A 57,671-nucleotide genomic window follows, 5' to 3' on the forward strand; every position below is an offset into this window, starting at 1 on the left:
ACCCGTTTCACGTAAAAAGCTAGCGAATGCTTCATCGGGAATCTGTTCTACGAGATCATTGACGGCGTAGGCAATATCATTTTCTTGAAGTTTTACTTCTAAATCTAGCGGTAAAATGATTTGATTCATGGTATAATGTTTAAACATAAGGATACCTCCGTTAAGTTATTGTGTGGTTACTTTAATTTTATCAGATGGTATCCTTATTTAAATCCTAAAAATTACTAAAATCTAAAAATGTAAAATAAAGAGTGGCACTCACCCCAACTCATCAGGGTGAGTGCCACTCATTTTTTATTTACTGTTTTGTCCCAGCCTCTCTTATTTTTAATAGCTAATGCCATTGTCCATTACTTTCTTCATCATTAATTCGTCTAAGCTTTTAAATTCATAGCCTTGCTTTCGGCAATCATCAATGACTCGACCGAGTGCTCCGGCATTATCACTTGAGACAGAGTGCAATAACATTATCGAACCTGGGTGGATTCGTTTCATAATTTGATTATACGCATAATCGGCGCCTTTTTGTTTATCAGTTTCCCAATCTTTATAGGCCATCGACCAGAACACATTAGTATAGCCTAGTTCTTGCGATAATGCTAACGATTTTTCACTAAACGTTCCGCGTGGGGGGCGTAAATAATTCATCTCTTTTACACCTGTTAGCTCAGTAAATTCTTTTTTTAACTTATTTAATTCTCGTTTTAAACGTTCATCGTCCACTTTTGGCAAGCTTGGGTGATGATAGGAATGGTTTCCGACAATATGTCCTTCATCGACCATTCTTTTTACTAGCTCTTGCTCTGTTTGTAAATAATGTCCGGTAATGAAAAACGTAGCTGGGACTTCTTTTTCTTTTAACACATCTAATACTTTTTCTGTATAACCATTTTCATATCCATTATCGAAGGTTAAATATAATTCTTTTTTCGATGTGTCTCCAATAAAAAAGCCACCGTACTTGTTTAATAACTCTAAGTAATGCGGTTCGGTTGTTACTGGTTTATTATCTTTTTCAGGTTTAAAACTCCAATGGTATTCTGTTGTGTCATACGCATGAACCATGACTGGTATAAGTGTAAAAACAAAGAGTATACTACAAACAAGCATAAACCATCGTTTCATCCCTACTTCTCCCCTTATTTTTCATTTACGTATAGTGTTACTTCGTTTATGAAAAATATCCAAAGAAATTATGCGGTGTTCCGATGTTGTGTACTCATAATGACGAGTAAGCAAAGAAAAGGGTAATATAAATCCTTTTGTATGTGTTCGTGTGAAATATCAATGATATCACCATCCACTTCACCAAACATTTGCATCGCTTCTGTCGGAATTCCTGAAATTTGCATACGGAACATTTGATTTTCTTCTTGTGTGAGCATTTTAATTTCCAAGCTAAGCGCTGGCTTATCAATCGTACAAACAAGTTCTCCCGCACGGTTATAAATATGGGCATACTTTCCTTTTTCGCGTTTATAGGTTAAAGCTAACATCCCGTTTTCATCGAAAATTTCATATTCCGTCCGTAAGCCGCCACGTTTATCGATTGTGATAACATTTTCCTCATCCAACCTAAAAAACGAACGCTGAGGTAAAATAAACTGTAGTGCCGCAATTGAAAACAATGTCCTTGTTATTACTTGCATTTTTGTCAGTGGTTGTTCACGAACAACTCCAAGTGAGTTTCCTTGTAAATCATAGAAAGTATATGTTCTTGATACATCAAAGCTCGGGATAATCATCATCCGCGATGCCGATTCTAGCCGTTGTTTATCAGCCTGATCTTCCTCTAATTCAAACGCTTCTAGTTTATTTGTTTTTACAGCAAAAGACAGTAATACAGAGATAATACCAATCCCAATAAGAAGATAAGAAAGTGCTGTTGCATTTCCTATAAAAAGGCTTATGACCCCTTGAATAAGAAGCAAATTCCCCAATACTAACGGTGTCAATCCATGTTTTTGTTTTATTTTTTTCACTTCCAAATAACCATCTCCTGTCCTATTTCTCTCTTGTATGAAGTACGATTTATTATGCTAAAAGTTTCAGTAATTTCTTTTATAAAATCAGGTCTGAAGTCTGTGCTTAAAATGAGTCTACCATAATAATAGTAGGACAAAGACATCTTTTGTTTCACCTCGTCTTTTATTTTCACTATTGCCTGAACTAAAAGGTATAGACAACTAAACATATATATTTGTTAGGGCAATAGCGAATGATTCTATACATGTAAAGGGGATGTTTCATATGTTGAGCTTTTTGCAACGAATTGGGAAATCGTTAATGTTGCCAATTGCTGTGTTACCCGCTGCTGCGTTGTTGTTACGTCTTGGGCAAGAAGACTTTTTTGATTTACCTTTTATGGCTGGAGCCGGTGCTGCTATCTTTGACAATTTAGCACTTATTTTCGCAATCGGGGTAGCTGTTGGATTTGCACGGGATAACAACGGGTCGGCTGCATTAGCTGGGGCAATTGGTTATTTTGTTCTAGTGAATGGAACACAAGCGATTAATCCAGATATTAATATGGCGGTATTAGGTGGGATTATGAGTGGGGTTATCGCCGGTTTGCTTTATAATCGCTATCATGACATAAAACTGCCTCAATGGTTAGCGTTCTTTGGTGGAAGACGTTTCGTCCCGATTATTACAGCAGGGACAATGGTTATCCTCGCCGGAATTTTTGGGTTTGTATGGCCTCCTATTCAAGAATTTATTAATGGTCTAGGACAATGGATTATTGATGCAGGTGCACTCGGGGTCGGTGTTTTCGGATTTTTAAATCGCCTTCTTATCCCCATTGGATTGCATCATGTATTGAACAGCTTAGTCTGGTTTGTCTTTGGTGAATACAACGGGGTCACAGGCGATTTGCACCGTTTTTTTGCTGGTGATCCTTCAGCAGGTATTTTTATGACAGGCTTTTTCCCGATTATGATGTTTGGTCTTCCTGCTGCATGTTTAGCGATGATTGTGACAGCGAAAAAAGAAAAGAAAAAACAAGTGACCGGGATGTTTATCGGGTTAGCATTAACATCTTTTTTAACAGGAATTACAGAACCGATTGAATTTTCTTTTATGTTCTTATCCCCTGTGTTATATATTATCCATGCGTTGTTAACCGGATTAGCGATGTCGATTACGATGCTGCTTGAAATCCGACACGGCTTTGGGTTCTCTGCTGGGTTTATCGATTATATGCTCAACTTCGGAATAGCCCAAAAACCATTATTGCTCCTTGTCGTTGGCCTAATATACTTTGCGATTTACTTTCTCATTTTCTACATTGTCATTCGCGCATTTAACTTAAAAACTCCTGGCCGTGAAGATGACGATGAAGATGAAGAAACAAGTTCAACATCAACGTCAACAAAATACACAGCTATGGCAGTTGGAATCACATCTGCCTTAGGTGGAAAAGAGAATATTTCTTCAATTGACCACTGCGCTACCCGGCTTCGTTTAGAGGTTGTTGATATGAGTGTAGTTGATGAAACACTCTTAAAGAAACACGGGGCTAAAGGTGTCATGAAAATCAATCAAACGAGTTTACAAGTCATTATTGGAACTGACGTGGAATTTGTTAGTGATAAAATGAAGGAATTGTAACTAGTGGAAAAAAGCAGGTGTATGGACTGATTAAGCCTATACACCTGCTTTTTTGTATGAAATTTTAAAAATTATTATGAAATATTTTTTATAACATGTTAGATTCAAACTGTGTTCAATCATTCAAAATATGAAAGGGTGTTACTATGAATATGAAACTTGAAACTCTTCCTCCATACCGAATCGTTTTTGCCCGACAAGTTGGTCCTTATGGAGACGGAAACAGGAAAACGATGGAAAAAATTAAAAACTGGGCAAAAGAAAAACAATCGCTAACTTCAGCCGTTTTCCTCGGAATTGCCCAAGACAACCCCGAAACAACAAAACCTGAACAATGTCGCTATGATGCTTGTCTCGTCATCCCAAACGATTACAAACTGACCCGTGAAGAGGGTATCCATGAAGCAATACTCCCTGGAGGTCTCTATTTAGTATTTCAAGTCCAACATACAAAAGAAGCACTCCAAAAAGCTTGGACTGAGATTTTTCCTGCGGTTTATCAAAATGGATATGAAGTCGACAGTAAACCTGTAATGGAAAGATTTACTGGGGAAAGCGGAAAAGACGATATTTGTGAGTTGTGTGTTCCTGTAAAAATCGAATGAGGATGATTTCAAAAGTGAAAAAACTGAGGGACACGCCCCTCAGTTTTTCTTTATCAGTTTTACGAAGTTCGTAAGTCTTTCTAATGTAATCACATTTTGATTACACGTAAAGCTGTCATGGCAAATATAATTGCCTCTGCTCGTGTACGTTTCCATTCCACTTTTGACTGTTGCCATAAACAAGCCAACGTCTTCATGTCGATTACAAAGCGAACATATGCCTCTCATTTTCCCTTTAAATGTCCCTTGAATGCCTATTAAACTCTTGTCATCATTGAAAATGAGAAATTTCCTTTCTGAACGAACATCATACCAACCTAAATAAGATAATTCTCTAAAATCAATGTCCTCCAGTACCGGCATTTTTAATTTTTTCGCTTTCGGGAATAGTTTTGCCACCGTTTTTTCGCTCACGTATTTAAACGGAATGACGTACCCTTTTAGCTCTGATACAAGTCTTTCCACTTGTTCTACATTTTCAAATTCAATGAGTTTTTGTAATAATGCTTTTTGGCTCTCCTTTAATTCAGGGAACAATGCCACCATTTTATCATACGCATTTAATTTTAACGCCGAAAGGATATCTTCATCCCTCACTGTCGTTTGAGCGTGAACAAGGTGATTCAGTTGAAACTTAATAAAATTATATTGATCATTTCTTAGAAAAGGTGCCATTTCAATTATTAATTCATTTTTATTCGTCATTTCTGGTCAGCCCCTCATGTAGTTTAGTCGAAACAAGGCAAAACCAAGTAAGGCGAGTAGAATCGCTATTTACCTCATCCAAAGTTTCGCCCTTTAATAACAGACTTTGCATGAGGAAACTTCAAACATTGGCGGAAGAAAAGTTTTCGCCATTTGTTATCACCCCCAAAATACTTCCTATATTATACATAACTTTATAAGGAAAATCATTGGATTGATGACTTATTAAGAAAAACGCGTAGCGTCTTTTCTTTCAAGCGAAGTGCGGAGCCCTGCCCGCTTTTGAAAGTGAACCCCAAGTGCTCTTCTTGAAATAGCTTTCAAAGCTTCATTGCTATACTAAAATTTTTATGCTTTCTTATCTTTTAAAAAAAGTCGACTCTCAAACAAGAATCAACCTTTTGGTTCCACTATTATTTTGTCCTTCTTTTATGATTCTTCATTTCTAAATTGTTTATATTTTTCAATAACATAAACAACGATGGAAGACGTCATCAGCAATAAAATTACACCTAGAAAGCTAATCGTAAATCCATCACTGTGGGGAGTGATCGCATTTAATACATCCGTATTGAAGAAGGAACCTATTAAAAAGTACAGTATATATACCGAAAACATAACGATGGCACATAAAATAAATGTTTTAGTGGTTAGCTTTTTGATTGATTTTCACTCCTCTGCTGAAATTCAGTAGCTTTGTTTCATTTTACCACATACTGGATTGGTAAACTTGTTAATCATATAATAAATATATAATAAATCAAATACGATGGTAAGAGGTGATATTTTTGATTACTTCCATCACATTGTTTTATCTTTTCTTTTCCCTTGCATATAGCTGGAAGCTGAAAAAAGCGGATTTTCGAGATTGGCTTAATCTAATTAAAGTCATTGTCTTTCTACTATTGATGTTTGTTGGTTATGTAATTGCTTGGTTAACAGGAGATAAGCCTTAGTTTTCCTCCTTGTCAGTGTTGACCACTTTGTTACGGACATTTATTCCGCTATTTTAAGAAAAACAGGTGTTCTATGAATGCTATCGGACATTGGTTCCGTTAAATGAGCAAAAACAGCTCTCTTTATCCCTTGTTTGGTTATATAACGGAACAGATGTCCGATAGATATGTCAAAAGGGGAGTTTGGGGATGAAATAGCGGAACAGATGTCCATTAGCTTTTGACTGTGGACCCAGCTCTACACATGCTACTTCAAAAAAACACATGCGCAAAGAGAAACCTCTCTTTGCGCTGTTTTCATTCTACTTCGCGATAATATCTTGCTTCAAGGTCTTGAATCGATTTCCCGTCAAACTGTTTTTTGTCAATGACAGTCCACTCTTCTTTTTCTTGCTTTATCTCCCAAACAAAAATTGTTCCTTCTTTGTTTTTATAAAATAGAAATCCTTCGCCCCCACTCAATAAAGCAAGTGGTTGAACATCATGTTGTATGCTAATTTGATTCTCTTTATAAAAAGCTGCATGTAACTTTCTATCAAAGCCATGAAACATTGCTTTGGAATACTGATATTCATCTAGTTCAAAGTGTTCAATAACTTCTTCAAATGTTTCATCTTCTATAAATGTTTTTTTATCCATTTTAGTTTTGTCGCGAAGACCATACATTGTATGTTCAGAGATAGGTTCTGCCTGTAGTTCTGAGATTGGAATTGTAACCGATAACTGCTCCCACTCTTCAATCATTCCTTCTTCATATTTCATTGGGACAATCGTAAGTGTTTGATTGTCTTTAATGACTGGAAACGTGACAAAGGCCTTTATTTTCCAACTCTCACTGCTTGATACATATCCATGTTCTTTGTCATTCGCAAATGCTTCCACCCTTTTTCCGTTCATATCATAGACATAAAACGAATCAATAGTAAACTCATTTGATTGACTCCGCATTTCAAGCTGAACATGGGTCGCACTCGGGGTTGTCATAATCTTTTTCACTGTAAAAGTTTTATCCACTGATGCAACAGTCTGGTTCACAGTATATTCTTTTCCGCCTTTTATTTTTTGAGCTGGCAATGAAAATGTCCAGTTTCCTCTTTCTTGAAATACTTGTGTCACGTCAAATACGAATTCAAATTCATCTGGTAACTCGGCATACGTTGTTATCGTGCCAACAATAACATCTCCAACTTGTTGTTCATTTCTAGATACGCTAAAAGGAAGTTGACCATCAATGAAGAGCTCGCTTTCTTGTACCGCAAAAGAACCGTCGTATTCTTGATTTTGCGCTGGAATCATATAGCCAATTACAAAACGAACTTCATCATAATACACATCCGTCAATGTAATTTCGATTCCTTGGTCGGACACCGTCTCACCAACATAGGTAATTAAATTTTGCGAATCGGCCGCTTTTAACCCTTCATCTGTAAAGGGAAGTACAGCCTCGATGTACGGTATTTTTGATAACATACTTGCCATCGTTGTTGAGTAAAAACCTGATGTAGCCACTAATAAAAACATCATCGCCACTGCTACCACTGTAATTGCTGTTCTAGAAATCGATAGTTTCCTCTTCGATTGGCTTGCTTCCTCAATCGCTATCTGTATTTTTTCATTCAATTCTAACTCAGGTATTTCAATGCGGTTTGCATCTTGTTTAAATTTCGTAAATTTATCCATTGGCACACTTCCCCTCCAATACTACACGCAATTGCTGCAATGCTCGATGTAGTGTTGATTTCACTGTTCCCTCTGGTATATCCATAATGGTTGCAATCTCTTTATTAGGCAAATCCTCATAATATTTTAAAATAATGACACTTTTGTATTTGCCATTCAGTTGATCTATTGCTTCCATCAAATCGAGCTGGGTATCGATTTCAATTGCTTTATCCGGAATCCATTCTAGTAAATCATTTGAAATGAATATGACTTTCTGTTTCTTCTTTAAAAAATCAAGCGCACAGTGAATTAATATTTTCTTAATCCATGCTGTAAACTGTGCTGGTTCTTGTAATTTGTGAATAGAAACAAAAGCTTTATATACCGTATCTTGGACGATTTCTAATGCATCTGTTTGGTTTTTCACATGCAAAAAAGCAATGCGATATAATTTTTCCTTTTCTTCGTTTATTAAAAATTCAAATTCTTTTTTATTTCCTTTTATTGCTTTTTTCACTCGCTTTTCAACATCCATGTCCTTCCCCCTCTCCCTTCTAAGACTGTTTAGAAAGGGAAAACGTTCCAAAATCTTTTTTCTTTTTTTTTCTCTATCTATTAGTTATACAATAAGAAAACTATTTTGTGTGTTAAACTATAGCAATCTAATCATTTTGGAAGTCATATGAAGTTTTTCGTTTTCTTTGTTATTGTGATAACTTCTTATCTTATTAAAGGCGCCATCTTTTATAGCTTACGGAATAGGTTTAACGAAAAGCCTAAATTGAAAAAGTTTCTCGAAATTATAACTGTCAGTGTCCTTATGTATACTTTCATTTTATTTGCGGCCTTTTCTGGTATTATTACAGATTAACAGTTTGGATGATAATATCGTTATGGACATACGTTCCGCTATTTCTACAAATGTGCCTGTTTTTCAAGACCGTTCGGACATCTATTCCGTTATTCCTATAAAAAAAGTAGAAAGCACGACCCAAAAGAAAGAATAGCGGAACAGGTGTCCGTAACGTTTAAAGAACGCCGCTTTTTTGCTCAAGTAACGGAACAGAGGTCCGATAGCAAACAAGTTCACTAGTGCTCCCATTTCCCTGCTAATGGTAAAATAAGATAACATAACTTGTTTAGGTGGGATCCTATTGACTCTGTTTGAAAAATTATATTCTCTTATTATTTTATTCTCCGTCCTCATCGGTCTGATTATCGGACAAATTCAAGCGATACAAGCTCATGTTGATATTTTTATCGTCCCCTTGTTAGTCGCCATGCTTTTTATAACATTTTTACAAATCCCACTCGAAGATATCGCCACATCGGTTAGTAACATTACATTTACGCTAACATCCGTTACGATCAATTTTATATGGACACCACTCTTTGCTTGGGCTCTAGCTTCAATCTTTTTATTCGAGCATCCAGCCTTATATATTGGGTTCATCATGTTATTAGTTACACCATGTACGGATTGGTACTTGATTTTTACAAGTATGGCAAAAGGAAATGTTGCTTTATCAACAGCGATTTTACCTTTAAACCTACTACTTCAAGTTATATTATTACCGTTATACTTACTATTTTTTGCAGGAGCCACTGGGGCTATTGAACTTTCTTTTTTATTCGAAAGTGTCCTAATTGTGTTGATCCTACCGCTAGCTTTAGCTATCATTGTGAAATTTCTATTTAAAAAGAACAAGCAGGTATTCTCTAAATTCAGTGGCCTACCTATTCTATTTTTAAGCTTAGCCATTGTTGCAATGTTTGCTTCACAAGGAAATGTATTACTAGAAAACCTAGAAATCATGTGGATGCTTATTCTTCCTCTCGCTTTGTTTTTTGTTATTAACTTTTTTCTTTCCCAAAAGGTTGGTGACCAATTACATTTCACAACACAAGATAAAAAAAGTTTAACGTTAACAACATTAGCTCGGAATTCTCCACTCGCATTAGCAATTGCAATGACTGCTTTTCCTGATCAACCATTAATCCCACTAGTATTAGTCATTGGACCATTGCTGGAATTGCCGATTCTTGCCATGACCACACAAGTTTTATTAGCTTTTTCAAAAAAAGCGGATAAAAAATAAACCGGTAGAGAGTATTTCTCTAACCGGTTTATTCTTCATCCGCTTTATTCTCAAGGTCGTCGATGACATCTTTTAACGTTACATTTCCTAATACCTTTTCCATCGCTAGTTGGGCAGCTGTAAAGATAGGTTCAATTGTGGCTTGGATGTTTTTTCCTACAACACATTTTGGATTTGGTTTGTCATGAATCGAAAACAATTCGTTCTCTTGCACAACATTAACTGCTTTATACACATCCAATAGCGTGATGTCTGCTGAGTCTTTGGCGATTTTTGCTCCCGCTATACCAGGCCGCACCTCAACTAGTCCCTCCTTCTTTAACATTCCGATAAGCTTTCTGACGACAACCGGGTTTGTATTTATACTTGAGGCTATAAATTCAGATGAATTTCGTCCTTCTTTATTCATTTCTATTAATGTTAGTATGTGAATTCCAACAGAAAATCGACTGCTGATGGACATATGTTTACACCATCCTATATTTATGTGTTTATAGCTTAGATTTAAATCTATTATAACAAAGATATTTATTGACAACTACCTTACTTGTAACTAAAATGAATACATGTAATCAAGTTGGTTACAATCATAATCTTAGGAGGCATTTCCAATGAAAATATTAGTTACCGGAGCTACAGGGAAATTAGGCTCTAAAATCGTTGAATCATTATTAAAAACAATCCCAGCAAACCAACTTTCGGTTAGTGTTCGTCATGTTGAGAAAGCCGAAAGATTACGCTCTCAAGGTGTCGATGTTCGCCAAGCTGACTTTGATAAACCTGAAACGTTAGACGCTGCATTTTCAGGTATTGACCGATTACTTATCATTTCCGCAGATGGGGATAATGAAACGAGAATTCAACAGCATGCCAACGCTGTTGCGGCGGCAGAACGAGCTGGCGTATCCTTTATTGCTTATACAAGTCTTGCCAATGCAACAGAAAGTAACAACTTAATGGCACCCCCACACATTGCAACAGAAGCAGCGATTAAGAAAACAGGGATTCCGTATTCTTTTTTACGGAACAATTGGTATTTAGAAAATGAAATCGGCAGCATTCAAGGTGCATTGGTAGGTGCTCCGTGGGTTACTTCCGCTGGAAACGGTAAAGTCGGCTGGGCGTTACAACAAGATTATGCCGATGCTGCGGCTTCCGTTCTTATTGATGAAGGACATGAAAATACCATCTATGAACTATCAGGGCCCCTACTGACTCAAGAGCAGTTAGCTTCTGCTTTGAGTCGTGTTGTTGGCAAAGACATTCCCGTCCAACATGTGAATGACGATCAATATGCGGAAATTATGAAAGGGCTAGGAATCCCTGACTTTGTCATTCCAATTGTCGTTGGTATTCAAGAAAGTATTCGTAATGGTTCATTAGCAGTGGAAAGCAATGACTTTGAAAAAGTTCTCGGACGACCTGTTACCCCAATCGATAAAGCTTTAGAGCAAATTATTGAAACAATTCGAGAAGCATAAGAAAAACGCGAGAGCGTCTTTTCATTTCATGCGAAGTGCGGAGCCCTGCCCTCTTTTGAAAGTGAACCCCAAGTGCTCTTCTTGGGGTGAAACGCGCAGGTGCGCAGCCTTCGCTCTTCTAGAATAAGCTTTCAAAGCTTCACTACTATATCAAAATTTTTATCTTTCAATAAAAAAATCGCCCACCTCTGTATTGAGGGGGACGATTTTTTGTTATCGTTTGATTTTATCGGACATACGTTCCGCTATTTTGGCAAAAACAGCCGATTTCGAGATCCGTTCGGACATCTATTCCGTTACTTCGGTGAAATTGGTGTAAAAGTAGCGAGATTCTGTTCAATAGCGGAACAGATGTCCGTTACGAATCCCAAACCCGCTTTTCTTTTTAAAATAGCGGATTATATGTCCGATACGGTCCTTTAATTCTCTAATTCAAATTGGTTCTTTCTGTTGTTTTGAATATAAAGCTTATGTCATTTTCGTTATTAGTATTAACGACATAATGCGCTCCAATAGTTTGATATAATCGTGGATTGACTAACCTTTTATTTTTGCGGATAATATAGATTTGACCTCGACTGTAATTCCTGCAAACATCAATCACTAAACCACATTCTAGTATTTTATTTTCAAGGATAACGATTTTTTCATAGCCAGCCTCAAATAATTCTAAATTAGCCTCTCTCTGTTCTAAGTGCATTACAGGATGTTTGTAGCCATATTGAAGCAATTGTTCTGCAACAATTTCATTACTGGTAGTAATGTCAATATTCTGACGGATAGGCTCAAATTGTTGGAAGAATACATGGTCTTTTAATTCATTAAGACATAATAATACTTCCTTCTCCTTTTTCGTACTCATTAATATATCTCCTTTATTTAGGTTTCCGTTCATCCGCTACAATATGAATATCTACATTTTCTGTCATTCTCATTATTGTATTTACGATAGATCCTTTCCACACCTCTTCCCATCTTGTTCGGGCTGATTGACCTAATACAATGTGGGTTATATGATGGGCTAGAATGACATCACAAAGAACGTCAGGTACTTTTTTTCCCTTTGTTCTTTCTATTAAAAATGTGGCACCGAATTCTTCACTTAACTTTCGCCAAGAACGGACCCTTTTTCGCTCACTTGCTATCAAAGCCGCTTTATCACTACTTAATACGTTAAGCACATATAAATCTGCCTTTAATCGTTTCGCCATTCGTGCCCCTCTTCGAATTAAACGTTCTGCACTTCCTTTATATTGAACACATACTAGAATCTTTTCTGCTACTCCAATTTGACTCTCGCCTTTTTCAATTCGGTCGTCTACATCATTCGCAATTTCTCGTAACGCTAATTCTCGTAACGCTCCTAAATTACGTAGCGTAAAAAAATGATGAAGTGACTGTTCAATTTTTTCTTTAGCATAGATTTTCCCATCCATTAAACGTTGCTGTAACGTTTCCGGGCTCACGTCCACGAGTACAATTTCATGCGCCGCATGCAATATCCAGTCTGGAACTCTTTCTCTGACTGAAACTCCTGTGATTCGTCCTACGATATCATGGACACTTTCAATATGCTGTATGTTCACAGCAGATAACACTGAAATGCCCACATCTAATATATTTTGTATATCTTGATATCGTTTTTTATTATTTGAACCAGGTACATTCGTATGTGCTAACTCATCTATAATGACAACATCAGGATTACGCCGTTTGATTGCATCCACATCTAGTTCTTTCAACTGACGACCTTTGTATTCAATAGTTTTTAATGGAATCACTTCTAAATCCTTAATTTGCTCTATTGTTTGTGTACGGTTATGAGTTTCAATAAGCCCAATGACAACATCTACATTTTCCTTTCTTAATTCATGGGCTTCATGCAGCATTCGATATGATTTCCCAACTCCAGGGGCAGAGCCGATAAATAATTTTAATTTACCACGCTTCATTTTTTCAATTTCACGAATTATGTCTTCAGGTGTTTTCCGTTTATAATCAGGCAAAGGAGAAAACATACAAAGTCACCCCGTTTCAATCTTTCTCCTTTTCGACATCCTATTTAAGTTCATCTAAACGCAAATTAAGTAAAAGTACATTCACTCGCGGCTCACCAAACAGGCCAAGCTCCCTTGATTCCGTTTGCTCATTAATTAATTGAATTAACATTTCTTTTTTTATACCTGTTTCCTCAATCACCCTTGGAACTTGAGCCAAGGCGGCGTTAGGAGAAATATGCGGGTCCAATCCCGAAGCTGAATTGGTGATTAAATCTACTGGAAGCTCCTCTACTGGTACATCTGGATTTTCAATGTTCCATGTTTCTACAGACTTTATCGCTCTTTGTATCATGTCTTGATTAGAGGGGCCATAATTTTCTGAACCTGACCCCATCGCATCATAGTCAATACTAGATACCCGTCCTTGAAAATAACTAGGGCTATTAAATGATTGACCAATTAAACTTGACCCGATTGCTTCATTATTCTCGTTATATAACAAACTTCCATTTGCTTTTTCTGGCAACATAACTTGTGCAATCCCAGTCACTGTAAACGGGTAAATAAATCCTACGAGTATCATCAGCAGAAAACTACTCCGAATAATCGTCTTTGCCATTCTGTTCATATTTAACTTCTCCACTAAAATTACCCCCTTCTTCTTTTAGAAAAAGACTTGTAATATCATATCTATCAACTTAATCCCGATAAATGGCACAGCTATCCCACCAAGTCCATAGATGAGTAGATTTTTCTTTAGTAATTGGTTTGAACTCATCGGTTTGTAACTAACGCCTTTCATAGCTAACGGAATGAGTAGCGGTATAATCAACGCATTAAATAGAAGTGCTGCTAACACCGCGCTCATTGGCGAATGTAAATTCATAATATTTAGTGCATTCATTTCTGGTATAGCGACCATAAACATTGCCGGTATAATTGCAAAATATTTAGCAATGTCGTTTGCAATACTAAAGGTTGTTAAGGCCCCTCGTGTCATTAATAGCTGCTTCCCAATTGAAACTACTTCTATAAGTTTAGTCGGATCAGAGTCAAGGTCTATCATATTTGCAGCTTCTTTTGCCGCAATAGTTCCACTATTCATTGCAATCCCAACATCAGCTTGAGCCAAAGCTGGTGCATCATTCGTTCCATCTCCTGTCATGGCTACTAATTTTCCATTAGCTTGCTCTCGACGGATAACAGCAATTTTATCTTCTGGTTTGCTTTCAGCTATAAAATCATCAACCCCTGCTTCTTTTGCAATCGTAGCAGCTGTTAGTGGATTATCGCCTGTACACATGACTGTTTTTATTCCCATTTTTCTCAGTTTATCAAATCGTTCCTTCATTCCAGGTTTTACGGTATCTTTTAAATAAATCAACCCATACACTATGTTATCAACTGCAACTGCTAGTGGCGTTCCACCCTCCGATGCAATCAAATCACGGTTCAATGTTACATCTTCTGGAATTGTTCCTCCTTGTGATTTTACCCACTCAACAATCGAATCAACGGCTCCTTTTCTTACTTTTCTTCCATCCAGTAAGTCAATCCCACTCATTCTTGTTTCTGCTTTAAACTCGATAAACTGTCCAGATAAACCTAACTTTTTATCATATTGAACGTTTTTTTGATCGAGCAGCTGGAGGACTGACCTTCCTTCTGGAGTTTCATCCTGTGCGGAACTAATAGCCGCCCATTCGGCAACTACCTCCTCTTTATGTTGACCAACTGGAATAAACTGATAGGCTAAACGGTTTCCAAATGTAATTGTTCCTGTCTTATCTAAAATAATCGTATTAACATCACCGGCAGCTTCAACCGCTTTCCCTGACATTGCCAGTACATTGAACTTTGTCACTCGGTCCATACCTGCAATCCCGATCGCTGACAATAAACCACCAATTGTTGTAGGAATCAAACAAACAAGTAAAGCAATTAACATTGGGATTTCTAACTGAATCCCTAAATAGCGACTGAAAAACGGAAGGGTTACGACAACAATTACAAATATAAGAGTTAAACTTGTTAATACGGTATTTAACGCAATTTCATTCGGTGTTTTTTGACGTTCCGCTCCCTCTACTAACGAAATCATACGGTCTAAGAATGACTCTCCTGGGTCACTAGTTATTCTTATTTTTATTTCATCACTTACAACTTTAGTCCCGCCAGTGACTGAACTAAAGTCGCCACCCGCTTCTTTTAGAACCGGTGCTGACTCCCCAGTAATCGCAGATTCATCAACAGATGCAATTCCTTCAATAATTTCACCATCACTTGGGATTGTATCTCCTTGTGCGACAACAACGACATCTCCTTTTCGCAAATCAGAAGATAATATCGTTTGAATGTTTCCTTTTTCTGTAACTTTTTTAGCCTTACTTGCTTTTTTTGATTGTTTTAAAGAGGCTGCTTGTGCCTTTCCTCTTCCTTCTGCAATAGCTTCAGCAAAATTAGCAAAAAGTAAGGTGAATAATAGAATCAACGTAACACTGACATTAAACCATGGTTCAATTTCACTTCCAAATACTCCTGGAAATATGGTAATGAGTAAGGAAAGTATAAAACCTATCTCTACAACAAACATAATAGGATTGTGTATCATTGATTTCGGATGTAACTTAATAAAGGAATCTTTAATTGCTTGGTAGAGCATTTCTTTATTAAAGGCGTTCTTGCCTTCTTGAAGTTTGTTTTCCTGTTCATTTATATAAATGTGACTCTTCCCCACATTCATTCCTCCTTCAACTGATTATTTTAATACTAGAAATTCCGCAATCGGTCCTAACGCTAATACTGGGAAAAAGGTAAGGGCACCGACAATAAATATCGTTCCAACTAAAATGATGCCAAACAATCCATTATCCGTTCGAAATGTTCCTATCGTTTCTGGTACAGTTCGTTTCATCGCTAGTGAACCGGCAACCGCAAGCAATGTTATAATAGGGAAATATCTTCCGATAAACATTACGATTCCGGTCGTAATATTCCAAAATGGAGTATCATCATCTAACCCTTCAAACCCAGAACCATTATTACCGGCAGATGAGCTATACTCATACACAACTTGACTAATACCATGATACTCAGGGTTTGTTATTGCTTCTTGACCTAAAGGACTATACAAAGCTAAGGCAGACGCACCAAGAATGAGAATTGGGTGAATTAATAATGTGATAGCTATTAGCTTCATTTCTTTTCCCTCGATTTTCTTTCCTAAAAATTCTGGTGTTCGTCCTACCATTAATCCGGCAAGGAAAACCGCAATAATCGCATACATAATCACATTCATAAAGCCGGCTCCAACGCCACCATAGACAGTATTAAGCATCATATTCATTAAAGCTACCATCCCACCGATAGGAGTTAATGAATCATGCATTGCATTTACGGCACCTGTTTCTGTTGCAGTAGTTACCGTTGCATACAAGGCTGAATGGGCTGGGCCAAAGCGAACCTCTTTTCCCTCCATATTTCCTTGTTCAGTATTTATACCTAGTTGGTTGATAACAGGGTTTCCCATATATTCTGACAAGACCGCACCACTTAGTAACATCAAGAATATCAATGACATTGATACAAATAAGACTCTTCCTTGTTTTTTATTTCCTACCATTTTTCCATATGTGAATGGTAAAGATGTTGGTAGTAAAAACATAAGTAATATTTGCAGGAAATTACTAATACCATTTGGGTTTTCATATGGGTGAGATGAATTTACTCCAAAGAAGCCACCACCATTATTTCCTAATTCTTTTATTGATAGAAAAGAACCAACAGGACCTCTTGCTATTTCCTGAATATCTCCTTCCAACGTCGTAACCGTAGCAGCGGGTGCTAACGTTTGAGGAACTCCTAGTGCAACAAACACTAACCCACTTATAAAGGCAATCGGTAGCAACACTCGGATTACTGCACGGTATAAGTCAACAAAAAAGTTGCCAATCGGTTTTCCTGAAAGTCCTCTAATGAAAGCTATGGCAACCGCCAAGGCTGTCCCTGGTGCTGCAAACATCATAAATAATATTGCAATTAATTGTGCTAAATACGAGAGTCCATCTTCCCCGCTATAATGCTGAAGATTTGTATTAGTCATAAAACTTATCGCCGTATTAAAGGCAAGTGACGGATCCATTGAACTTACATTCGCAGGATTTAATGGGAGATAGCCTTGAAATCGAAAGATTATATAAACTAATGCAATCATAAAGGAATTCGTACATATAACCGCTACAGCATATTTCTTCCAACTTTGTTCGTCAGTTTTTATCCCGCCAATTTTAAATAAAATTTTTTCTATAGGTGCAAAAACTCGGTCCAAACTCGTCTTTTCATAATCGAATGCTTTAGCTATATATAACCCCATTGGTTTTGCTAACAGTAAAGCAACTAGTAGTGTAACAACAATAGATATGAGTGTAATAAACATAGAATACCCTCCACAAGAAATTGAAAATCGTTAAAATTTTTCTGGATGTAACAACACATAACATAAGTAAATCCCTACAAATAATGTCACACCAATAAGCAACAACATCATTTTTTTTCACGTCCTTCATCCGTTACTGTATCTGACCATTGAATGAGTCCAATCATTAGAGAAGAAAGAAATACAAATAACAAAGTTAACACAATATCCACTTCTACCCCTCCTTAGAGCTGAAACAAAAAAAGCCACGAGGAAGAGAACGACTCTTCTCGTGACTAATCATTGCAGCATAAATAAGCTACTCACAAGAGTTTCTCTTCACACGCTTACGAGGTTAGCTGTCGGATTAGGAATTAAAGAGTATCCCCTCTTAACGACGTTAAGACTCACCCCTAGTAACATGACTGTTACGAAATTGGTTCCCCCGCTTCTGTTGAATTCAGCGTATTCTTATTAATATTTTATTTTCATCTTATTATCTTCCTTTAGTAAGAGCTGACTAAGTTCATGTGCAGCTACGCTCGAATCAATACCTCTTACATATAAAGACACTTTTTGGGTTTTGTTTAACATAAAATAAACAACTGTTCCCAACAACCCTTTCCCATTTATTTTACTTTCACCATTACATAGAAAAATGTCAGAGGAATATCTCCCAGCTGCTGTTACAAAGTCAAGCACTTGTTCCATCCTCATTTCTTTTACTGGATAAACCTGAACCAAAATTTCCATTCTAGCAATCTCCTTAACAAAAAAAACTACGAAAGGAGAAATTTTCGTAGTTTTTTGCATGACTAATAAACCATGCTAACACGGATTTTTCTCCAAACGCTTACGAGGTTAGCTGTCGGATTAGGGACTAAAGAATATCCCCTCTTAACTTCTGTTAAGACTCACCCCTAGTAACATGAATTGTTACAAAATTGGTTCCCCCGCTTCATATTGAATTCAGCGATTTCCATTATTCACTTATCAAAAGATTTGAAAGACAATTATCCTTCACTGAGTAAAACAACTTACTTGCTCATTCATTCTCCCCTCTCTAAACGCTTACGAGGTTAGCTGTCGGATTAGGGACTAAAGAGTATCCCCTCTTAACGGCGTTAAGACTCACCCCAGTAACAATATTTGTTACAAATATGGTTCCCCCGCTTCTATCGAATTCAGCGACATGGTATATATTTGAATTTCTGAAATGAATGTTACTCCTACCAAAATCGTTTGTCAATAACTTTTTTAGACTTTTTTTACACCCTTTTACTAAAATTCATCTCTATATAAATAAGTAATAACTGAGCTTTTTAAATTTTTTATTTTCTTTTTCCAAAAAAAATGTTGACAATCGGAGCACTTAGCATTAGATTAATATTCATAAAAACACTAACAAAATATACCATCCTTAATTCGCTGAATCTATTTGAGCGGGGGAACCAATAAATATGGAAAAGCTATGAAACTCTTTTCCTTGGGGTGAATCTACAATGTAGAAAGGGTACTCTCAATCCTTAACCCGACAGCTAACCTCGTAAGCGTTATAATCGAACCGAGAGAAGGGTCTATCACAAAAAAGACCATTCTATTTGAGGAGGTCTTCTTTCTTTTGCTAGGTTATGCTTTTTCATTAAGGACGTTAACGTACAAATTAAAATGATTAGCAAAGGGGTAACTTGATATGGTAGAAAATATATTAGTTTGTGTTAGTAATCCAAACCACGCGGAAAAATTAATCCAAAGGGGCAAAACTCTAGCAGACGCTTTCTCCGGAAATTGTTATGTATTATTTGTTTCCCCTAACTCACCAGATCGCTTGAGTTTTAACGAAGTTCAATTGAAAGTTTTTTACGAAAGCTTGGCAGATAAATATCGTTTATCCTTCATTATACGGTACGAACAAAAAAATGTAGCCGTTTCTGTTTGTGAGGTAACAAACGAATATAATATTACTCAAATTGTCTTAGGTCAGGCTATCCAATCTAGATTTGAGTATGTAATGAAAGAACCATTAATTAACAGTATTCTTAAAAGAATTTCATCTGTTGATATTCATGTTGTCGAAGTGAGCAGAGAGTGGTTTTATGAAACCGAATCTCATGATAAAGGGGTTCCTTCCTTTTTGAGTAAAAGTGAAGAAGGCTATGCTTTATCATTTGAAAAACCATTACACCCCTTAATTCAAGGAATTTTTTTCAAAGAGAGTTCTACCGACTTTGAAAATGGTTTTTTTGTTATTCGAAATGAAACTGACTTTACAGTAATCCGAGTAAGAAATGGCACCGTAAATAATGAGGACATTGCCGAAGAGTTAGACGTTTCATCCTCTTAAAAATAAAAATGAGCTCCCAATGACATTTTTCCATTGGGAGCCCTACTAAAACATTGTCGATAAAGGAAAAATAATGACAATGTAAAACAAAGTCATTTACGCCATCAAAAATCCACCACTGACACTAATGCATTCTCCATTCACAAAACTAGAATCATCCGACGAGAGAAAAGACACGACTGAAGCAACTTCTGCTGGCTCACCTACACGGCCAGCTGGCGTTAACATGAGTGCCATCATTTTAATATTTTCTGGCATATTTTGTGTCATTTCTGTATCGATTTGACCTGGCGCAATCGCATTGATTGTAATGTTTTTTAAGCCATTTTCTTTTGCCAATGTTCTTGTTAGCCCAATAACACCAGCTTTTGATGCACTATAGTTTGCCTGGCCCATATTGCCCCAGCTTGATGTCGAGGATACATTAACGATTTTCCCATACTCTTGTGCGCGCATGTTTGGAATAACGGCTTGGCATGTATGAAACATGCTCGTTAAGTTCACATCAAGAACCGAATCCCACTGGTCTTTTGTCATTTTATGAAAAAACGCATCTCTCGTAATTCCTGCATTGTTTACTAAAATATCAACCTTGCCAAACTTTTCATAGATTGTAGCAAAGACATCATCTACACTTTCTCTATCAGCTACATTGCAAACCATTGGAATAACAGTTTCACCTGTTTCATCAAGTTGAGATGCTGTTTGTTTGAGCTTTTCTTCATTCAAATCAAGGGCGACTACACGGGCACCATCTTCGACTAATCTTTTTACAATTTCAGCGCCAATGCCTTGGGCGCCACCTGTTACGACTGCAACTTTATTTAGTAACTTTCCCATCTCAATTCCTCCGTACTTCACAAAGACTTTCACCTTTACTGATTGTTTTTTTCTTCTTCTCGTAGTGCTCTACGTAATACTTTTCCTACCATAGTTTTTGGCAGCTCTTCACGGAATTCATATTTCTTTGGTACTTTATAAGCGGCAAGTTTTTCACGGCAATAGGTATCAAACTCTTGTTCAGATACTTGCTCGCCTTCTTTTAACACGATAAAAGCTTTCACGGTTTCGCCTCGATATGGGTCTGGGACACCGATAACAACACATTCCATTACTGCTGGATGCTCAAAAAGAACTTCTTCTATTTCACGTGGGTAAATATTAAACCCACCTGCTATAATCATATCTTTTTTCCGGTCAACGATATAAAAATACCCTTTTTCATCCATATATCCCATATCACCCGTATACAGCCATCCATCTTGAATCGTATGAGCTGTTTCTTCTGGGCGGTTCCAGTAGCCTTTCATCACTTGTGGCCCTTTAATAATAAGCTCCCCAACTTGACCCGATTCAACTTCCTCCCCCGTATCAAGTGAAATGATTTTGGCATCTGTATCTGGCCACGGTACCCCGATGCTTCCTGTCACTCGGTCACCACCCCAGACGAAATTACAATGTGTAACTGGAGATGTTTCTGTTAAGCCATACCCTTCTACAAGAACTCCCTTTGTAATCTTTTCAAACTGCTGCTGTACTTCGATAGGTAACGGCGCTGAACCACTAATACATGCTTTAATGGAGGATAAATCATAATTACTAATGTCAGGGTGATTTAATAAGCCAATATACATCGTGGGTGCCCCTGGAAATAAAGTTGGCTTTTCCTTATCGATCGTTTTTAATGACGTTTTCGGGTCAAATTTTGGTAAGAGAATCATGGTCGATCCCATATAAATACTTGAATTCATGACAACTGTCATTCCATACACATGGAAAAACGGAACAATACCAAGCACTCTTTCTTTACCGTATTCAGATTTATATAACCACTCATTACATTGAACAACGTTTACAATTAAGTTCCGATGAGTGAGCATAACTCCTTTTGCTAGTCCAGTAGTTCCACCTGTATATTGCAAAATCGCAACATCGTCCGGTGTCGCTTCAATAGATAATGCCGTTGGGGAGCCTGCTTTCATCACTTTTGTAAACGAAAGAATCTCATCTGAATATGGAACCTTTGTGTTCATCCCGTTTTTCTTTGCTACTAACGGAAAAAGAAGATTTTTCGGAAACGGTAAATAATCTTTTAAACTAGTTATGAGTATCTTTTTTAACTTTGACACTTTTTTTACTTTCTCAATCTTTGGATACACCCAATCAAGAGCAATCATAAAGGTTGCACCCGAATCGTTGAGCTGATGCTCTAATTCCCGCTCTACATACAGTGGATTTGTTTGCACCACAATACCGCCAACCATTAAAACAGCATAATAACTAATTACCGCTTGAGGACAGTTCGGTAGCATAATCGATACACGGTCACCCGATTGTAACCCTAGGTCTTTTAAGCCATTTGCTAGTTTAACCGTACTTTCATAAAGTTCTTTATAGGTTAACGTACTACCCATAAATAAAATGGCTCGTTGATCAGGGTTTTTCTTGTAGGCTTTTTCTAAGAAAGAAACAAGAGAAGTTTCAGGATATTGAATCGTTGTTGGAATTTCTTTCGGATACTGAGTCTTCCACACTTTGTCAGCTACTACCATTAACAATACCTCCTTCATATAGAGTGAATGAACAACCATTCACAACTTTATTACTATTATAATGTAAGCGCATTCAGATTGAAAGAGAACTTTTTCATTTTTTAGAATAATAGAACTTCCTTTATTTAACTCTTATTTATTACCACTCTCCTTTTTTTAAAGATAGATAATAAAATCATAACTCCCATACACAACAAAACGACGTAAAAATATGGACTATATACTACATTCATTAGATGAAACGGGGCTTTGTTTTCATAAACAGCTTTGAACCATGCTCCTGCTTTCTCTTCCACCGCAATCGCTTCATTCGTTTCTATTCCTTCAATCTCATAATATTTCGTTCCCTTCGGATAGGAATTCGAAGCATTACCATAATATCTTCCTGTCATATCGTTTGGTTTTGTTGTTACTTTGCCGATTTGTTGACCGATGAAACTTTCTCCCACTTCTTCCCCTGTCACTTGATATACATTCCCGTTCCACACTACAAATGGATATGCCCAGCTTAATGCTTGGACGGGAGTTGTTATCAAAACCATGAATACCATAAACATCATTATCTTTTTTCTCATTTTTCTTTCCCCCATAGTTTATTTTAAAAAAGCCAATTAAAGAACAAATCCAAAATAATAAACAATAAAGATGGCTGTAAACATGGCTTCTCCCAATAATACATATAAATCTAATTTTGTCTTTTGTAATTCGGTTAACGTGTGGTACATAATATACACCCGTAAAACGATAAGAATACCAGCGACAATAAGCAAAAGTACATTACCGATCAGTACAAAAGCAATGATAAAAATAATCCATTTGAAAATAAAAGCACCAATTACCTTCATCGCGAAAAGTCGCCATTTTGGAATCAATTCAAGCTCAGATTGGAGTTCTGAATTTTCGAGTTCTTTTAATTGTTGTTTTGTTTTTTTGTATTCTAGTAAGCTACTTATATAATTCCACATTAACAATAGGCAATAACAAAAAAGAATGATATGCTCTGTTGTCCAGTTCATAAAAGTCATTCATTCAGCTCCTTTTACACATTCTCTCTTCTTTAATGTTAACATGTTTTACCAGTTGATGATGTAGTAAAAAAAGAATGCCTAAAAAGGTGGAATTCTTCTTTTTAGGCAACCATTTTGTTTATTTTTTTCCGTTCATAAGCAAAAAAGAACATAATAACCCCTAAACCTGCACAAATCATATACATAACAGAATAAGAAAAAAGATCCGCTATTGGCCCCAGAATGACGCCTCCCAACGACACTCCTAAATCAGCCATCGCAATAAATAAACCTAAGAGAACATTTCGGTTTGCTTTTGGTAACACAAAGGACAAGTACGTCGTTAGTGTCGGGTAAAGAAGAGCTTGAGCAATCCCCATCAATACGGCTCCAACATAAAAGAAAAGAGCTCCACCAACAAGGGAAAAGCTGATGCTTTGAGCAGCTACCGTTAACAACAACATCGTGCCCATAATAAAAGAGGAATGCCATTTTCCATCTGATGGAATCCTCTTTCGTAGCGTGAAGCGAGCAAATACAACAGTCGCTGCTTGAAGCATGAGGTATATCCCTGCATTTCCTGCTTTTATTTCCATCGCATATAACGGAATAAACACAGTGACGGCTCCAAAAATCATCGAAGATACTAACATCAATATACTGCATTTAAATAAAAATGGATTTTTGATTAACTGAGCAAAAAAACTCAACATTTTAACCTTCTCATTTGAGGCAGGTATTGGTTCTGTCTCTTCTTTTTCTATTTTCGCACTATAACCGAAAACTCCAGTCGTCATCGCGATGGCAACCATTATGACTGTAAAATAACTCATCCCACCTTGCCATATCCCTAATGCCAGTAGGGGTCCGATAATTCCAGGTAGATAAGAAAATAAGGAATAAAGAGATATCCCTTGAGAACGGTCTTTTTCAGGTAACGCATCAATAATTCCAATTTGTAATGCCATCGAAAAAAAAGCCGTTGATACTCCTTGGAGCATCCGTGCAATGAGATATCCTCCTAATCCCGTCATCGTATAAAGGATGAGAGCGAATCCATTAATAACTAAAATGATACGTAACACTTTAATTGGTCCATACTTTTGAATCATTTTTCCTGCCCAAGGACGAAAAAACATCGTTGTAAATAAATAAGCGCCCATAATCAAACCTATAGTTGCGTTCGTTGCTCCTAATGATTCTCCTTGAAGGGGAATAATCACATTCAGCATGGAGTTAGCACTAAAATAGAGAAATACTAATACATACAGCCGCAAAAATGGCCAAGACATTGCCCTACTACCCATCCGTCTCCTCCTACAGTCATATACAAGCCATTAAAATGTAATAATGGCTTGCAACAAAGATTGTGCATAAGCCGATTGAACATCTTTCAAACTTTGAAGATGAACGATTTCTTCAATTTGTCCGTCTCGAAAAATAATCACCCGATCACATAGAAAAGCAGCGGCTTGGACGTCATGGGTGATAAAAATATAACTTAAGTGATACGTTTGTTTTACTTGTTTTAATAACTCAAGAACTTGCGTTTGAACAGAAACATCTAATGAACTAATCGCTTCATCAAACACAATACATGCTGGTTCAGTTGATATTGCTCTTGCAATACAAACTCGTTGAACTTCTCCCCCTGATAACTCATGCGGATACTTTTTCCGATAAGACGGATTTAAACCAACCTGTTCTAGTAATTTATCAATTTTCATGTCGTGTTCTTGTTTAGTCTTTTTCCAATAACGTAACGGTTCATACATCGCATCTTCTACTGAAAAAAAAGGATTAATGGAAGATTTATAGTCTTGAAACACAGCACTTAAATGGCCCCTACGGACTTTCCTATCGATGACGTTTTTCCCCTCAAATAACACGCTCCCTCGGTCTGGTTTTTCAATTCCTAACATTAGCCGTCCTAACGTCGACTTTCCACTTCCACTTTCACCGATAATGCCAAGACATTCCCCTTCTTGACATGAAAAGCTAACATTCTTTATGACTATTTGGCTTTTTTTTGAAAATAACACTCCACTTTTATATGACTTTTCTACATTTTTAACTTCTAGCAATGCTATGCTCTCCCCATCATTTTTTTGAAATTATCACTTAACGCCGCTCTTGTAGAAATTAAATATTTTGTATACTCATGTTTCGGTGCATTAAAAATAGTTTCCGTCTTTCCAGACTCTACGATTTCTCCTTCTTTCATGACGATAACATCATCTGCAATTTTTCGTACAACACCTAAGTCATGTGAAATAAAAAGAACGGAACAAGCGATTCTCTCCCGCAGTAATATAAACTGCTCAACGACTTCATATTGTGAAATTGCATCAAGGGCTGTTGTCGGTTCATCTGCAATTAAGAGGTCAGGTTCTAATACAAGTGCCAACGCTATCATTATCCTTTGTAACATTCCTCCTGAAAGCTCATGTGGATATTTCTTTAAGATGTCACTCGGATGTTGCAACATTACTTTTCCCATTGCTTCTATCATTTTTTCTTTGCACTCTGTTTTATTCCAGCGATAATGTGATTGTATTGTTTCTCGTAAATAAACCCCAATCCTACTAGATGGATCAAAAGCACTCATTCCATTTTGAACGATCATACAAATATGCTTGCCTCGTTTTTTTCTCATTTCTTTTTCAGAAATCGCATTTAAGTCCAACCCTTGAAAGGCAATTTCTCCTGTTTGATGGAGCCATTGCCGATTTAATCTCATCACCGCTTTACAAGTGACAGACTTCCCACTACCACTTTCTCCAACAATCCCAAGGCATCGGCCTGTTTCAAGCTGAAAAGAACTATCTTTAATAATGACTTGTTGTGTTCGGCTGTCTACAATCTTTAAATGTCTCACATCTAAAAGAGTTTCCATTTATTTCGCCACCTCTTTTTTCAATCGTTTCATAGGAAAAAGAGATGTGTTTATTTCTTGTTTACTAGAATGCGCCAATGTCGGATCAACGGCAACTTGAAGACCATCCGCTAAGAAATTAAAAGCAGAAACAACAATAATAATGGCTAAACCAGGTGCTAGCATTAGCTCTGGTCTTGTAAACATCACTTCCCGTGCTTCATTAAGCATCATACCCCATTCGGCTTGTGGAGCTTGAATCCCTAATCCTAAAAAAGAAAAACCTGATATTTGTAATATCATCGATCCAATCGTACTACTCGAGAGAACCGCAACATCAGAAAATGTTACAGGAACAATATGTTTGTAAATGATGTGGGTATTGCTCATCCCAGCTGCTTTTGCAAACTTTACATATTCTAACTCTGTGTATTGCATTACTGATGTTCGAATAAGTCGGGCAAACCAAGCCCATTTTATTAAAATAAAAGCAAATAATATATTTTCAAGGCCGACACCTAATATTCCTACGATAGCTAAGGCCATCACATATCCTGGAAAAGAAAGCATTGTATCACAAGTTCTCATAATAAGAGCGTCCACTTTCCCCTTATAATAACCTGCGATAAACCCGAGTATTACCCCTATTAAAACAGAGATAAGAAGAGCAACGAGCACCGCTAACACACTTGGTCGAATACCGTAAATGAGTCTCGATAAGATACAACGCCCTAAATGGTCATTTCCTAATAAAAACTCCCAGGACGGTGTGGCATAGCGAAGAGCCATATTAACTTTAATTGGGTCATGAGGAGCAAAAACAGGGGCAAACAATCCAATGACAATGGTCGCTATGATGATAATAAAAGATAGCATCGTTACTTTATCTTGGCTTACTATTTTTATCCATGGCATTATAGGTCATTCCTTAGTTTCGGGTTCATTCCCGCATTAATAATGTCTGATAGCATATTAAACAAAACAAATGTTACGGCTAAAATAAGTACATAAGCTTGAATCACAGGAAAATCACGACTTAATATTGATTTCACCGTTAAACTGCCTAACCCTGGCCAAGCAAATACGTTTTCAATGACAACCGTGCTCCCTAAAATAATTGGAATGGCCATACAAAAAACAGAAACAGCAACTTGCATTGAATTTTTCAAAATATGAAGCATGATTCGCGATTCAGTTATCCCACAAGCTCTTGCATACAAAACAAAATCTTTATTTTTATTGCTTAATACAGAACTACGAACAACCCGAAAGTAAATGCCAGCATAACTTATCGTAATGACGATAACCGGTAGAATATAACTTTGATAAGAGTGCATTCCACTCGTCGGCAGCAAATCGAGCGTGACAGAAAAGTACCAAATCATTAACGTCGCTAACCAATATGATGGCATTGACGTTAACATAAAAGAAAAACCTCTTACTGTCTTGTCAACTAGTTTACCTTCATATATTGCACAAACAACCCCTAATACAATCGATACAATGATAATGACAACCGACGATACGAGCGTCAGTTTCAACGTATTGATAAATGCAGGGCCTATAAGTGTCCAAACAGGATCATTGGTTACAAACGAATAACCAAAATCTAGCTGAAGGCTAGCTAATACCCAATGAAAATATTGAATAAAGAACGGTTTATCCATCCCTAATTCAGCTTTCGTTTGAACAATGAGCTCTTCTGTAATTTGAGGTACTCCTTGCGCTTGCAGGACAACCTCTGCCGGGTCTAACGGAGATAGATTAATTAAAACAAATGTCAAAAACGATATCGCAACCAATAATGGCATTGTTAACACGATTCTTTTTATGATGTAGCCTAGCATCAACAGACTCCTTCTATAAAAGTGTAATGGAAGATATCACTTGAACATATCTATTGGGATGTCCCTTAAGAAAAACGCGTAGCGTCTTTTCTTTCAAAAAAATAGAAACATCCCTTCACTTTTATTCAAAATACATTCGTTCAAATGGCAGCTCAAATTGTGTTTGCTTAAATTGAATTCCCTTTACGTCCTTCGGGGCAATAATCGTCAAACTTCCATTTGTTAAAGGAATAAACACAGCTTCATTATGAACGATCGTTAAAATATCTTCATAAAGAGCTTTACGTTTGTCTTCATCAGTTGAAACCATGACTTCATCAATCTTGTCGTATAGTTCTTCTGCCTGAGCTATTCCGCTTGTTGTATGGAGATAAGATGATTCTGTCATAAAAGCAGAAATCGTACTTTGCGGATCATAAGCAAGACCCCATGTTTGATTAAAAAGTAATTCATATTCCCCTGTTGCTCTTCGGTTCGAGATTGATGTTGATTCCTCTCCGTATATTTCTACTTCCATTCCAATTTCAGCTAATGAACTTTGAATAAACTCTGCTTGTGTTTTTTGAGAAGAAGAATTACTGTCATAATAAAGGGTTAAGGCTAGACTCTTTCCATCCTTTGCTCTCACATGAGACCCTTCTTCTAACGTCCAACCTGCTTCATCTAATCGTTCTTTTGCTTTTTCTAAATCAAAACCTCGCTCTTTAAGCTCTACATTGGCATATTGAATGTTTGGTGAAAATAAAGTATGAGCCTCTGTTTCTGTTCCATCAAAAATAGTGTTACTAATCGTTTGTCGGTCAATAGCATACCAAATCGCTTCACGAACCGCGGTTTCTCCTATTGGACTCTCATGCTTGCTACTATTAGCGACGATCATTTTCGTATTCATTGCTTCACTTCGAACTAGTTGAAATTCACTAGATTCAACTAATTGATTCATAGCTTCCACATTCAAACTATCTGTCCCCCTGTCGTCCGTAAACACAAAATTTATTTCTCCTTTTTGCAATGCTAGAAATGTCGTTTCACCTGCTGGCAAAACTTTTGACGTAATTTTCTTAATGCTTGGCTCCCAGTCCCAATACTGTTCATTCGCTTCAAATGTCGCATATTCGTCTACTTTATGCTCTTTAAGCATGTAAGGGCCTGTGCCGTGATAACCATTTACACCTTCTTTCGTTTCCCCGTCGATAAAATCTTTTGGTGAAATAAATACATACGGTCTCGTCATCGATAATTCGTGTAACGTTGGATAATACGGTTCTGTTAAAATAAACTCAACCGTATACTCATCGACAACATTTACTTCTTCAAGTTTAGTAGATAACCGAATCCACGAATGGCGTTCCGCATTGCTTTGGACAGCTTCTATATTTTGTTTTACTGCATCAGCATTAAACGGTTCTCCGTCATGAAACGTCACGTCTTCTCGCAAATAAAACGTATATACTTTTCCGTCATCTGAGATTTTCCATGATTCAGCTAATAACGGTTGAATTCCTTCTGCTGTATTCTCAACTAATGACTCAAAGATCATCCCTTGTGCTGGCATTGATCCAGTGTATAAGTGGGGATTCATATCATTAATATCATTTGCAGCGGCATAAACGATTTCTGACTTTTCGTCTTCACTTGAATCTGTTCCAGTTTCTTCTACTGTAGTACACGCCATCAATAAACCTAGTGACAATACAAACAAAAATAAAAAAGTAACAAAACCTTTTCTCACTATACTTCCTCCACCTTTTTTAAATCGTAATGATTACTATTATTAAAGGTAAATTATAGCAGATTGTTCAACTCTGTCAATCTTTCCTCTATGAACTCTAAATGGGAGTTTGTGACTAAACAATCACACTATTGCTCATGTGATTTCCACGCTAGTCGAATTGTCTTGTTTTAGCTAAAAGCTATGTTCTTCTTGTTTTTTGTAGAATTGGTGGTGGCTTTGATCGATTAGACAGAAAAAAGGCACAACCTAAAGTTGCACCTTTTTCCTTAGAAAACTTTATATTTCATTCATATTACTAGTCTCTGCTTTTTTTAATCGAGTCTTTTTTTTTGTAAAAAACCCGAACAAGCTGACATGTTATATTCCCATAAAAAACCGCCTTAATTGTTAGCAAGCCTCAAACAATTAAGGTGGAGTTCAGTACACATATTATACTTCTTGGTTGGAAGGTAATATTATAATAAATCCCAATCGATTTCCATGCCCCACTTTTTTCCAAGCTCTTCGATTTTATTTCTATAATCTTCATCCATTTGCACTACTTCTATAATTCTCTCATTATATGTATGATCATCTAGGTCAATTAGCCATTCCTTTTCAGCATGTAACTCAACTTCATATGTTTGAGTGTAAAGTTGATGAATTTCCTTTAATTCCTCATTACTGATATTTTCTCCGTATTCTTGAGATTGAGAAATTAACCTCTCAAGAGTAGGTATAATGACAGTTTCCGTCACAGTATCAGCCGGGACATTTGTTTCGATAAGTTGCTCCACTTTATCTTTTAAATGATTATACTCATTGGTAATTTCAGCTGTATCGACAAGATATTCTTCCATTTCACCAACATTACCTGTAATCGTGTGAATGATGGAACATCCAGATGCTACAAATAGTATAAATAAAGCTGCTAAAAAAAATACAATTTTTTTACTCAATTTCTAACTCCTCCTGGTTGTGTATATAATTTACAGAAATGACGTTTTTAAATTATAATAGAACAACTCAACTATTGAAATAGGTCTTAACTAACATTCAACAAAAATCTACAAATTTGACTATCGAATTAAACAACAAATTTAATAGTAAAAAGTTCCTAATCACGAGTTAATAACCAAAATGGCTAAATGGACATTAAACAATTCCTTGCTGGAAATAATATCTAAATGGCAAATAGTAAAATTAGAAAGACAAGCCATGGAGTGAATCAACAAGGCAGTATTTGGTAGCATGACCAAAATATTAAAGAAATGAAAAACAAAATAGGATAGCGAACCTAGGAGATTGACTACAGTTGTCTGTTAACCCAAGCCTCTCTTGCTTTACCCATACAACTCCAACAAGTCAGCAAAATTTTCAATCGTTTCATCAGACTCACTCACGTCACCGAATCCGTACGCGGCATAGACAAATGGAATGTTTGCCAATCTGGCTGCTTTTACATCCCCTTCTGTATCTCCAATATAAATCGGACGGTTTAATTGATTTCTTCCCATTACAAGCTTTATGTTTTCTCCTTTAGATAACCCGGACCTACCTGGATTCTCGTAATCTAAAAAATACTTACCGACATTATGAAAGTGGAAAAACGCTTCAATATACCCTTCCTGACAATTGCTGACGATAAAAAGCTTATATTTTTTAGAAAGCGTTTGAAGTACGTGTTCAACTTGGTCGTATAACTTTCCTCCAAGCTTACGTAAATAGTCGTTTTCCACTTCCCCACATTTTTGTAGCAGCTCTATTCGTTCATCTTCCTGCAAGTAAGGAAATAACTTTTGTCCAATCTCATGGATTTGGAGCCCCATTGAGTCATGTAAATCTTCAAGGGTAATTTTCTTTTGTACTTTAGGATGTTGATTTAAAATTTCATTCCATGCCATGAGAACCGTTGAACTTGAATCCCATAATGTTCCATCTAAATCAAAAATAATACTATCCATCTACATTCCTCCACTTCTCTACTCATCATCTTCTTCCCTAAGAATCTCTTCTAAAAAACGCTCGCGGTGATCTAGGAAGTATTTTGTTATTTGGTAATGGTCGGTTTCTTCGTAGTCTATCTTCTTTATCTCGCCAGAATCAAAACTAAGAATCGTAGCTTCAGGATAACCTAACAAAATCGGTGAATGTGTCGCGATTATAAATTGACATTCTCCTGTCGATGATAAATCATAGATGATTTTTAAAAACGCAAGTTGTCGTTGGGGAGATAAGGCGGCCTCAGGCTCGTCTAATAAGTAAATTGCTTTTCCGTTGAAGCGGTGCAAAAACAAAGAAAGAAACGATTCCCCGTGAGACTGTTCATGTAAAGACTTCCCGCCATATGCTTCCCATGCCCTCACAGAATCAATATGAGAGGCAAAATGATAAAAAGACTCTGCTCTTAGAAAAAAGCCATTAGATATTTTCGGTAACCATGATAGCCGAATATAGTTGCCAAGAGCAGATTCCGAAGCTTCGAGGTCATATGTATTATTTCTTCCACCACCAGCTGTGTTAAATTGGCACTTATAGGCAATCGCTTCAAGCAATGTTGATTTCCCTGAGCCATTTTCACCAACAAAAAAGGTCACATTCTTCTCTAAATGTAGTTGCTGAAAATTTTGAATCGCTGGAATTGAAAATGGATATTCGGCTTGATTAGGAATAGTGTCTCGAAGCATTTCAATTCTTTTTAAAAACATCCAATCACCACCTCTTTACTACCATTTATGAATATAAGCACTTTCGTAATGTTGAAGTTTTGAAACTAATTGACTTGGTTCTTTGTCGATTACAATCAGTTTTTTATAGTCTGCCTTTACAAATCCTTGTTCAATCATATGGTCAAACAAAGATAAGATTGGTGAATAATATTCATTTACGTTAAAAAAAGCACACGGTTTTTCATGATATCCTAATTGGGCCCATGTAAACACTTCAAACCACTCTTCTAATGTTCCTGTTCCTCCTGGCATTGCAATAAAGCCATCAGCATAATCGGCAATTAACGCTTTTCGTTCATGCATTGTTTTCACAACATGAAGCTCTGTTAACTGCTCATGTGCAATTTCAACATTTCTTAGTTTTTCAGGTATGACACCAATGACTTTGCCTCCATTAGCCATGACCGCATCGGCAACAGCTCCCATACAACCAACAGTAGCTCCTCCATATACGAGATTGATATTGTTTTCCACAAGGACTTCTCCTAGTCTCCGTGCTTGCTCCATATAAACAGGATCATTTCCTGGACTTGACCCACAAAAAACGGCAATTGTTTTCATCTATATTTCCTCTCTTTCTATCTTTTGAAACTTCTACAATTATCACACAGGTTGAAATATTTAACAATTCTATATATAATCCTTCTCTCTTCTTTAAAAATCTAGTAATATGATGAAGTATCTTTTCCACTTATGGAGGGCTTAAGTTGAAATTAACGAACAAACAGATTTTTATGTTTCTATTCCTTGCCGTTTGTGTTGTTTCGTCTCTCTTTTTTGTTTTTCATAATTATTCGTTTTATGAACGACCTATTGCGAAAATCATAGAAACTCAACTGATAGAAACGACAGAGACGGTTGATATGTATAACAATGAGGACCAATTATATACCCAAAGCATCATCGCTGAAATAAAAAACGGAGAGTATAAAGGACAGTTGATTTCGTTAACAAATGAGTATTCATCCTCTCAAGCGTATGACCAGGAATACCGAGTCGGGAACGAGTTATTCGTTTGGATTGATGAAACGACTGTCGGAAGTGCTGAAATCACAGGCACTATTCAAGATGTGAAACGAGATAAATATTTATTGATCGTCACCTGGATATTTATTTTCACGTTATTGCTTGTCGGAAAAAAACAAGGGTTGTATTCTATCATTAGTTTATTTGTGAACGCTGCCATTTTATCGTATGCATTAGATGTTTACATTAAAACAACAAACATTAGTTTAGTATTTATATGTGGTGTAAGTGTCATTTTATTTACTGTCATTTCTCTTTTACTTGTAAACGGAAGAAATGAAAAAACATATGCTGCCATCATTGCGACACTCATCTGTACCTTTCTTCTATTGCTCATTGCCTATCTCGTCATGTGGGCCACAGCTGAGCAAGGTCTCCGCTATGAAGAAATGCAGTTTTTAACTCGTCCACATCAAATGGTATTTATGGCGGGGGTGTTAGTCGGTTCGCTCGGAGCTGTTATGGATGTAGCGATAACGATGTCTTCTTCGATTTTTAGTTTGTATGAAAAAAATAGCAACATCTCTGTGAAAGCAATGAAAACATCAGGAATGGAAATCGGTAAAGATATTATGGGCACAATGACAAATATTTTGTTTTTTGCTTATATTAGTGGCTCCATTCCGATGATGATTTTATACTTAAATAATTATGCACCCATTGGCTTTACCCTTTCGATGAACCTCTCATTAGAATTGGCACGGGCTTTAGCTGGTGGCATTGGCATTGTATTAACGATTCCAATTGGATTATATATTACGATATACTTCGTGAAAGTGAAGAGGGCGAGACGATGAGTGTAGTCACATGTTTAGCTGTCATCTTATTTCTATTAATGGTGTGGGTCGGAGGAAAAAAAGGCGCCCGTTCATTTCTTGCATTGTTTCTTAATTTTGCAGTCTTGTTTCTAACGATTCTTTTCATGTCCAATCCAAATGGGAATCCATTGTTGTTAACATTTTTCGCTTGTACCGTAATAAGCTGCATTAATTTATTTTATATTAATCGCATCAACATCAAGACAATCACTGCCTTTATCGCTACAGTAATTACAACCGTTATTCTCCTCGTGCTCATTATTTTCGTCACAGATTACGCGATGATTCAAGGGTTTGGTGAAGAAGAAATTGAAGAGCTTAGTATCTTTTCCCTTTATGTCGGTGTAGATTTCGTGAAAATCGGAGCAGCCGTTATTATTATGAGTACAATTGGCGCCATCATCGATATTGCGATTTCGCTCTCTTCTCCGATGCGTGAAATCTATTACCACAATCCAACTATCCGGCGAAAAGATTTGTTTTTGTCGGGGCTAGCGATTGGACGAGACATTTTAGGGACGAGTGCGAATACTTTATTTTTCGCGTTTTTCGGAGGTTATATGGCCTTGCTTTTATGGTATAAAGATTTGTCGTATTCCTTTGGACAGATTATTAATTCGAAAATATTTAGTGCAGAAATGATGACAATCCTTTGTGCTGGCATTGGCGTGGCATTATGTATTCCGATCACGTCTTGGATTACCGCCTATTTTTTAGTAAAAAAACGTGACCAAGTTGAAGCGGAAAAATAAAAGAATCAAAACGAAGCGTAGTAGTTACGGACATAGGTTCCGCTATTTCATTAAAAATAAAGCTTTTCTCACTTTTGTCGGACATACGTTCCGCTATTCACCAGAAAACAGCAGTGAAAATCTGCGTTTCTGCGCACTTAACGGAACGTATGTCCGTTAACATGTAGCCGACGCTATTTTTTCTTATAATAGCGGAACATACGTCCGTTAACACTGATGGTAGAAGAGAGTTACAAACAATAGATGGTTCTGCCTTCCCTCAAGACCTATACTCACGTTTTCAAAATGGATTTTCTCCTCTAATAAACGGAATGAAACGATGTACGACGCTCCGAAACAGAAAAGCCAAAACAACCTTGAGGAGAGAAGCCCTTTGTAAAATGAAACTTCTCTAAAAAGGAAAACTCCCATCACAATCGTATAAATGACAAAAAGGCAATAAGAAATTCCAAACCAATTCACCCATACATTTCCAACAAATGCGATCCCTTGATTTTCATATAAGTTGCTAGCGATATTCACGGTAAAAAAATAGCCGATGACTAAAAACAACACTACTTCCATTGACCGGCCAACATCTTTTATAAATGTTTTCAGTACTAACGCCTCCTCTCATTTTAGTATTGGAGGTTTCCTATGACGAGTTGCTTGTTCAAAGCTATAAGCAAGTTTGATTAGCGTACTTTCCGAAAAAGCTGTGCCGGCAAAAGTTACACCAAAAGGTCTACCATTTTTCATATATCCTGCTGGTACCGCAATACTCGGATACCCGGCTTTTGCACAAATCGTTGACCCGATATAGGACGGGAATACAATCGCATCAAGCTGATGTTTTTGAAGCGCATAGTCTATTCCTAATTCTTGTGAAAAATAAAGGTCTTCGATTTTTGCGTTCAAATACTCCGAGCTTTTTAATGCAGTTGGTAATTTGGCCCTTGCCTCTAATTTATCTTGACCATACTTTAAGGTTTGTTCTGAGAATTCCTCGTTAAATTGAATGAGTTCTTTTACTAAGTGCACAGGCATATGAGGTGGAAGCTGAAATAAATAGTTATCTAAGCTATGTTTTAACTCATAAAAGGACACGTCCCAGCTCCACTCTCTATGAAAAGATGGAATATCTACATCTTCAGTTAAAATAGCTCCTTGTTTTCTTAAAGTGTGAATGACGTCTTGGAATAACAATTCATCATGTTCTTCCGATTGCAAATAGCGTTCTGATGCATTTGTAAAAACACCAATTCTAGTACCAGCAAGACCTGACTTTTGTAAAAAGTGGGAATAGGTTTGTCTAGGTTTATACTTGCTTTTAAAGGTTGCCGGATCATCTTTATCTATCCCAGCTAGCACTTCTAACATGAAAGCGGCATCTGTTACCGTTCTCGCAATTGGCCCTGCCGTATCTTGAGAATAGGTAAACGGAATAAGGCCACTTCGGCTGATTAAGCCAACTGTTGGCTTAATCCCTACTACTGAGTTTTGAATAGCTGGACTAAGTATGGATGCATCTGTTTCTGTTCCGATTGCTCCTACTGTAAAATTAGCAGCGACTGCTACCGTTGACCCTGAACTAGACCCGCCGACAAAAAGGTCTCGGTCACCATAAGGATTAACAGTTTGGCCGCCTCTTGTACTATAACCAGCCCACATTTCACTTGCCATTCCATTAGCCAACTCAGTCATATTCGTCTTTCCTAATATAATCGCTCCTGCTTGACGTAATTGTTTTACAAGGAACGCATCTTCATTAGCAAGATTGTTTTGTAACGCTAGAGTACCTGCACTTGTATGCATAGCGTCTTTCGTTTCGATATTGTCTTTTAACAAAATAGGGATTCCATGTAATGGCCCCCTAGCCCGTGAAACTTTTCTCTCCTCATCTAACGCTTCCGCAATAAAAATAGCATCAGGATTAATTTCCAAAATTGAATGAAGGTGGGGACCTGCTTGGTCGTACTTCGCTATTTGATGTAAATAATACATGACTAGCTGTTTAGAGGTGATTTCTTCTTTGTCCATTGCAGATTGAATGTCTGTAATCGTCAATTCATCCCTGAAAAACTCAGCAAATTGTATCTCCATTTATACACTCCTACTCTTACTATTGTCACATGCAAGAGGGCAATACATATATAAATATCCCCCACAAACAAATAAAACTTCCAACTACAGTCATAATGGTGAAACTCGCTATTTTGTCACTTTTTACAAGACCATATACTCCACATAAAAGACTAGCGATTCCTAAAAAAACTCTCAAAAAAACCGACTGAATACACAGTGAATTGCTCCAACATATAAAGTCTTACGGAACCAAAAACTGAGATGTAAAGAAAGAAAATCACTTGGCAACTGACTCCAACTATCAATGCTTTCTTTTCTCGCTTATGTATTTTCATCAGCTTCATTTCGATATTCAAGAATGTCACCTGGTTGGCAGTCCAACGCTTTACAAATCGCATCGAGAGTTGAGAGTCGAATCGCTTTTGCTTTCCCATTTTTTAAAATTGATAAATTCGCCAGCGTTATTCCAACCTTTTCTGAAAGCTCGGTGACACTCATTTTTCTTTTCGCTAACATCACATCAATATTAATTATAATCGCCACTGCTATTCACCTCAGATCGTTAACTCATTTTCTGATTTTATCTTTAGCGCATTTTTTAATAATTTCTGAAGTACAGCCGCAAAGACAGCAATCACAACAGATGTAAACATAACCAGGAAACTAATAATGGCAACTCCTGGGTGCAATGCGTTTTGCGTTAGAAGTAAAATTGTCCCAACTGCATATAAGAAGGCAATTGCATTTCCACAATATTTAATCTTATTTAACGTGCTCACCGATAACTCAGAAAAAGCAGCGTTTTTTTCAATATAGTTCAGTAATTGCCAAGCTTGATGTAGTGCCATAAAAAAAGGGACTGCCGTTACATACAATCCAAGTAAAACTGGATATTTCAAATAAGCAAACTCTGGTGCTTGTTCCGCTGCGTTCCTCGCTAACCATGGCAACCACAATACACATAATGCGACTACCGTTATTCCTAACAAAATAATAACAATCTTTAAAAATAACGTCCGTTGTCTTTCCATCTGTCACACCTCGTTTTAATTTTGTCTTTATTTTACATCTATATTTATTGTCTTACAATAAATTTTTATTAAAAAATGATATTATTTTGACTTTAGGTAAACTGTTCAGAAATAAAAAAAGTTCCGTTCTAGAAGAAAGAAAGGAACTCTTTTTGATTCGGTAGGGGGGATTCTGGTTTAGTTTGTGGTGTGTTTGTACTTAATATGGCAGTTTTTGTTGGTTGTATTTGTGTTGGGGCCTTCGTGGGTTCGATGAAGGACACTTTTTGCTCGTTTTGCTTCTGTTTTGTCCTTCATCCCTCCGATGAAGGACACTTCTTGCTCGTTTTGCTTCTGTTTTGTCCTTCATCCCTTCGATGAAGGACACTTCTTGCTCGTTTTGCTTCTGTTTTGTCCTTCATTCCTTTGATGAAGGACACTTCTTGCTCTTTTTGCTTCTGTTTTGTCCTTCATCCCTTCGATAAAGGACACTTTCCGCTCGTTTTGCCCTTGTTTTGTCCTTCATTCCTTTGATGAAGGACACTTCTTGCTCTTTTTGCTTCTGTTTTGTCCAATAGAACCTCCCTATTAGACACTTCTTGCTCGTTTTGTCTCCGTTTTGTCCAATAGAGCCTCTTTATTAGACACTTCTCGCTCTTTTTGTCCCTGTTTTGTCCAATTGAACCTTTCTATTAGACATTTCTCGCTCTTTTTGTCTCCGTTTTGTCCAATAGAACCTCTCTATTAGACACTTCTCGCTCTTTTGGCTCCTGTTTTGTCCAATAGAAACGCTCTATTGGATACTTCTACTTCGCATTTGCCATTTACAAAAGGCTAATATAAATCAATTATAAGTATCTACATCCACGACTTTTAGGATTACACCATCTGGTACGCTGAAACTAAGGTGAATTTATTAAGTTTCCCTGTTGCAAAATGAATGTATAGCTAAACCCAAAGTTATGACAGGTAATATGTACCATAAAGAATCTCTCTCAAAAATATACTTAAATTCAGGTATAAACACCAAATATTTATTTATAAACATAAGCATAAAAAATGAACTGACCAATAAAATAGATTCGGAAACATTAATTATTTTTTTGTTTTTCATTTGAATATCCAACCTCCCTAATGAATTCTGACAAAAAAATTCATTGCATAACTCCTTTTCATTTTTCTAATATTATGACATTATGAAATTTAAAAAATAGAAGCTTATCACTTTATTAAAGCAAATCGCTTCTATTATACATTTTTCCCTGTTATTCACCGTACAGTTGTAACCCATTCAAAAGCTCAATCCCTCTAGTTAACGGCTTTATCTTAGTTTGAAGGTGAATAGGCACAATAAAAATAGCGCTGTCGCTTTCTATTATATCTCTAGTGACCACCGTATGATTCGTGTGTCCTGTAATTTCTTCTCCTATCATCGCTAGCTCAAAAGGAGACTCTTTAAATATCGACTCCGCTAACGTAGTGAATGTCGCATTCACTTCCACTAACCAAGGATTCAGCTCATTTGTTAGCGGATAGCGATAACAGTAAACCTGCTCAAACGCAAATTGAGGAATCGATATATCGAGCCAATCTGATTCGTCATCAATTCTAGTCACCGTCACCATACAAGGCAAAACTTTTCCATCTAAAATATGAATATCACCGTACCATTGATTCACGCTATTCCCTTCAATTTTCACTCGGTGTGAAATTGGCACAGCAATTATCTTGCTATTGGATACCGCAGCAAGAGCAGTATTTATTTTTTTATCATCTCCAACTGGGCTGTACTCGATGGAAAGTTCATAAAAGCCTCCACTCCACTGTGAAGGTTTAATAACATCCTTTTGAATCATATCTCCCACTCCATCTAAATCTCGTTACACCATTAAAACTACATAAAAAGCAGCTGCGATAATCGTCAACACTATTCCTAACACTCGCCTCTTTTCTTTCATTTGGAGGACAAATCCAACTACCCATAAAACAAATAACAACATGAATTGCAGCCTATATTCTGGTGTATCTGTTTCCGCAATTCCTGGCCCGCTCATCCAAAGCGAAAACAAAAGAACCCAAACTCCTGACAGTAACAGCCATGTATACCGAATAAACTTCATCAAATTGCTCTCCTCTCCCCATCTTGTTATGGAAAGTTTTTACTTTTGGAAATTATACCATATATAATTTTCAAATAAATGGTCCTTTTTTCACGCTATTTCCAAATCAAACAAAAAAACCTCCGCATGTACGAAGGTTTTTCCGCTTATTAAGAGAACAACTCGCGCAAGCGATCCCAGAATGTTTTTTCTTCTGGTGCTTCGTCTGTCGCTGTTTCTTGTTCTTCTATTTTCAAACTTTCTGTTCGGATAACAAATTGGACTGAGTTTACTTTTTCATTTTTCGGAGATACAAATGACACGGCTTCGAAATCTGATTTATCATATTCGGCAATCATATTATCAATTTCTTTTTGCATTTGTTCTGGTAAGTCACTTGTTGATTCATACAATTTTCCTGTGCCATCTTGGAGTTCACCCACTCCACTTTCTAATTCTGTCGTTCCGTTTGCCAGTTCCACAATGCCAGAATGTAACTCACCATAAGAGTTTGATAATTCACCAACACCGTTTGTGTAGCTCACTAAGCCTGAGTGGAATTCTCCATAGTTTGCTGATAATTGTGCGATCCCATTTTGTAACTCAGCAAACCCATTCGTATCTCCCATCTCATCGACAGAAGCGGATAAACCGTTGGCAATCGTAGAAAGCGTGGTGCCCATTTCTTTTAATGCTCCACTCACATCTCGTAATGTGGTATCAACAACGGCAAACGCTTCTTTTACTTGGCTATACGTTCCTTTTACAACTTGGGCAGCTGTATAAGTTTCCACTAACTTATCAACAACGCGGGTATCCGCACCACTCCCATATAGGGCACCGATCTCTTGTTCCGAAATAGTATGGTTTGGAATCCCCGATATTGCTCCATCCAACGCATTATATGCCATATTATAGTTTTCTCGCAGAAGAGCTAATCCATCCACTGTTTCATTTAGTCCACCGGCAATTTGGTTTAAACCATCAGCGACCGCAGCAAGCTCGCTCATATCAATATCATCAGCGTCCGCAAGACTTTCACTAATCGTTGCAAGTGCTTCATCAATGGACTTCGATGCATTGACTAGTTCTGAAGAGCCTTTGTTTAACTCCGTCATCCCGTTCTGATATTGCTGCGAACCGTTTCGTAATTGAGCAACACCATCGTTCAACTCCGCTACGCCAGTTTTCAACTCACCAACACCTTCGTTTACCTGACGAATCGCATCTGTTAAAGAATCCATATCCTCTGTCATCTCATCAATATCTGGTGCATCAATCGCCATGGAAGATGGGACAGCCGCAATTTCAATCCCCTGCATCTCAAACTGAGTGACATCTGCTGCTAGATAAAATTCACCATTTTGCTCAGGCATGGCAGTGAATGTCACTTGTTGATTTTTCCCGACATTAGCAATCATGCCATCTGTCACTTCAATATTATTAAAAATATCAGATTCAAGCATCACAGAGATTTGTAAAATATAGTTCTCGTAAAATAGTTGTTCTCCGTTTTCATTAGATGTTGTTTGAATCGTCATTTCAAAATGACCGTCTTGATTGATCAGTTGCTCTGGGGCAATATTTTGTCCATCTAACTTATAAGCAACCTCAATATTCCATGGTAGCTCGACGGATTGCTCGATATTACCTTGATAAAAAAATTTGCCTTTCGAAGCTTCTATACGAACGACATCATCTTCATGCTCTATTTCTGACAAGTCCGTTAAATTTTTCACACTATCGTACGGACCGAAATCAATAATCGTTCCTGCTTCTCTTATATTTAAGTTGTTAACAACATACACTTGTTCAAGCTCACCTGTCGCTTGTAATAATGCATACACAACTTCATCCTTTGACGCAAGCTTGCCATCAGTTTGTTCAATTGTGCTCGTTCCCTCATCCTGACTTTCTTCCGTTTGATTGGCTTGAACAAGAAATGACGGCAAGAGCAATAGAAGCGCAAGAACAATAAGCATTAACTGTTTTTTTCTCATCATCATTTCTCCTCGTAATATTTCGCATTATAAGTTGTTTTCTTAATGACTTTATCTAACAGTAACAACAGTGCTGGTAAGAAACAAACAACCATCACAAAAGCAAGTAAAGCTCCTCTTCCTAATAATAACCCAATCGAACCAACAATCGGATTCGTCGAAGTAATCCATAATATAAACCCGATACTTGATAAGATTGCTGCTGATATAGAAATTGAAAATACTTTTTCATCAAGTGTTTTCTTAATCGCGGCAAATGCTGGCATTTCTTTTCGGTTCTCATTATACGCTTCAGTCAGTAGAATCGCATAGTCAACCGTGGCAGCAAGCTGTACCGTACTTATAATTAAATACCCAACAAACACTAAAGACGTATCAGTAAAATACGGTATTGATAAATTGACCCACACTGCTGCTTGTATTGTCACTAAAAGGACGACAGGAATCGTAAATGACCTAAACGTTACAAGAAGAACAATCGCTATCGTGACAACCGTCATCACATTTACTACGATATTATCTTTTTCAACCGTATTTTTAATATCATAAAGGGTCACACTTTCTCCAAGACTTAACGCTTCTTCTCCATAATAAAGGGCGGCTTGCTCTTGCACCGCTTCAACAATGGAAAACGGAATGTCTCCTTCTTTAGCCGCATTCGTGTTAATAATAATTCGGCTATAATTCTCAGAGAAAAACTCATTTCGAATCGATTCATCAACATATTCTGGTGGAATTGCACTGCCTACCATCGAAACATATGAGATGACACTTGTAACATGATTAAGTTCCTCTAACCCTTGCACTAGCTCCATCTCTTTTGCTAAATCTCCATTTGGAACGAGCAATACAATCGGGGTCAGTTCTCCAAACGCTTCTTCAATCACTTTAAAATCAGCGCCTGCTCGTGTATTCTCTGGTTGTTCACCAAGTCCATACGTAAACGTTGTATTGCTTTGTGCTAAAAAGCTTGGGAGTAAAATCACCAAAACGATAAGTAAACTCGGGATTCGAAACTTCATCACACGTTGGCCAAACCCTTGAAAGTTTGGAACGAAGCTCTTATGTTCCGTTTTATCCATCCATTTATAAAAGCATAATGTTAATGCCGGTAGAAAAACCATGACACTAATAAAGCTTAACAAAATTCCTTTTACTAGATTTAATCCTAAATCAGACCCTATTTCAAAATTCATTAACATTAATGCAGTGAAACCAAAAAACGTTGTAGCTGCACTTGCTGCAATAGCTGGAAACGAACGTTTCATAGCAAGTTGCATCGCTTCTTCTGGATTGCTTGTTTTCTTCCTGTAATCAGAGAAACTATGCAATAAGAAAATCGCATAATCGAGGGATACTGCTAGTTGTAATATCGGCGCAACAGACTGTGTAACAAACGAGACTTCACCGATAAAAATATTCGTTCCTAAATTTATAAGAACAGATACCCCAATCGCCGTTAAAAAGAAAATCGGCTCAACCCATGAAGTTGTGGAAATGACGAGGATAATGATAATAATCGGTATAAGTAATGCGGCCGCATACATCGATTCAGTTCCTGCCATTTTTTGCGAAGTCGCCGTATCTAACGCTTCTCCTGCCATCGCATCGTTTTCACCAATGATTTCATAAATCTCATCTGTGACAGCAACTTCATCCCCTTGTCTTACACTAAATGAAAATAATGCATTCCCCTCTTTATAATAAGACTCAACTGTATCTTGATCGGCCATTTCTAATGGAATTTTCAAGTCCATTACATTATCTAACCACATTACATCTGACACACCGTCGATAGCCGCTAATTTTTCTTTAAAAATCAGTGCTTCTTGCACGCTCACATCTTGTAACATCACTCTTGTATTTGGTACAGAGGCGGTGAATTCTTCTTCCATGATTTCAAGCGCTTGAGTCGATTGAGCATCATCTGGCAAATAATCAACCATATTGTAATTGACTGATACAAAAAACTGCGCAATTGTTGCAAGGACTGCAATGATGGCAAATACGATTACAATCGCTTTTTTATGTTTAATAATTGTTGCTGCTATGCCAATTGTTGCTCACCTCTCTTGTATTATCTTCTTTTGCACTTTATCATTATATAAACACAGTGTTGGATATTCAACAAACAGTTTAATATAAAACGTTGAGTGCCCAACACTTTTGCTTAATGTGTTGATTTTCACAAAAGAAAAAGGGGGAATTTTCAATGAGTGAAAAATTAGACCGCCGCAAAAAGTACACTCGAATGGTATTAAAAGACAGTCTTATATCCTTATTAAAAGAAAAACAAATTTCCGCAATAACTGTAAAAGAATTATGTCAGGTCGCAGATTTGAATCGTTCTACGTTTTATGCTCATTTTACTGACCCGTATGACCTTTTACATAAAATTGAAGAAGAATTCATTGCAGATATGTACGAAACATTAAGTCAATATAACTTTCACAAAGAAGAAGAATCGTTACAAATGACCGTGAAAATATTAGAATACGTTGCGACCAAACATGAACTGTGCCATATTTTTTTAAGCGGTCAAAGCGGTACAGCATTTCAACAAAAAGTTATGGAAATTACAGAACAATTTACAATGAAAAACTGGATGGAAGTTAATGTTGTAGACGACAAAGCTTCTGAATATATTAGTTTACTCGTTGTGAGTGGCTGTATTCACGTCATCAAGAGTTGGTTAGATAATGGCATGGATAAATCAACAACAGAAATGGCTGAACTTATAAATCAATTTACAAATAAAGGTCTAGCCTCGTTTCGTTAATAGAAAAATTTTACTATTCATTATATAATATATGGAATCACAAACCTCGGAGGAAATCTATGAATACTCTCATATCGAAAACTAAAAAACAAATAATCCTAATCGCTTTATTAGCATTCGTCGTTATTGCTTTTGTAATCGCAGCACAGTCTTATATGAGTTATGTTGAAATCACAACAGCAAGTAATAACTGTTACGACAATGGCGGGTTTCCTATCGTTGAAAAGTCTGGGTTAAAAATGACATATTTCCATTGTAAAATGTAAGGGAATGTGCGAATTAGGAGATGATTGATGTGAGTCTTATTAAAGCGATAAACTGCATTTATATTCCGACAACAGATACTGAAAAAGCGGCCACATGGTATATGCAAAATCTCGGTTTGGAATTACTCGCTCCTTGTACCGATAACCAAGCACAGCTTCAAATCCCATCTGGCCCTTCTATCTTTCTAATTAAAACACCAAAGCCTACAACCTTAAACTACATTGAAATAAGTGGGACAGAACAATGCACATTGACATTAGAAGTCCTTGATTTCCATACTCTATACAACACAATGAAAGAGAGTGGAGCGAAAGTGTCTGCTATCGAGGATAATGCGAGTTGTGGGCTAAATTTTTATGCTTACGATCCTGATGGAAATAAGCTTGATATATGGAGTGGCTGGCCGGCGTAATTTTTTATGCTCGGATTATTTCGGACATTTGTTCCGCTATTTCATGAAAAATACCCCACTTTCCAATTCTTACGGACATCCTTTCCGCTATTCCAGCCAAACCGCGTCAATAACACATTGTTCAACTAAAATAACGGAATAGATGTCCGATAGTCTTCGAGAAATGTTACTTTTTATTAAAATAGCGGAATATATGTCCGATAGGGTTTCTCACCAGGAAAACTACCGCTCTCCTTCATTGCTCTCAAATCCACTTAAATAACTAGTCTTTTCGTTTCAAGCGAAGTGCGGAGCCTTCGCTCTTCTAGAATAAGCTTTCAAGGCTTTATTGCTATACTAAATTTTTCTCATCTTTAAAAAAGAGGTTTTAATATGAAGATAGACTTACCAAAAATTCCAATTGAATTACCAGAAAAGAGATTTCATGATATTTTCCATGATGAATACTTTGAATTAGACACGTGTCTCATTCTAGATACTACGTTTGATAACGAAAACGTAAACCGAGCACACTTATTAAAAATGAAAATCCGTAACAGTCGATTTAACAACACCGACTTTAGTGATATTGACGTTACGGATGTTATTTTTGAAAACTGCGATTTATCAAATGTCATATTCAGAAATGCTTCCATCCACCGCACGGAATTCAAGAACTGTAAACTAGTTGGATGTGATTTTACAGACTCAAGGATGGGGAATGTTCAATTTGAAAATAGTTTACTAAATCTAGCTGGCTTCGGAAATGCCAAGTTAGAAAAGGTCATCCTGACTGAAAGTTCCCTTGCCAACACTGATTTTTATGATTGTGTATTAAAGAAAATCGAATTCAATCAATGTAACCTAAATGAAGCTAGTTTTGAACAAACGTCGTTAAAAGGAATCGACCTAAGCACATCGACTTTTGAAACATTAACGGTTTCAATAGAAGGATTGCAAGGTTGTAAAGTGTCTTCCTATCAAGCTATGCAACTTGCCACATTGTTGGGTGTTATTATTACTGATTAAATAAAGTGACCTACTAAAATTCGAATGCTAACAAGATAAAAGACGTCCCAAAAGGCGCTAGTTTATGACCTTTTAGGACTTCTTTGCCCTTACAACTTAAACTTTGCAATACTTTCTTGCATCGTTTCTGACAACTTTGCAAGTTCTTCACTTGAAGTTGCTAACTCTGTCATCGAAGCCGTCTGTTCTTCAACAGAAGCAGAGGCTTGTTCAGCACTTGCCGCATTTTCTTCTGCGATGGCTGAGAGATTATCAATTAAATCAATGATACTATCTTTTTTCTTTTGCATGTCTTCACCAGAATGAGCAATTTGCTCCATCGCTTCTTTCATGACTTCAATTGCTTCTGCGATACCAACGAATTTAGTATTCGTTGATTCTAAGCTTTTTACTTGAGACGTTGTATTTTCATCAACAAGATTCATTGTCGTTACTGCACTTTCTGTTTTATTCGTTAGCTCTTGAATGATCGTAACGATATCTTCGGTAAATTCATTCGATTGCTCTGCTAGCTTCCGTACTTCATCGGCAACAACCGCAAAGCCTTTCCCTGCTTCACCTGCTCTTGCAGCTTCTATCGCAGCATTTAACGCAAGCAAATTCGTTTGCTCAGAGATGCTTTTTATCATTTGACTTGCCGTAGAGATTTTTTCAGCACTCGCGTTTGTCGTTTTAATAATTTCTTTAATTTCCTTAATCGATTGCGTATTAACCTTTGTTTTATCAACTAATTCTTTTAAGCTTGCCAACCCTTCATCTTTTAAAGTCCTTACATTATCTGTGGACTGAACAAGACTTTCTACATAACGTTGGTCTTCTTCAATTAATTGTCCTAGCTCCTGAACTTGCGTTGCACCTTTTTCTGTGTCATTTGCTTGACCCGTCGCACCAGTTGCAATCTCTCCAATCGTACTCGCAACTTCATGAGCTGCATTTACGGCTTGTTGGCTTGTCGCTGTTAGCTGTTGTGATGAAGCGGATACTTGACTGGAAATATCCCCTGTATTTTGGATTAGTTCAACAAAACTTTGACGCATCCTTTCAAGGGAGTTCGTAATACGGCCCACTTCATCTTTTCGGTTTGCATACTTTTCAAAGCGAGAATCTGTTGTTTTCACTAAATCATAGTTCGATAGTTTATCAATTTCATTTGATACCGCCACTAGTGGCTTACTAATCGAATTACTCATAAAGTAGGTCGTTACCACACCAACAATTAAGAAGAAAATAATGACAATGAGCAATGCTATTTCTAACACACGCATACCTGCTAGAATTTCTTTTTCATCCACTTCAAGTACAATAACCCAATCCGTATTTTCGATCGGAGCAAACCCGACCATAACTTTTTCTCCAGATATTGTATGAACACCGTACCCTGGTTCTCCCGTACTAATACGTTCATCAAACAAGCGAGCTAACTCTTCTACATTAACCTCTTCCACCGGTTCACCACCAGGATCCTCTTGTTGTTCTGCGATTTCCGGAGCAGCTTGTGGGTTCCCTAGCTCAATTAAGTTCACTTGCATTTCTGCTAAAACATTATAAGGATGGGCTTGAAATGTTCCATCTCGCTTTGCAATAAAAGAACGGACCGATTCATGCTCTCCATACGTAATACTCTCGATCACTTCTGTTAAGATTCCTGCTTGCCTTGTCCCCATGAGTGCACCAACAATTTCTCCATCACGGACAACTGGTGCACCATAAATCAAAAACGCATTCTCATTAATTATCGTTACGTCAGAAACAAGTGTTTCTCCATTTAAGGCACGTTGAATATCAGTACTTGTACTTGATATTCCTTCGTGTACAGCTTGAGTTGAATTTAAAGATAAACCATCTCCATTATGATCAACGAATATAAACGTTGAGTATCCGGCTCTTTCCGCTTCTCTTTCAAAAAACTCATATTTTTCTTCAGAAAATTCTTCATCTAGTAAATAAGGGTTTTCCGTCAACGCTTCCATATAGAACATTTGCCTTAGTAAGTACACATTTACTAGTTTCGAAGCCTCAACCGCAGCCCCTTCTATTCCTCGATTTGCTTGGTCTTTTATTGTTTCTGTACTAAAAAACGAAGCGATCGTTCCTAAACCAATTACCGTTATTAATATAAGTCCCGTAAAAAAAACTAACATTCTAGTTTTTATCGATTTCATTTTCTTCCTCCATCTACATCATTTATAAAAGTTTTATACACAAACTTAACATCAAAATAGTAACATATACTCATACCTAGTTCAATGCCATGTCTTAATTTACCATAAAAAATGTCGAATTATGCAGAATTATATATAATGTTAGTTTAAAAGTCCTAATTAAAAAATCTCTCTCAAAAAAAAAAAAAAAAAAAAAACGGGACTCTCTCGAAAAGTCCCGTTTCCTCTTACTTACTATTCTCTTTAAACCATTCAACAACTTTTTTCACTTCAGCCCGGTGTCTCGCTAATTGCTCTTTGTTCAGTAACCCTTGTTTTAACGTTTTTTCAAAAAAGGAGCGTACAATAGGTAAAATTTCATCGAGAGATAACATTCCACCGATAAAATCATGGTCTGCACCTTTTATTTCTAGGTACGTCGAGTTCGGCAAAACATTATGTAAAAGACGTGATTGTTCAACAGGAACGATTTCATCATAGTCACCATGAATGAGTAAGCTTGGAATTGGATTTTCCTCGATGTAAGAAATGGGATTTGTTTTTTTCGCTCGCTCTTCATTTTCACATAAGCTTCCCCCAATAAATTTCGCTTCAGGAGAATTCGGTAAATCATGCCACGTTCCCATGGATAACAAATCCACTGGTCCCGCTAGCGCACATACTGCCTGTACTTGTTCAGATGTTTTCGAATTAGTAGTAAATTCGTTATGGCCTGCACTAAAAGCGGTTAGTGTCGCTAAGTGCCCACCTGATGAATGTCCCCATAACCCAATTTTCTCTCTATCAATTCCATATTCATCTGCATGGTCTTTTATCCACGAAATGGCTGTTTTAATATCTAATAAAGGAGCTGGGAAAATAGCTTCTCCACTTAAGCGAAAGTTTATGTTCACACAGACAAACCCGTATTTTGCAAATGAGGCATTCCACTCCCCACCAACTTTACTTTTATCTCCTGCCATCCAACCTCCACCGTGAACATAAATAATAGCTGGAAATGATTCCTTTGATTTTGGCTTTACAATATCAAGCTTAAGTGTCCGTTCTTTTGTCTCACCATATACAAGATCCACTATTTTTTCAGTTTCATAGATTTCCATAATACCCCTCCTTTTTTTAGTTCAATGTTAGTTGAACTATTTTTACTTGTCAACATCTGTTAAACTATTGTTATATTTTTAAAGAAGGTGATTATATGAACGTCTCATTCCTTCATTCACTTCATTATGAAGTGTTACTAAGCTTTTCTTTATATAAGCGTCAAACACATTTAAAGTATCTTACTATCTCGAAAGAATGGCACGAGTACACAAAAAGAACCATATCATCTGCATTACATGATGAAATAATTTCTCTAGAGGACCTAGAATTCGAAGACTTTTCCGTTTTTCTTATTGAAGAAACTCCGTACAAAACTGACTTTCACGCCTACATGAATTGGTTATCGGAGCTTTCTGTCGGGGAGCTCTATGAAATAATAGCTCCTTTTGCTACGAGCAAAAAGAAAATTCCTCCCGATTTAGATAAGCGTCGACGATTACACGTTTCCCTTTTATCTAAATGGCATAAAGAGTATTTTCAATTTATTGAACATGAAATCGGTCCTATAATACAAAAAAATGTTACACAGGCAACGACTATCGATTTTTCTACAGACACCTATCGAAAAATTGAAGCGCTCTCTAAAGGGCTTGTTTTTGATAACTATGAACTTACGGACATAACGCTCATTCCAACATGGCATTTCCGGCCTTTATCTTTGCATGACATTTTTGGAAAAAAAGCATTCATCACATTTCCTTGTGCTTTACATGACGAACAAGAAACATTGCTAATTACCAAAGCATTAGCTGAACAAAAGCGGCTACAGATGATTCAACATATAAAAACAGAAGAAAAGACATTTACCGAACTAGTCCAGGTAATGGGAATGACGAAAGGAAATATCCACCACCATTTGCTTTTATTACGTTCAGCTGGTTTGCTCAGAATGCGTCCAAGTAAACAAGATTATTTCCTTTATCAATTTCGAAAAGAACGACTGAATGATTTATCACACTATTTTTCTTAAGGTTCGAAGTGAAACGATTTTCTAGCTTTTTTACAATTGCGTGAAACAAAATGCAGTTAGGTTCGTCTATATTTCTAAACAAGGAGGGATAGTGTGATGACAAGGTTTAGTTGGATGTTATTTATACTTTTATGTTTCATAGGAAGTGCTTGCTCAAATCAAGCTGCCGATCAGGGAAATATAAATTGGGACATTCGCGATTCATATGAAGAAAATGGGGAAACGCTGCTTCAAGTCTATCCAGACCCAGGGTTAGTAGCGGGGGAATCACTCGGATATCTGTTCCACTTCACTGCACCGTTCGAAACCTTTGAAGGAAAAGAGTTAGCTATTTATCTACATAATAAAGAAACGGGAGAATCTATTATTGCTGTAGCCCCTAAAGAAATTTCTGAACCACCATCGAGTTATTCCTCATTAGAGCGTTATACTGCTTTTATTGAAGTTCCTTACGGCGGGATTTGGCGTTATGAGGTTCGTCTCGATGATAAATCGTATGCAGATATTGTATTAGATGTATACGGTCGGAACAGTTTAATACCAATAAATGAATAAAACAATCCCGGTTAATAATCCAATTTTATAGATAAACCTTCCCTTGCTCTTGTTTTCTTTCCACTCTTCGTGAACAGTAGATATGAAATGTGGGAGCGAAAGAAAGAATGCTATGATAAGGAGTAGCTTTACTTTTAAAATTAACCCTGAATAAAATAAGAAAATACCAATAATCACTACGCTCAATTTCAAAGCTTTCGTTGGTGTTTTCCATTCTGCTTTCAACTGCTCTTTTTCACTTTGAGACATTTTTTTAATTAGATAAATATAATAAATAATACTAATGAGTGTGATAATCAATAAAAACAATACATTCTCCATACTTATCTCCATTCACTCTGGCATCGATTTATGAAAAGATTAACCCACAGTCACCAAGTTAAAAAATAGGAAATTAGTAGTGACTTCTAATTGAAAAAATCTACTGCTGGTCGCAGTAGATTTTTTCTGTTTTATTTACACTTGCTGATGCTTCTCAGCTCGTAGTTTCTTCGCAGCAGCTACCATGTTTTGTAAAGAAGCAATAGTTTCTTTTTCTTGCCGTGTTTTTAATCCGCAATCAGGATTAACCCAAAATTGTTCTTTTGAGATAACAGCTAAACTTTCTTGTAAAATGACGTCCATTTCTTCCACACTTGGGACACGCGGACTATGAATATCATACACTCCTAAGCCGATTCCTAGTTCATATGGATTTTCTTTTAACGATTCAATGAATTCACCATGACTTCTTGATGTTTCGATCGAAATCACATCTGCATCAAGATGACGAATAGGTTCAATAAAATCATTAAATTCGCAATAGCACATATGTGTATGGATTTGAGTGTCATTTTTCACACGAGAAGTTGCTAATTTAAACGCTTGAACACTCCAGTTAATATAGTCCTCCTCGTTTTCTTTCCGTAATGGTAATCCTTCTCGTAATGCTGGTTCATCTACTTGAATAATCGATATGCCTGCATCTTCAAGTGCTTGAATCTCTTCTCGTAATGCAAGTGCAAGCTGATAGGCTACTTGTTCTCTAGATAAATCATCTCTCACAAATGACCAATTCAAAATCGTAACCGGTCCCGTTAGCATACCTTTGACAGGCTTTGTTGTCCTTTGTTGTGCTTCTAGTACTTCCTTAACTGTCATCGGTGTTGTCCATTCCACATCTCCATATATAATAGGTGGTTTCACGCAACGAGACCCGTAGGATACAACCCAACCATTTTTTGTAAAAGCAAAGCCACTTAATTTTTCGCCAAAATATTCGACCATATCCGTTCTTTCAAACTCGCCATGAACGAATACATCTAGACCGATTTCTTCCTGGATTTGAATCCATCTTGCTGTTTCTTGTCTTACGAAGTCTGCATACGCATCATCGGTAATTTCATTTCTACGCCAAGCGGCTCGCGTTTTTTTCACTTCAGATGATTGTGGAAAACTTCCGATCGTTGTTGTTGGAAAATCAGGTAATTGCAATTTCTTCTGCTGTAGTGCACGACGCTCTTTATAATCCATCTTCCTTGTAAAATGATGTGGCTGCACTTCTGAAACAAGGGTTTGAACTTGCTTATTATTTCTTGCTTCATGTTGAGCTAATGCCTCGGTCGCTATCATGCTTTCAGATATTTTTTCCTTCCCAACCCAATTTTCATCGCGAATATAGCTTGTTATATGAGTAAGTTCCAAGATTTTTTCATCCGCAAACGATAATGCTTCTTTTAATGTTTTGTCTAGTTCCGTTTCGCTTTTTGTTGTGACTGGAACATGTTGTAAGCTACAAGACGACTGAATCCAAACATTTGTCGCTTGACTTAAGGAAAGCACGGCCTTTGTAATCATTTCTTTTTCCGCTAAATTCGCTCGCCAAATATCTCGACCATTAACGACTCCAATTCCTAATACTTTATCTTGTGGGAATCCATATTTTCGCAGTGATGCCATGTTTTCTTTTCCACCGCAAGCAAAGTCTAAACCGATTCCTGCAACAGGTAATGAAACAAGTTGTTCATACGATGATAAAGCTTCAAAATAAGTTTGTAACATAATGTTAGCTGCTGGTACTTCATGTACAAGTTGCTTATATAGTTCTTGGACTAATTTCACATCTTCCTCTTGTAATGTGAAGACTAAAGCAGGCTCTTCAATTTGAATCCACGTAGCACCTGCATCAACTAACTGTTGCAATATTTGTGTATAAAGAGGCAATAGCTTTACATAAAATGATGGTTTTGATTGTTTTGTGTACCCTTTTGCAAGTTGGACAAATGTATATGGCCCAATTATTGTTGGCTTTGTAAGTATTCCTAGCTCTTCTTTTGCCTCTACAAAAGAATCAAGAATATAGTTTCGCTGTAATGTTAAAGGTTTGTCTTCATATTCAGGTACAATATAATGATAGTTCGTGTTAAACCATTTCGTCATTTCACAAGCTACGACATCATTCGCTCCTCTTGCCATAGCATAATATAATGGTAGGTCGATTTGTTTTCCGTCCCACTTATACCGCTCCGGAACTAACCCAAACATGACAGCCAAATCAAGCATGCGATCATAAAATGTAAAATCGCCAACCGTAATTAAGTCTAGTCCTAGTTTTTGCTGACATCTAATTTGATTCAACCGAAGTTCTTTCATTGTCAAAAGAAATGTTTCTTCGTCCATGTTCCCTTTCCAATACGATTCGACGCAACGTTTCCACTCTCGCTTTTCTCCAATATACGGATACCCAATCGTGGTGCTTAATAAATTCATCTTTCGTCCTCCCTTTGTTCATTTTTATTACATATTCCAAATACAAAAAGCCATCTCCCACAATAGGAAATGGCTCTACATTCAAGTTAAATGACGCATAAATAAGCATGCTAATGAAGCATCGCAATCTTAACTCGTCTGTCGTACAAATGAATGGCACCACCTATTTCCACGTAGGTATTTGGTGTGTACTAGAGATTGGCAGGTCTCCTGGCTTATCATCAACGCTCCTCACTCCTTCCCGTCCTTGGACAGTGGTTTATGTGGTTCGCTCCGATTTACAGTTGCGGGACAGCGACGGATTTTCACCGTTCTTCCCTTTTAAGCCAAACCGCAGCTTGGCACCAACTCTTACACGATATGTAATTTTTATTACTATACCATACAGATTCTATAAACGTACAGATTTTTCTGAAATATTTTCATAACCTACGATATAGACACCGTATCAGCTTTGTTCTTTTTCACTTGTTGTTTCATTTGTAGCATCTTCACGCCGAATACTATTTTTATTAGACCATCTATTAAAGCGAAAATAAGAAAAGGGATACTAGCAAATAGTAATCCTGCCGCTGCGTTTATCATAGTCAAAGCAGCTAACCATAGCATCACTTTACCTTGTGAAAAATAAAACCCAAAAAAGTGAAAACCTACGGCAAGGAAAATACATAACCATAGTAAACGCAAATCACTAAAACCAATGAGCAATCCACATAACGTACATAAAATCACATTTACGAGTACAGAAAGGTTATCCATTCGGTCTTGAAACTTTGAACTTTTCCCATAAGCAAGCTTGCGATTAACATAAGGAAAACTAAATATTGCAATATAACCAATAAAAAAACCAAACCCAAGAATATATGGCTGTATTAAGAACTCTCGTCCAAGAAGTGCAGCAAAAATGATTATACTTCCAATATAGACGAGCCAAACCCCACAAGTTCTTTGTGTATTATATTCGACCATTGAAGACACGTTATCTCCTCCTTACCTTAGTTACTATTACTTTAACATTAATTTCCTTTAATTTGTAAACATTTACTAAACCTCACTTGCCTCCCCCCCCTCCTAAGTGCTACAATTTACGTATTGAATGAAGAAAGGAATGATGGGTGGCCGATGTATAACTAATCTTTATTTTTAGAATTTGAAGTGAAAATTTCGAAGGATTTAAATAAGGGATTAGTCTGCCTATTTTTCTATTACTATCATAGTATGCTTCTATCGTTTATTTACTATGGATAAAATATGACTAATCCTTCCAAATGAATTGGGAGGATTATTTTGGTTCTCCCTCGATTAGGGGATGTTATTATGAAGGAATTACTACGATTACAAAATATATCAGTTGAAATAAACGATTTTGTTCTTTTTGAAAAGGTGACAGCTAATGTTCAACAAGGAGACAGAATCGGGATTATCGGGAAAAACGGAGCTGGGAAAACAACATTGCTACAGCTTTTACACAATGAGTTGACTCCTACCAATGGAGAAATCAAATTTGTTCAAACCGACCTTATGATTACGATGGTCGAGCAAGAAACAGAAACATATACGTTTAACGATATGACTCCACAAGAAGAAAAATTGTTAGATAAATGGGCTGTCCCCAATCATGATTTTTCTAGCCTGAGTGGTGGAGAAAAGCTGAAAGCCCGACTCGCAAAAGGGTTCGCTCACGATACAGACCTTTTCTTATTAGATGAACCAACAAATCATCTTGATGAACAAAGTGTTGAGACCTTGGCAAAGTACATGAAAGACTTCAAAGGGACGATAGTGTTTGTCTCCCATGATCGCTACTTTTTAGACCTTGTAGCGACTAAAATATGGTCGCTCGAAAATCAAACACTTTTCAGTCATAAAGGAAATTATTCAAGTTATATAGAAGCCCGTACAGAACGAAGACAAACTCAACAGCGAGAATATGAGAAACAACAAAAAAGAATCGACCAAATTGAAGGTCAAATCAAAGAATTGACATCATGGTCAACTAAAGCCCATGCACAATCAACGAAACAGGAAGGGTTTAAGGAGTATTATCGTGCTAAAGCAAAACGGATGGACACGCAAGTAAAATCAAAGCAACGTCGACTTGAAAACGAGTTAAACAAAGCAAAAATCGAACGACCTGAAGATGAATATACCGTGACGTTTGCAATGAACGCAAAACAAAAATTAGGAAAACGTTTTTTAGAAGTAAAACAACTTAGGAAATCAGTTAACGATCGACTCTTGTTTCAAGACGCTAGCTTTACGATTGGCCATGGCGAAAAAGTAGCCATTATTGGGCCGAATGGAAGTGGAAAAACAACGTTACTTAATATAATTACTGGTGTGGATGTTGTTGACGATGGAGTGATTTGGATTTCGCCATCAGCAAACATTGGCTACTTAACACAAGAAGTATTTGACTTGCCGCTTGAGCAAACACCAGCACATTTATTTTATCAAGAAACATTTGCTGCGCGTGGCCACGTTCAAAACATCATGCGTCATTTAGGATTTTCCTCAACACAATGGACAGAGCCTATTTCTCATATGAGTATGGGAGAGCGTGTGAAATGTAAGCTGATGAAGTTCATATTAGAAGAGAAAGATGTCCTGATTTTAGATGAACCAACAAACCATCTCGATTTAGCTTCGCGCGAGCAACTAGAAGACACATTATCCCAATATCAAGGGACATTATTAGTTGTTTCGCATGACCGATATTTTATTGAAAAGACAACGACAACGAATCTCGTCATTGCAAACGAATCTATTCAGAAAAAATTACAAGAAAGTTCGCCGCAACAAGATGAGACGGAACAACTACGACTCCAGCTTGAAACCGAAAGACAAGAGGTGTTAGGTAGATTAAGCTTTCTCACACCAGACCATAAAGACTATAGTCAGCTCGATTTACGCTTTAACGAATTAACAAAACAAATCAAACAGTTGTAAGAAAAACGCGGGAGCGTCTTTTCTTTTCAAAGTTTAAAGGGAAAAGGATAGCTCTGAGGAAGAGCTATCCTTACTTTATCCTTGAGGTATTGATGCTTAACGGACACCTGTTCCGCTAACTGCAAGAAAACAGACGATTTAATGAAGCGTTCGGACATCTGTTCCGTTATTGTTCATTTCCCGGAGTATTTCCTTTAAATAATAGCCAAATAACGTACTGTATGTCCGCAAAGTCTTACTAAACCGATAAAATCTCTATCATAGCGGAATATATGTCCGAAACTAAATCAACCGCGATGTTCCGCGGCCATAGCGACAGCTTTTGTTTCATGAACTGTGCCATACGGAT

Annotated in this window: 56 protein-coding genes and 5 riboswitches (1 of these 61 running past the window's edge); of the genes, 16 read left to right on the top strand and 40 right to left on the bottom strand. The window is 37.0% G+C overall.

Annotated elements, in window-relative coordinates; translation table 11 throughout:
• Positions 1 to 327 precede the first annotated feature (327 nt).
• Positions 328 to 1,065 carry a delta-lactam-biosynthetic de-N-acetylase gene (gene pdaA, locus T323_RS0111350; protein WP_245613719.1) on the bottom strand — a complete coding sequence of 246 codons (738 nt, stop codon included), beginning with the start codon at positions 1,063 to 1,065 and terminating at the stop codon, positions 328 to 330.
• A gap of 128 nt (positions 1,066 to 1,193) precedes the next feature.
• Positions 1,194 to 1,988 (bottom strand): hypothetical protein, encoded by a 795-nt coding sequence (locus tag T323_RS0111355; RefSeq protein ID WP_026673386.1) that lies wholly within the window; start codon positions 1,986 to 1,988, stop codon positions 1,194 to 1,196.
• A 262-nt stretch (positions 1,989 to 2,250) separates the two neighbouring features.
• Between T323_RS0111355 and nagE the strand changes: the two genes are divergently transcribed.
• Entirely contained in the window at positions 2,251 to 3,612 is a 1,362-nt protein-coding gene (gene nagE, locus T323_RS0111365) for an N-acetylglucosamine-specific PTS transporter subunit IIBC (RefSeq protein ID WP_026673387.1), read from the top strand.
• 146 nt (positions 3,613 to 3,758) lie between these two features.
• On the top strand, positions 3,759 to 4,217 hold the full coding sequence (locus tag T323_RS0111370; protein ID WP_026673388.1) for an AraC family transcriptional regulator: 459 nt from the start codon (positions 3,759 to 3,761) through the stop codon (positions 4,215 to 4,217).
• 39 nt (positions 4,218 to 4,256) lie between these two features.
• Here T323_RS0111370 and T323_RS0111375 read toward each other — a convergent pair whose 3' ends face one another.
• Entirely contained in the window at positions 4,257 to 4,922 is a 666-nt protein-coding gene (locus tag T323_RS0111375) for a FusB/FusC family EF-G-binding protein (protein WP_084309253.1), read from the bottom strand.
• 788 nt (positions 4,923 to 5,710) lie between these two features.
• On the opposite strand from T323_RS0111375, the gene T323_RS28835 reads away from it, so the two are divergent.
• Positions 5,711 to 5,878: a hypothetical protein gene (locus T323_RS28835; protein WP_156942436.1), complete on the top strand. Its 168-nt coding sequence runs from the start codon at positions 5,711 to 5,713 to the stop codon at positions 5,876 to 5,878.
• A gap of 297 nt (positions 5,879 to 6,175) precedes the next feature.
• On the opposite strand, the gene T323_RS0111385 is transcribed toward T323_RS28835, so the two are convergent.
• A complete protein-coding gene (locus T323_RS0111385; protein ID WP_026673390.1) occupies positions 6,176 to 7,558 on the bottom strand; it encodes a DUF4179 domain-containing protein in 1,383 nt (460 codons plus the stop codon).
• Positions 7,551 to 8,075, bottom strand: a complete 525-nt coding sequence (locus tag T323_RS0111390; protein ID WP_026673391.1) for a sigma-70 family RNA polymerase sigma factor — start codon at positions 8,073 to 8,075, stop codon at positions 7,551 to 7,553. The genes T323_RS0111385 and T323_RS0111390 overlap by 8 nt, the downstream gene beginning before the upstream one ends.
• Positions 8,076 to 8,694: 619 nt before the next feature.
• Here T323_RS0111390 and T323_RS0111400 point away from each other — a divergent pair.
• On the top strand, positions 8,695 to 9,639 hold the full coding sequence (locus T323_RS0111400) for an arsenic resistance protein (RefSeq protein WP_026673393.1): 945 nt from the start codon (positions 8,695 to 8,697) through the stop codon (positions 9,637 to 9,639).
• Positions 9,640 to 9,667: 28 nt separating this feature from the next.
• Here the strand turns inward: T323_RS0111400 and T323_RS0111405 are convergent, their stop codons facing one another.
• Positions 9,668 to 10,102 carry an Rrf2 family transcriptional regulator gene (locus T323_RS0111405; RefSeq protein ID WP_026673394.1) on the bottom strand — a complete coding sequence of 145 codons (435 nt, stop codon included), beginning with the start codon at positions 10,100 to 10,102 and terminating at the stop codon, positions 9,668 to 9,670.
• A gap of 148 nt (positions 10,103 to 10,250) precedes the next feature.
• On the opposite strand from T323_RS0111405, the gene T323_RS0111410 reads away from it, so the two are divergent.
• Together T323_RS0111410 and T323_RS0111415 are read left to right on the top strand one after the other, a co-directional pair.
• Positions 10,251 to 11,120 carry an SDR family oxidoreductase gene (locus tag T323_RS0111410; protein WP_026673395.1) on the top strand — a complete coding sequence of 290 codons (870 nt, stop codon included), beginning with the start codon at positions 10,251 to 10,253 and terminating at the stop codon, positions 11,118 to 11,120.
• A gap of 210 nt (positions 11,121 to 11,330) precedes the next feature.
• Entirely contained in the window at positions 11,331 to 11,543 is a 213-nt protein-coding gene (locus tag T323_RS0111415) for a hypothetical protein (RefSeq protein ID WP_026673396.1), read from the top strand.
• Between the two features lie 4 nt (positions 11,544 to 11,547).
• Here the strand turns inward: T323_RS0111415 and T323_RS0111420 are convergent, their stop codons facing one another.
• From T323_RS0111420 to T323_RS0111455, 7 genes are all read right to left on the bottom strand, one after another.
• The gene (locus tag T323_RS0111420) at positions 11,548 to 11,982 is read right to left on the bottom strand and encodes a hypothetical protein (RefSeq protein WP_026673397.1); all 435 of its coding nucleotides are present in this window, start codon (positions 11,980 to 11,982) and stop codon (positions 11,548 to 11,550) included.
• A 13-nt stretch (positions 11,983 to 11,995) separates the two neighbouring features.
• Entirely contained in the window at positions 11,996 to 13,138 is a 1,143-nt protein-coding gene (gene kdpDN / locus T323_RS0111425; protein WP_026673398.1) for a KdpD-like non-kinase potassium sensor, read from the bottom strand.
• Positions 13,139 to 13,178: 40 nt separating this feature from the next.
• Positions 13,179 to 13,748: a potassium-transporting ATPase subunit KdpC gene (gene kdpC, locus T323_RS0111430; protein WP_156942437.1), complete on the bottom strand. Its 570-nt coding sequence runs from the start codon at positions 13,746 to 13,748 to the stop codon at positions 13,179 to 13,181.
• A gap of 36 nt (positions 13,749 to 13,784) precedes the next feature.
• Positions 13,785 to 15,857 (bottom strand): potassium-transporting ATPase subunit KdpB, encoded by a 2,073-nt coding sequence (gene kdpB / locus T323_RS0111435; RefSeq protein WP_026673400.1) that lies wholly within the window; start codon positions 15,855 to 15,857, stop codon positions 13,785 to 13,787.
• 21 nt (positions 15,858 to 15,878) lie between these two features.
• Positions 15,879 to 17,555 carry a potassium-transporting ATPase subunit KdpA gene (gene kdpA, locus T323_RS0111440; protein WP_026673401.1) on the bottom strand — a complete coding sequence of 559 codons (1,677 nt, stop codon included), beginning with the start codon at positions 17,553 to 17,555 and terminating at the stop codon, positions 15,879 to 15,881.
• Positions 17,556 to 17,585: 30 nt separating this feature from the next.
• A complete protein-coding gene (kdpF, locus tag T323_RS29755) occupies positions 17,586 to 17,666 on the bottom strand; it encodes a K(+)-transporting ATPase subunit F (RefSeq protein WP_084309254.1) in 81 nt (26 codons plus the stop codon).
• Between the two features lie 196 nt (positions 17,667 to 17,862).
• Positions 17,863 to 18,010: riboswitch (cyclic di-AMP (ydaO/yuaA leader) on the bottom strand.
• On the bottom strand, positions 18,009 to 18,287 hold the full coding sequence (locus tag T323_RS0111455; protein ID WP_026673402.1) for an HPr family phosphocarrier protein: 279 nt from the start codon (positions 18,285 to 18,287) through the stop codon (positions 18,009 to 18,011). It overlaps the preceding riboswitch by 2 nt.
• A gap of 83 nt (positions 18,288 to 18,370) precedes the next feature.
• Positions 18,371 to 18,519: riboswitch (cyclic di-AMP (ydaO/yuaA leader) on the bottom strand.
• 67 nt (positions 18,520 to 18,586) lie between these two features.
• Positions 18,587 to 18,734: riboswitch (cyclic di-AMP (ydaO/yuaA leader) on the bottom strand.
• Positions 18,735 to 18,950: 216 nt separating this feature from the next.
• Positions 18,951 to 19,101: riboswitch (cyclic di-AMP (ydaO/yuaA leader) on the top strand.
• A gap of 126 nt (positions 19,102 to 19,227) precedes the next feature.
• On the opposite strand from T323_RS0111455, the gene T323_RS0111460 reads away from it, so the two are divergent.
• Entirely contained in the window at positions 19,228 to 19,878 is a 651-nt protein-coding gene (locus T323_RS0111460; RefSeq protein WP_026673403.1) for an adenine nucleotide alpha hydrolase family protein, read from the top strand.
• A 96-nt stretch (positions 19,879 to 19,974) separates the two neighbouring features.
• Here the strand turns inward: T323_RS0111460 and fabG are convergent, their stop codons facing one another.
• The 14 genes from fabG to T323_RS0111530 form a co-directional block, all read right to left on the bottom strand.
• The gene (fabG, locus tag T323_RS0111465) at positions 19,975 to 20,718 is read right to left on the bottom strand and encodes a 3-oxoacyl-ACP reductase FabG (protein ID WP_026673404.1); all 744 of its coding nucleotides are present in this window, start codon (positions 20,716 to 20,718) and stop codon (positions 19,975 to 19,977) included.
• A 35-nt stretch (positions 20,719 to 20,753) separates the two neighbouring features.
• Entirely contained in the window at positions 20,754 to 22,430 is a 1,677-nt protein-coding gene (locus T323_RS0111470) for a long-chain-fatty-acid--CoA ligase (protein WP_026673405.1), read from the bottom strand.
• Between the two features lie 125 nt (positions 22,431 to 22,555).
• Positions 22,556 to 23,005 (bottom strand): hypothetical protein, encoded by a 450-nt coding sequence (locus T323_RS0111475; protein ID WP_026673406.1) that lies wholly within the window; start codon positions 23,003 to 23,005, stop codon positions 22,556 to 22,558.
• Positions 23,006 to 23,041: 36 nt separating this feature from the next.
• On the bottom strand, positions 23,042 to 23,455 hold the full coding sequence (locus T323_RS0111480; protein ID WP_026673407.1) for a hypothetical protein: 414 nt from the start codon (positions 23,453 to 23,455) through the stop codon (positions 23,042 to 23,044).
• 104 nt (positions 23,456 to 23,559) lie between these two features.
• On the bottom strand, positions 23,560 to 24,744 hold the full coding sequence (gene cntE / locus T323_RS0111485; protein ID WP_026673408.1) for a staphylopine family metallophore export MFS transporter CntE: 1,185 nt from the start codon (positions 24,742 to 24,744) through the stop codon (positions 23,560 to 23,562).
• Between the two features lie 30 nt (positions 24,745 to 24,774).
• A complete protein-coding gene (locus tag T323_RS0111490) occupies positions 24,775 to 25,521 on the bottom strand; it encodes an ABC transporter ATP-binding protein (protein WP_026673409.1) in 747 nt (248 codons plus the stop codon).
• A 2-nt stretch (positions 25,522 to 25,523) separates the two neighbouring features.
• Positions 25,524 to 26,333, bottom strand: a complete 810-nt coding sequence (gene cntD / locus T323_RS0111495; protein WP_026673410.1) for a staphylopine uptake ABC transporter ATP-binding protein CntD — start codon at positions 26,331 to 26,333, stop codon at positions 25,524 to 25,526.
• Positions 26,334 to 27,227 carry a staphylopine uptake ABC transporter permease subunit CntC gene (gene cntC, locus T323_RS0111500; protein WP_026673411.1) on the bottom strand — a complete coding sequence of 298 codons (894 nt, stop codon included), beginning with the start codon at positions 27,225 to 27,227 and terminating at the stop codon, positions 26,334 to 26,336.
• Positions 27,227 to 28,159: a nickel/cobalt ABC transporter permease gene (gene opp1B, locus T323_RS0111505; RefSeq protein ID WP_026673412.1), complete on the bottom strand. Its 933-nt coding sequence runs from the start codon at positions 28,157 to 28,159 to the stop codon at positions 27,227 to 27,229. The genes cntC and opp1B overlap by 1 nt, the downstream gene beginning before the upstream one ends.
• A 121-nt stretch (positions 28,160 to 28,280) precedes the next feature.
• Positions 28,281 to 29,891: a staphylopine-dependent metal ABC transporter substrate-binding lipoprotein gene (cntA, locus tag T323_RS0111510; protein ID WP_026673413.1), complete on the bottom strand. Its 1,611-nt coding sequence runs from the start codon at positions 29,889 to 29,891 to the stop codon at positions 28,281 to 28,283.
• A 458-nt stretch (positions 29,892 to 30,349) separates the two neighbouring features.
• Positions 30,350 to 30,832: a hypothetical protein gene (locus T323_RS0111515; RefSeq protein WP_026673414.1), complete on the bottom strand. Its 483-nt coding sequence runs from the start codon at positions 30,830 to 30,832 to the stop codon at positions 30,350 to 30,352.
• Between the two features lie 384 nt (positions 30,833 to 31,216).
• Positions 31,217 to 31,837, bottom strand: a complete 621-nt coding sequence (locus T323_RS0111520) for an HAD family hydrolase (protein ID WP_026673415.1) — start codon at positions 31,835 to 31,837, stop codon at positions 31,217 to 31,219.
• An 18-nt stretch (positions 31,838 to 31,855) separates the two neighbouring features.
• Complete coding sequence (locus T323_RS0111525; protein ID WP_026673416.1) at positions 31,856 to 32,581, bottom strand: AAA family ATPase; 726 nt, start codon at positions 32,579 to 32,581, stop codon at positions 31,856 to 31,858.
• 18 nt (positions 32,582 to 32,599) lie between these two features.
• Positions 32,600 to 33,163, bottom strand: a complete 564-nt coding sequence (locus T323_RS0111530; protein ID WP_026673417.1) for an LOG family protein — start codon at positions 33,161 to 33,163, stop codon at positions 32,600 to 32,602.
• 173 nt (positions 33,164 to 33,336) lie between these two features.
• Between T323_RS0111530 and T323_RS0111535 the strand changes: the two genes are divergently transcribed.
• A complete protein-coding gene (locus T323_RS0111535) occupies positions 33,337 to 34,425 on the top strand; it encodes a YibE/F family protein (protein ID WP_156942439.1) in 1,089 nt (362 codons plus the stop codon).
• A complete protein-coding gene (locus T323_RS0111540; protein WP_026673419.1) occupies positions 34,422 to 35,198 on the top strand; it encodes a YibE/F family protein in 777 nt (258 codons plus the stop codon). The genes T323_RS0111535 and T323_RS0111540 overlap by 4 nt, the downstream gene beginning before the upstream one ends.
• A 612-nt stretch (positions 35,199 to 35,810) precedes the next feature.
• On the opposite strand, the gene T323_RS0111550 is transcribed toward T323_RS0111540, so the two are convergent.
• The 7 genes from T323_RS0111550 to T323_RS0111590 all read right to left on the bottom strand — a co-directional run bounded on the left by T323_RS0111550 (position 35,811) and on the right by T323_RS0111590 (position 44,317).
• A complete protein-coding gene (locus tag T323_RS0111550; RefSeq protein ID WP_026673420.1) occupies positions 35,811 to 37,280 on the bottom strand; it encodes an amidase family protein in 1,470 nt (489 codons plus the stop codon).
• A 303-nt stretch (positions 37,281 to 37,583) separates the two neighbouring features.
• On the bottom strand, positions 37,584 to 37,805 hold the full coding sequence (locus T323_RS0111555; protein ID WP_026673421.1) for a helix-turn-helix domain-containing protein: 222 nt from the start codon (positions 37,803 to 37,805) through the stop codon (positions 37,584 to 37,586).
• Positions 37,806 to 37,816: 11 nt separating this feature from the next.
• Positions 37,817 to 38,293: a DUF2975 domain-containing protein gene (locus T323_RS0111560; protein WP_026673422.1), complete on the bottom strand. Its 477-nt coding sequence runs from the start codon at positions 38,291 to 38,293 to the stop codon at positions 37,817 to 37,819.
• A 1,244-nt stretch (positions 38,294 to 39,537) separates the two neighbouring features.
• Complete coding sequence (locus tag T323_RS0111575; protein WP_026673424.1) at positions 39,538 to 40,128, bottom strand: hypothetical protein; 591 nt, start codon at positions 40,126 to 40,128, stop codon at positions 39,538 to 39,540.
• Positions 40,129 to 40,152: 24 nt separating this feature from the next.
• On the bottom strand, positions 40,153 to 40,392 hold the full coding sequence (locus T323_RS0111580; protein WP_035178501.1) for a hypothetical protein: 240 nt from the start codon (positions 40,390 to 40,392) through the stop codon (positions 40,153 to 40,155).
• A 149-nt stretch (positions 40,393 to 40,541) separates the two neighbouring features.
• Positions 40,542 to 42,371 (bottom strand): coiled-coil domain-containing protein, encoded by a 1,830-nt coding sequence (locus tag T323_RS0111585; RefSeq protein WP_026673426.1) that lies wholly within the window; start codon positions 42,369 to 42,371, stop codon positions 40,542 to 40,544.
• Positions 42,372 to 42,373: 2 nt separating this feature from the next.
• The gene (locus T323_RS0111590; RefSeq protein ID WP_026673427.1) at positions 42,374 to 44,317 is read right to left on the bottom strand and encodes an efflux RND transporter permease subunit; all 1,944 of its coding nucleotides are present in this window, start codon (positions 44,315 to 44,317) and stop codon (positions 42,374 to 42,376) included.
• 266 nt (positions 44,318 to 44,583) lie between these two features.
• On the opposite strand from T323_RS0111590, the gene T323_RS0111595 reads away from it, so the two are divergent.
• The 4 genes from T323_RS0111595 (at position 44,584) to T323_RS0111610 (ending at position 46,837) form a co-directional block, all read left to right on the top strand.
• Entirely contained in the window at positions 44,584 to 45,150 is a 567-nt protein-coding gene (locus T323_RS0111595; protein ID WP_026673428.1) for a TetR/AcrR family transcriptional regulator, read from the top strand.
• 59 nt (positions 45,151 to 45,209) lie between these two features.
• Positions 45,210 to 45,416 carry a hypothetical protein gene (locus T323_RS0111600; protein ID WP_026673429.1) on the top strand — a complete coding sequence of 69 codons (207 nt, stop codon included), beginning with the start codon at positions 45,210 to 45,212 and terminating at the stop codon, positions 45,414 to 45,416.
• A 29-nt stretch (positions 45,417 to 45,445) separates the two neighbouring features.
• Positions 45,446 to 45,829: a VOC family protein gene (locus T323_RS0111605; protein WP_026673430.1), complete on the top strand. Its 384-nt coding sequence runs from the start codon at positions 45,446 to 45,448 to the stop codon at positions 45,827 to 45,829.
• Between the two features lie 372 nt (positions 45,830 to 46,201).
• Positions 46,202 to 46,837: a pentapeptide repeat-containing protein gene (locus T323_RS0111610; protein WP_026673431.1), complete on the top strand. Its 636-nt coding sequence runs from the start codon at positions 46,202 to 46,204 to the stop codon at positions 46,835 to 46,837.
• Positions 46,838 to 46,926: 89 nt separating this feature from the next.
• On the opposite strand, the gene T323_RS26590 is transcribed toward T323_RS0111610, so the two are convergent.
• Together T323_RS26590 and T323_RS26595 are read right to left on the bottom strand one after the other, a co-directional pair.
• Positions 46,927 to 48,999, bottom strand: coding sequence for a methyl-accepting chemotaxis protein (locus T323_RS26590; protein WP_026673432.1), 2,073 nt, complete (start codon positions 48,997 to 48,999; stop codon positions 46,927 to 46,929).
• Positions 49,000 to 49,226: 227 nt separating this feature from the next.
• Positions 49,227 to 50,099, bottom strand: coding sequence for an alpha/beta hydrolase (locus T323_RS26595; RefSeq protein ID WP_051556505.1), 873 nt, complete (start codon positions 50,097 to 50,099; stop codon positions 49,227 to 49,229).
• Positions 50,100 to 50,194: 95 nt separating this feature from the next.
• Here T323_RS26595 and T323_RS27965 point away from each other — a divergent pair, with 95 nt between their 5' ends.
• Both T323_RS27965 and T323_RS0111630 read left to right on the top strand, forming a co-directional pair.
• Positions 50,195 to 51,070: a winged helix-turn-helix domain-containing protein gene (locus tag T323_RS27965; RefSeq protein WP_026673433.1), complete on the top strand. Its 876-nt coding sequence runs from the start codon at positions 50,195 to 50,197 to the stop codon at positions 51,068 to 51,070.
• A 96-nt stretch (positions 51,071 to 51,166) separates the two neighbouring features.
• Positions 51,167 to 51,625, top strand: coding sequence for a hypothetical protein (locus T323_RS0111630; RefSeq protein WP_026673434.1), 459 nt, complete (start codon positions 51,167 to 51,169; stop codon positions 51,623 to 51,625).
• Here T323_RS0111630 and T323_RS0111635 read toward each other — a convergent pair.
• From T323_RS0111635 to T323_RS0111645, 3 genes are all read right to left on the bottom strand, one after another.
• A complete protein-coding gene (locus T323_RS0111635; protein WP_026673435.1) occupies positions 51,605 to 51,946 on the bottom strand; it encodes a hypothetical protein in 342 nt (113 codons plus the stop codon). The two genes, T323_RS0111630 and T323_RS0111635, sit on opposite strands and share 21 nt — an antisense overlap.
• 135 nt (positions 51,947 to 52,081) lie before the next feature.
• The gene (metE, locus tag T323_RS0111640; RefSeq protein WP_026673436.1) at positions 52,082 to 54,373 is read right to left on the bottom strand and encodes a 5-methyltetrahydropteroyltriglutamate--homocysteine S-methyltransferase; all 2,292 of its coding nucleotides are present in this window, start codon (positions 54,371 to 54,373) and stop codon (positions 52,082 to 52,084) included.
• Positions 54,374 to 54,556: 183 nt separating this feature from the next.
• Positions 54,557 to 54,737, bottom strand: a riboswitch (cobalamin riboswitch).
• Positions 54,738 to 54,802: 65 nt separating this feature from the next.
• Positions 54,803 to 55,342, bottom strand: a complete 540-nt coding sequence (locus T323_RS0111645; protein ID WP_308417649.1) for a DUF6609 family protein — start codon at positions 55,340 to 55,342, stop codon at positions 54,803 to 54,805.
• 348 nt (positions 55,343 to 55,690) lie between these two features.
• Here T323_RS0111645 and abc-f point away from each other — a divergent pair, with 348 nt between their 5' ends.
• Positions 55,691 to 57,322, top strand: coding sequence for a ribosomal protection-like ABC-F family protein (gene abc-f, locus T323_RS0111650; protein WP_026673438.1), 1,632 nt, complete (start codon positions 55,691 to 55,693; stop codon positions 57,320 to 57,322).
• A 287-nt stretch (positions 57,323 to 57,609) separates the two neighbouring features.
• Here abc-f and T323_RS28410 read toward each other — a convergent pair whose 3' ends face one another.
• Positions 57,610 to 57,671: the 3' end of a cupin domain-containing protein gene (locus T323_RS28410; RefSeq protein WP_169737895.1), read on the bottom strand. Its footprint extends 703 nt past the window's final position; the window shows 62 of its 765 coding nt (coding positions 704-765); the start codon falls outside the window, past its right edge; it ends in the stop codon at positions 57,610 to 57,612.

The sequence above is a fragment of the Alkalihalobacillus bogoriensis ATCC BAA-922 genome (assembly GCF_000621445.1).
In the GTDB taxonomy this organism is placed as follows: Bacteria; Bacillota; Bacilli; order Bacillales; family Bacillaceae_F; genus Bacillus_AO; species Bacillus_AO bogoriense.

Excerpts from the sequence above, each read along its gene's own strand:
- T323_RS0111635 (WP_026673435.1), bottom strand. The coding sequence starts at position 51,946 with ATGGAGAATGTATTGTTTTTATTGATTATCACACTCATTAGTATTATT.
- T323_RS0111475 (WP_026673406.1), bottom strand. The coding sequence starts at position 23,005 with ATGAGAAAAAAGATAATGATGTTTATGGTATTCATGGTTTTGATAACA.
- T323_RS0111550 (WP_026673420.1), bottom strand. The coding sequence starts at position 37,280 with ATGGAGATACAATTTGCTGAGTTTTTCAGGGATGAATTGACGATTACA.
- kdpA (WP_026673401.1), bottom strand. The coding sequence starts at position 17,555 with ATGTTTATTACACTCATATCTATTGTTGTTACACTACTAGTTGCTTTA.
- T323_RS0111540 (WP_026673419.1), top strand. The coding sequence starts at position 34,422 with ATGAGTGTAGTCACATGTTTAGCTGTCATCTTATTTCTATTAATGGTG.
- T323_RS0111630 (WP_026673434.1), top strand. The coding sequence starts at position 51,167 with ATGACAAGGTTTAGTTGGATGTTATTTATACTTTTATGTTTCATAGGA.
- T323_RS27965 (WP_026673433.1), top strand. The coding sequence starts at position 50,195 with ATGAACGTCTCATTCCTTCATTCACTTCATTATGAAGTGTTACTAAGC.
- T323_RS0111390 (WP_026673391.1), bottom strand. The coding sequence starts at position 8,075 with ATGGATGTTGAAAAGCGAGTGAAAAAAGCAATAAAAGGAAATAAAAAA.
- T323_RS0111385 (WP_026673390.1), bottom strand. The coding sequence starts at position 7,558 with ATGGATAAATTTACGAAATTTAAACAAGATGCAAACCGCATTGAAATA.
- T323_RS0111590 (WP_026673427.1), bottom strand. The coding sequence starts at position 44,317 with ATGGTTGATTATTTGCCAGATGATGCTCAATCGACTCAAGCGCTTGAA.
- metE (WP_026673436.1), bottom strand. The coding sequence starts at position 54,373 with ATGAATTTATTAAGCACCACGATTGGGTATCCGTATATTGGAGAAAAG.
- T323_RS0111535 (WP_156942439.1), top strand. The coding sequence starts at position 33,337 with ATGTTTCTATTCCTTGCCGTTTGTGTTGTTTCGTCTCTCTTTTTTGTT.
- T323_RS0111560 (WP_026673422.1), bottom strand. The coding sequence starts at position 38,293 with ATGGAAAGACAACGGACGTTATTTTTAAAGATTGTTATTATTTTGTTA.
- cntD (WP_026673410.1), bottom strand. The coding sequence starts at position 26,333 with ATGGAAACTCTTTTAGATGTGAGACATTTAAAGATTGTAGACAGCCGA.
- T323_RS0111455 (WP_026673402.1), bottom strand. The coding sequence starts at position 18,287 with ATGGAAATTTTGGTTCAGGTTTATCCAGTAAAAGAAATGAGGATGGAA.
- T323_RS26595 (WP_051556505.1), bottom strand. The coding sequence starts at position 50,099 with ATGGAAATCTATGAAACTGAAAAAATAGTGGATCTTGTATATGGTGAG.
- T323_RS26590 (WP_026673432.1), bottom strand. The coding sequence starts at position 48,999 with ATGAAATCGATAAAAACTAGAATGTTAGTTTTTTTTACGGGACTTATA.
- T323_RS0111575 (WP_026673424.1), bottom strand. The coding sequence starts at position 40,128 with ATGATTCAAAAGGATGTTATTAAACCTTCACAGTGGAGTGGAGGCTTT.
- cntE (WP_026673408.1), bottom strand. The coding sequence starts at position 24,744 with ATGGGTAGTAGGGCAATGTCTTGGCCATTTTTGCGGCTGTATGTATTA.
- T323_RS0111595 (WP_026673428.1), top strand. The coding sequence starts at position 44,584 with ATGAGTGAAAAATTAGACCGCCGCAAAAAGTACACTCGAATGGTATTA.
- T323_RS0111585 (WP_026673426.1), bottom strand. The coding sequence starts at position 42,371 with ATGAGAAAAAAACAGTTAATGCTTATTGTTCTTGCGCTTCTATTGCTC.
- nagE (WP_026673387.1), top strand. The coding sequence starts at position 2,251 with ATGTTGAGCTTTTTGCAACGAATTGGGAAATCGTTAATGTTGCCAATT.
- cntC (WP_026673411.1), bottom strand. The coding sequence starts at position 27,227 with ATGCCATGGATAAAAATAGTAAGCCAAGATAAAGTAACGATGCTATCT.
- T323_RS0111580 (WP_035178501.1), bottom strand. The coding sequence starts at position 40,392 with ATGAAGTTTATTCGGTATACATGGCTGTTACTGTCAGGAGTTTGGGTT.
- T323_RS0111405 (WP_026673394.1), bottom strand. The coding sequence starts at position 10,102 with ATGTCCATCAGCAGTCGATTTTCTGTTGGAATTCACATACTAACATTA.
- T323_RS0111470 (WP_026673405.1), bottom strand. The coding sequence starts at position 22,430 with ATGGTAGTAGCTGACAAAGTGTGGAAGACTCAGTATCCGAAAGAAATT.
- T323_RS0111525 (WP_026673416.1), bottom strand. The coding sequence starts at position 32,581 with ATGTTTTTAAAAAGAATTGAAATGCTTCGAGACACTATTCCTAATCAA.
- T323_RS0111520 (WP_026673415.1), bottom strand. The coding sequence starts at position 31,837 with ATGGATAGTATTATTTTTGATTTAGATGGAACATTATGGGATTCAAGT.
- fabG (WP_026673404.1), bottom strand. The coding sequence starts at position 20,718 with ATGGGAAAGTTACTAAATAAAGTTGCAGTCGTAACAGGTGGCGCCCAA.
- T323_RS0111460 (WP_026673403.1), top strand. The coding sequence starts at position 19,228 with ATGGTAGAAAATATATTAGTTTGTGTTAGTAATCCAAACCACGCGGAA.
- T323_RS0111410 (WP_026673395.1), top strand. The coding sequence starts at position 10,251 with ATGAAAATATTAGTTACCGGAGCTACAGGGAAATTAGGCTCTAAAATC.
- pdaA (WP_245613719.1), bottom strand. The coding sequence starts at position 1,065 with ATGGTTCATGCGTATGACACAACAGAATACCATTGGAGTTTTAAACCT.
- T323_RS0111370 (WP_026673388.1), top strand. The coding sequence starts at position 3,759 with ATGAATATGAAACTTGAAACTCTTCCTCCATACCGAATCGTTTTTGCC.
- kdpF (WP_084309254.1), bottom strand. The coding sequence starts at position 17,666 with ATGATGTTGTTGCTTATTGGTGTGACATTATTTGTAGGGATTTACTTA.
- T323_RS0111375 (WP_084309253.1), bottom strand. The coding sequence starts at position 4,922 with ATGACGAATAAAAATGAATTAATAATTGAAATGGCACCTTTTCTAAGA.
- T323_RS0111530 (WP_026673417.1), bottom strand. The coding sequence starts at position 33,163 with ATGAAAACAATTGCCGTTTTTTGTGGGTCAAGTCCAGGAAATGATCCT.
- abc-f (WP_026673438.1), top strand. The coding sequence starts at position 55,691 with ATGAAGGAATTACTACGATTACAAAATATATCAGTTGAAATAAACGAT.
- T323_RS0111480 (WP_026673407.1), bottom strand. The coding sequence starts at position 23,455 with ATGACTTTTATGAACTGGACAACAGAGCATATCATTCTTTTTTGTTAT.
- T323_RS0111420 (WP_026673397.1), bottom strand. The coding sequence starts at position 11,982 with ATGAGTACGAAAAAGGAGAAGGAAGTATTATTATGTCTTAATGAATTA.
- T323_RS0111645 (WP_308417649.1), bottom strand. The coding sequence starts at position 55,342 with ATGGTCGAATATAATACACAAAGAACTTGTGGGGTTTGGCTCGTCTAT.
- kdpC (WP_156942437.1), bottom strand. The coding sequence starts at position 13,748 with ATGAACAGAATGGCAAAGACGATTATTCGGAGTAGTTTTCTGCTGATG.
- T323_RS0111600 (WP_026673429.1), top strand. The coding sequence starts at position 45,210 with ATGAATACTCTCATATCGAAAACTAAAAAACAAATAATCCTAATCGCT.
- T323_RS0111610 (WP_026673431.1), top strand. The coding sequence starts at position 46,202 with ATGAAGATAGACTTACCAAAAATTCCAATTGAATTACCAGAAAAGAGA.
- opp1B (WP_026673412.1), bottom strand. The coding sequence starts at position 28,159 with ATGCTAGGCTACATCATAAAAAGAATCGTGTTAACAATGCCATTATTG.
- kdpDN (WP_026673398.1), bottom strand. The coding sequence starts at position 13,138 with ATGTTTTCTCCTTTGCCTGATTATAAACGGAAAACACCTGAAGACATA.